Below are 57,671 nucleotides of genomic sequence, written 5' to 3'. Positions count from 1 at the left end.
ACCTTTGGTTGCCATCACAGGCGCGCTCTCAGCACTCGATGAAAAAGACATGGAGATCGATGAGCCCACCCGAAGCGCACTCATCGAAAATGCACGCGGCGAAGCAGATCGACTCAATCGGCTGGTCGGCAATCTACTCAATATGACGCGCATCGAAAGCGGCACGATCAAACTGCGCTTGGAGCCTGGTGATATTCAAGACCTGGTGGGTACAGCGCTCGAGCAGCTTGGCAAACGCACTGAGAATAATCCCATCAAAGTGAATATCCCTGCCAATTTTCCGCTCGTGCCCATGGACTTCACGCTCATGGCGCAAGTCATCGTCAATCTTTTGGAAAATGCCATCAAATATTCGCCGCAGGATTCATTGATCGAAGTGACCGCTTCATTGGATGAATCAAAAGCCCGCCTTCAAATTCTGGACCGTGGGGTTGGGATTCCCTCCGATGACCTTTCGCGCGTCTTTGACAAATTCTACCGAGTCCAACGCCCCGAGAGTGTCAGCGGCACCGGGCTGGGACTCTCCATCAGCAAGGGCATCGTCGAAGCGCACGGCGGGGATGTTCGCGCGAAAAATCGTGAAGGGGGCGGCACGATTTTGGAAGTTGAATTACCATTGAGTGTATGACGACAACCACCAATCAACGCATTCTGGTCGTGGACGATGAAGCGCCCATCCGGCGCTATTTACGTGCGGCATTAAGCGCACAAGGTTTTACCGTGTATGAATCCGCCTCAGGGGAAGAAGCATTGCAAGCTGTGCTCAGTCACCGCCCCGATATCATCATTCTGGATCTTGGTTTGCCCGATATCGACGGTATCGAAGTGACTCGCCGCCTGCGTGAGTGGAGTCAGACTCCCATCATCATCCTCTCTGTACGTGAATCGGAGCAGGACAAGATCGCCGCTCTTGATGCAGGCGCAGATGACTACCTCACCAAGCCCTTCGGCACAGGCGAACTTCTGGCGAGGATGAGAGTCGCATTGCGCAAACAATCGTCGGCGGCGAATGAACCGGTCTTTGAATCCAAAGGCTTGAGCGTGGATTTTGCCCGTCGGCTCGTGCAAGTGAACGAAAATGAAATTCAACTCACGCCGACGGAATATGACCTGCTGAAAATTCTGGTGACGCATGCCGGCAAGGTCATCACGCATCATCAATTGCTGCGGCAGGTGTGGGGCGATGGTTACGATGACATGCACATACTCCGGGTCAATATCAGCAATTTACGGGGAAAGATCGAGCCAGACCCGTCGCGCCCGACCTACATTCATACCGAGCCTGGGGTGGGGCCAAAACCTAATGAAATATCTGCGCCGTGGAAGGTCTGACAGCATTGATAAAATCTTGACCTTTTCTTGACCTCCCTTGATAATTCCTTGACCCTAATTTGACTGACAACTGAATAGACTCCTCCTGTTTGAAGCGCGTCCTATTTTCGCTTCACATCCCAGGAGAATGTTTTCAGTATGATCAATAACGATAGTGCAAAATCCCCCATCATAGAGCGGGATACAAATCACACGCCTCCACGCACGTTTCGATCCTTTTTTATCGGCAGGCCGCTTTCCACAGCCGATGCACCGCACCAGACCATCGGTAAAGCCGTTGGCTTGGCTGTTTTCGCGTCTGATGCTTTATCGTCCACCGCATATGCCACGCAGGAAATTTTAGGGGTTATCGCCGCCGCTGGAACAATTGCCTATGGTTATCTGTTTCCAATCTCAATTGCCATCATTACCCTACTGGCAATTGTTACTATTTCGTACGAACAGACCATCCATGCTTATCCCGGCGGAGGCGGAGCGTATATCGTTGCCCGCGATAACCTCGGTGAGTTGCCCGCTCAAACCGCTGGCGCTGCCTTGCTCACCGATTACATCCTGACCGTTTCGGTATCGGTATCATCTGGTGTTGCTCAGATCATTTCGGCATATCCAGATTTGTTTGAGTACCGTGTTTGGATCGCTGTTGCGGCTGTTTTTCTGATCATGTTGATCAACCTGCGTGGGGTGAAAGAATCCGGCACAGCATTTGCCATCCCAACCTACTTCTTCGTAGTTGTGATGGTCTTTACCGTTGGCTACGGACTCTTCCGCTTCTTTACAGGTTCTTTGGGCATGGTCATTGATCCACCGCATTTTGAAGCGCATCATGTCATTTCGGTTATTACCCCGTTCATTCTTCTGCACGCCTTTGCCAACGGTACCACCGCTCTTACAGGCGTGGAAGCCATCTCGAACGGCATCACTGCTTTCAAAGAGCCGCGCAGCAAGAACGCGGGTATCACCTTGATCTGGATGTCCCTGATCCTTGGTTCACTCTTCCTGGGTTTATCCTTTTTAACCGGGAAAGTGCAGGCTGTATTCTCTGAAGAAGAGACGGTCATTTCGCAATTGGCACGCACCATCTTTGATGGCAGAGGCGTTTTATATTACATGTTGATCTCCGGTACGACCGTCATCCTTATCATGGCTGCCAACACTGCCTTCGCAGACTTTCCACGCTTGGGTGCGCTCCACGCTGGGGATGGTTTCCTCCCGCGCCAGTTGACCTATCGCGGCAGCCGCCTCGTCTATTCACGCGGCATCATGACGTTGGCAGTAATCGCCTCTTTTCTCATCATCATTTTTCAGGCAAGTGTAACAAGGCTTATACCCCTATATGCCATTGGCGTATTCCTTTCCTTTACCCTTTCGCAAGCGGGCATGGCTCGCCGCTGGTGGAAGATCGGTCACTTGCAGGCGGGCGAAGAGATCGTCGAGCCGGGGTCGGTGCTCAAGTTTGAAAAAGGCTGGCAATACCGCATGGTTATCAACGGATTTGGGGCAGTATGTACTGCCATCGTGATGGTTGTATTTGCGGTGACGAAATTCAAGGAAGGGGCTTGGGTTGTACTCATCCTGACGCCCATTCTTGTGACGATCTTTTTCTCAATTCATCATCATTACAAGAACGTCGCCAACAATCTATCGCTTGATAATTTCGGCGCCATCCCGCCGCATCAGACCCGTCACCGTATCATCATACCGATCAGTGGTGTACATCAAGGCTCATTAGCTGCTTTGCGCTATGCGCGCATGCTTTCAGATGATGTGACCGCCGTACATGTCGCGATCGAGCCTGCCGAAGCGGAAAAGGTCAAAAAGAAATGGGAATTATGGGGCGAAGGGACTCGCATGGTGATGTTAAATTCACCTTACCGCCTCTTCCTTGAGCCCTTGCTGGAATACATTACAGAAATCTCCGAGCGCCGACAGCCCGGTGAGACCCTGACTATTGTTGTACCGGAATTCATCTCGAATAATTTACTTGGCTCGGCACTTCATACGAATACTGCAGACCTATTACGCAGTCAGTTAAAACGCCAGGAAGGGGTGGTTATCATTAATGTCCCTTATCAACTGAGAGAACATACTCACTAACAAAAAGAGAGTGCTCGGTTGAGCACTCTCTTTTTGTTTAATCTGCAGCTATGGCGTCACGCTTCACAACTATAGAGTCTGCTGTTACGTTCGCTCGCTCATTAGTGCTGTCATCTGCCACCCCGTATTGCACTTCCAATTCATGGCGGAACTGCTGGGTGTACAGGCGATAGTAATGCCCGCGCGCGCGCAAGAGTTCGGCGTGAGTACCCTGCTCCGCAATGCGACCATCTTCGATCACAAGGATCCGGTTCGCACGGCGAATCGTACTGAGACGATGTGCGATCACGAAGGATGTGCGACCTTTCATCAAGGCTTCCATGCCTTTTTGGATCAACGCCTCGGTCAACGTATCTACGGAGGAAGTGGCTTCATCCATGATGAATAACTCCGGCTTGGCAAGCACGGCGCGCGCCAATGAGATCAACTGCTTTTGTCCGACGGAGAGCAGGTTGCCGCCTTCGCCTACGTTCTGGTCATACCCCTTTTCCAAGGTAGTGATAAAGTCATGCGCCCCGGCGATCTTCGCGGCTTCTTCCACATCCGCATCACTTGCTTCCAGCTTGCCGTAACGGATGTTCTCGCGCACCGTCCCAGAGAATAAGTGCGGTGTTTGCAGCACGATGCCGATGCGCTTATGGATCGACTCCATGGTGTATTCGGTATAGTCACGCCCATTGATGCGGATCTCGCCTTTGCCGGGTTCGTAAAAGCGGCAAAGTAGATTCACAATGGTGCTTTTGCCGCCGCCGGTCGGTCCAACCAGAGCGATGGTCTCACCTGGTTGCACCTTCAGCGTGAAATCGGTCAACACCGGCTTGCGGTCTTCGTAGAAGAAATCCACGTGGTCGAATTCGATCTCGCCCAGCAGGGTTTGCGCTTCGACCGCCTCGCTTTTATTGTGGACCTCGGGTTGGGTATCTACCAATTTGAAAATTCTTTCCGCTGAGGCGATACTGTGCTGGGTCTCGGCGTAGACGCGCGCCAGGTCCTGCACCGGCCACATCATGAAGGTCAGGTACGAGACGAAAGCCTGGATGCCGCCAATGGTGATAAAGCCCAGTTGGATCTGCACACCACCGTACCAAACAATGGCTCCCAATGCCACCGCCGCAACGATCTGCACAGTGGGGAGGAAGAGCGCCGAAAGCCAGGCTGCCCGGTAGGATGCCTTGTACATGTTTGTGGTCAGCTGCTGGAACTCGACCAGGTTTGCATCTTCCCGTCCCAACGCTTTGACCACACGCACACCTTGAATATTTTCGTTATACGCGCCAGTGATCTTGCTGTTGGCGCGCCGACTCTGACGGAACTCTACCAGGATCAATCCCTGGAATTTCATCGCCACGAAGATCATGATCGGGATAATCGCAGAGACGATCAATGCCAGCCGCCAGTTGATGATCGCCATGAAGGTCAACGAAGTAATGATGTTCATCAACGCCCAAACACTATCGACAATTCCCCAGGTCACAAGTTCTGAGACGCGCCCAGTATCCGATGTGACACGGGCGATCAATCGTCCTACCGCATTTTGGGCATAATACGAGAGCGACAGGTCCTGCAAATGGTTGAACAACAATTTGCGCAAGTCATATTGCACCCGTTCACCCAGTACACCGGCAAGGTAAATGAACGTAAACACAAACACCGATTGCATCAGCAGGAATGCACCATAGATCCAGGCAATATGGATGATATAGGCAGTATCACTAAATTGAATCCCTTGATCGACGATCTGTTTGTTGAGGTATGTGAAATATGCATCCAGGCTTGAGACCAAACCGATGGTAATCAGGAAACCCAGTACCCACTTCCAATGCGGCTTGAGAATGCCCATGATGCGCCAAAACACCGGTGCAGTGAACTGGGATGTATGTTCTTCTTCTTCGAGTTCGTATAATTCTTCAGACATTTTAGTTTCTCCGTAGGGGCGACTCGCGAGTCGCCCCTACTCGCGAGTCGCCCCTACATAATCAATTCGCTCTTGCGATCTCTTCTTCCAATTCCTCGTCAATTCGCGTCTGGATCTCATACACCTTGCGATACATACCGCCAATCTGATTGACAAGTTCTTCGTGCTTGCCATGCTGCACAACTTGACCTTTATCAAGCACCAGGATCAAGTCTGCTTTCATCACGGACTGAATGCGATGCGCAATGATAAAAGTGGTGCGGTTCTCCATCAGGTTATCCAGCGCTTCACGGATGGCAGCTTCAGTTTCAGTGTCCACTGCCGAGGTGGAGTCGTCAAGGATCAGGATGCGCGGATTCTTCAGGATTGTGCGCGCCACGGTAACACGCTGCTTCTGCCCGCCGGAAAGTGTCACGCCCTTTTCACCGACGATGGTGTTGTAGCCATCCGGGAAAGTAACAATGACATCATGCACAGCAGCGGCTTTCGCAGCGGCTTCGATCTCTTCCTGCGTCACTTTGCGACCCACGCCATACAAAATATTCTCGCGGATCGAGCGGCTGAACAGAAACGGTTCCTGCTGAACAATGCCGATCTGCTCACGCAGATACTTGCGTGGATAATCCTTCAAGTCCACCCCATCGAGAAGGATGACACCGTCAGTATAATCATGGAAGCGCGGCATCAAATTAACCAGTGAAGTCTTGCCGGAACCGGTCGAACCAAGCAAGGCGATAGACTGCCCCGGTTTGATGTGGAAGGAAACATCTTTGATGACGTGATGGGTTCCATCTGAATAAATGAACGAGACATCTTTGAATTCGATCTCGCCTCGTACCGGACCAACCGACTGGACTTTGCCACCATCGAGGTCTTCCCGCGCCTGTTTGGTGATTTCCATTAAACGCTGGTACGAGACCATGCCAGTTGACGTTTGCACGATGGTACGTCCCAGGTTACGAATGGGGAAGATCAGCCAGATCAATAAGCCGGTATATGCAACGAAATCGCCAATAGAAATCTCGTTGTTGATCGCCATAAAGGCGGCATAGATGAAACCAAAGAGCATTTGTCCGCCAAGCACGATATCTGAGAGGGGCCAGAAGAGTGAATGCATCAAGAGCAGCAATTTACCCTTCAAATACTTCACCCAATTATCTTTCTCGAACTTCTCCTTCTCGTAATCCTGCCTTGCAAAAGCTTTCACCACGCGAACACCGGTCAGATTTTCCTGCAAGGTGGTGGAAAGAATGGCTTCCTGCGCCTGATAGTCTTCATAGGCTTTGGTTACTTTCTTGAAGAACCACAAAGATACCCAAAAGATGAGTGGAATGGTAACTACTGAGATGAGTCCCAGTTTCACGTTGATATATAGAATTGCAGCCCAATTGATAAAGAATAGCAGCACAATTCTGCCAACACCAATGGCTTGTTCTGAGTAGAAACGGCGCAGGGCATCCACATCTGAGGTGACTCTCTCGATCAAATCACCGGTGGGGGTGGCGCTGTGATATGCGAAGCTCAAGCGTTGAATATGATCGAAGAGGAAGTCGCGCAAACGGCGCGTAATGCCTTCAGCGGTATAGGCAGCCAGCCGTCCTGAAAGGAATGCGCCGCCGCCTTCGATCAACGCCAGCAAAATGAAGCCAAGACCGATCCACAGAAAGGTTTGCGTCATGGTGGAACCAAGCATTTTTCCCTGTTCAAGCACATCATCGGCGAAAAAGCGCAAAAGCAGGTAGACAGAGGTCTTTGCCAGGGCAGAAAGAGCGAGAGCAATGGTTGCAGCCATGTAAGACAAACGGAAATCCGTCATCATGCGCCACAAGCCAAGCAGACGGTTCTCATGCAGGGCATCGCGGAAATCAAAATACTGGGGAGGGGTCGATTGGGTATTCATGAGTGTTTCTCCAAACAAAAACAATTAAACAAAAAGGCTGCGGCGCATGCGCCACAGCCCAAAACGATACGGGAACTGAAAAGACCTAGAGACGGTCTATAGGCGCACTCAGAGAAGGCAATTTGCCATCTGCGATGGGGTTGGTGAAAAGTGTGTTGGACATCAAGAGTGCGCTCCTTTCTTTGGATTTTTATTACGCCGAGAGTTTACACCCGCGCAATGAGTTGTGTCAAGACCGTATTATGCAGGTCGAAAAAAATCATGGAACAAAAACTTCACACAATCCGGCAAAAATATCACAACGAGCTACTTCTTCTTCCAGCCAATTAACGCGGAATTGGGTCGAGCCGGTCTTTGGCGTCCAAAACAGGATCTCACCGGGTCTATCGAAACGTGGTTGGACGGTCTTGACCAAACCGCCAAAGCAATCTGCCGGGCTTAAGTAGGGCGGTTGCTGGTCGCCATAAATGGTGATGTTGGCACAAAAGTTACGCGGAATATAATCCACCTTCGTGGTTACCCATTGATGCCCCTTAAAGAAATCTTCGTCAGGCTGTCCGTTTTCATCCAGACGTTGAAAGCTAAACCCAGACACACTGCGTCGGTTGTATGAACGATTGAGAATAAAAAAGCTCGTATCGTTATAGAACAATGTGTAATGATTGCCTTCAGGATAAAGAACCGTTGGCGTCATATAAATAGTTGGAGATGGCTGGATAGTTGATGTGGGCGGAACGAGAGTCTCAGTTGGCAGTGAAGCAGTAGGGGAGGGGGCGTCTGTTCCGGTTGGAGAAGCAGGACTCGGCGTAGAAAGAAGCGCCGCACCTGAGGATTCAGTTGGAAGGGTTGCGGAGTTAAGTCTGCTGCGGGTGAAGAAAAAGGCTCCAATTCCAAGTAAAAGCAACGCGCCTGCCATGAGCCAGTAATTTCTCTTTTGCGTTGGGCTGCTTGCACGGACCGTTGCCGGCATTTTCTTAATAGGTGTCTGTACTTCAGCTTTGGGCAATGTATAGTGTTCAGAGAGCGGTTCGAGCGCGCGTTCACTACGTTGAATAGTTGGAACACCGACTGGCAGCGGCGGCAATGACGCTTTTTTGGCAGAACCCGTGGAAGTGAAGGCATCTTCCAAAGCCTCCATGAATTTCGATGCAGACTGAAAACGCTCTCTCACATCTTTTTCAAGGACTTTCAATAAAACGACTTCAACGGCAGGTGCAAGCTCTGGGTTGAGCGTGCGGGGTGCGGGCGGCTTTTGGGAGATATGCAGCAATGCGAGGCTCGCCGGGGAGGGATCATTAAATGGAACGGAGCCGGTGAGAATCTCGTACAGGATGACACCCAGGGAGTAAATATCGGACTGCGGAACCGCATCTGCTGAACGTTTGGCTTGCTCTGGCGATATGTAATGAGGCGTCCCGAAAATGTTTCCTTGTGAGCCGTCGCGGACTTCGAGTGCCATGCCGAAATCACCCAACAAAACACGTCCATCTTTCGAGAGCAGGATGTTGGCAGGTTTAACATCGCGGTGAATCACCCCATGACGGTGGGCGTAATCCAACGCGCTGGCAACCGCTTTGCCAATTCGTAACGCGTCTACGACGGGCATTTTTTCGCCTTCTTCATGATGCCGGCTCATGATCGCACCCAGATCCTGCCCGTCCACATACTCCATCACGTAATACGGGAAGCCCTGAGTATCATCGGCGTAATAGATCTGAATAATGTTCTCATGATGCCATTTCGCCATCATACGCGCCTCGTTGACGAAGCGGCTGGCGTAGGCAGGATGGTTCTTATAGCGTTTATCCAGCACCTTAATCGCAACAGGGCGGTGCAGTTTTACATCCTGCCCGAAGTAAACCATAGCCATGCCGCCCTGTCCAAGCAGACGCTCGACAGTAAAGTTGGCAAGCTGCATTCCGATCAACGGATCTTTCATGATCTGGTTTTTCCTTTGGTCTGCGGCTTGGTCATGGTTTCGCGGCTCGCGGTGGTAATACGAGAAAGGTCACGGATAAATCGATTGAACCCTTCGGCATAGGAGGCAAGATAATCCTGTGTGATCAGGTTCGCCAGATCCCTGCGACCAATATTGAGGAGGGTTTGCACATGCGGACGGAAATCGCGCAAATGAATGTGCAATACAGAATTCGCGTCAGTAATGATGCTCCAGGCAAGTTGCTTCTGATTGTTATCATCCTTGGCGGTCATAAAGCGTGTGAGTGTGCTGGAAGGTACGACCGCACCCACGTTTGAGATCACCTCACGCCCTTTGATGAGGTTATTGAGCACTTCAAAGCGCTCAGGTATTTTATCCAAAAGGCGCTGAATTGGGAGGGGCAGGTGCGCCATCAGTTTGATCGCCCCGGCAGCCGGACTGTCTCCCTGGGCTGCCATTTCTTTTGCGCGTGCAAGATAGGCACCAAACCCAGCCAGGGTAGAAAGATAGTTCCTTTGCATGCGGTTAAAACTGGCGAAGATTACTGTGCGGTCGCCCTTTTGAGCAGATTCAAAAGCATCCAGCATGTTTAGGGTTTGAGCATGCATGGCGAGCAGGTTCAAGTCGGCGAGCGGAACTTCTACATTCATCGGGTAAACGCGGTCACGCGGCGTCTTGAGGCTGGCATCCATAGGGATGAGAATCGCAGGGTTGGTGCGGCTGCCCTCTTCCACAAGCTGGCGAAGCGCAGCGGCAACCTCAGGCTTGGTAGCGGAGAGGCGCTGAATTTCATCTGTCACTTTGCGTGATGGAGTGTAGGTTGCCGCATGTATGGCGCGGTACAGCACCAGCAGATCATTGACCGTTAGCTCGATCCTATCATTGCGCTGTTTGAAATCTTTACGCAGGGAGAGGCAGGCTTTCAAGTCTATGATATCGGTTTCAGCCCCAGCCTCTGGCGCAACGTGCGGGGCTTGCTGTACGAGATCCAGATCGGCAGGGGAGAGCTGTAGGGTAAGTGAAGTATAGATCCGCATATCGGTTGGGACGGCGGCGGGCAGCATACTCAAGTAACGTCCCCATGAAAGGGCTTCATTGGTCATCACTTCCGAGAGCGCAGTTCCCCAGGCGCCGTCAAAGAAAATATGGGATTGATCAAAAACAAAAGATTCGCCCGTGTCGAAGATGGTCAGTGCGTGTGAGCCGACGCCGCGCTCGGTTTGGCGCAGCTCTGAAAGCGGCAGCATTCGCGCATGAGGGTCAACAGAGATCAAGATGGGGGCGAATTTCAAGTTATCCAGGTCGTTAACCAGCACCGGGTTAAGTTTTGAACGCAAACCCGCCATGGCTGAACGTTTGATGCGGGCAAGGGAAGATATCTGCGAAGGCGTGGCAAATGGAGATGCCAGTAGAGCCGCGATCTGCGCACGGGCTGTCAGCACATCCAGCGGATTCCCTGCTTCATCACAGACCGGCAGGAGATAATAACTATCATTATGGATGATACCGATCTTCGCGTCAGATAAATTAAATGGCACACGAATCTCACCGTAGGGTCCCGGCTCAAGATAAGCAACTATGGACATTTGGTGTTGATAGGCATGCAACCCTTGCCCCATGGCACTGCGAAAGGAATTATCCCAGCGGGCTTTAAGCGCTTCAGGCAGAGTTTGAAGTTTTCCGCGCATAAATTCTTCGAACTTTTTACGGCGATATGCAGGGTAGTCATACTGCGCACCATCTGCTTCTCGCCGATACGGACGTTTTGTTTCCCACTCCCGCAGAATTCGCTTGGCACGCTGGGTTTCAAGCCCGGCTTCCAGGAAAGTCCGCTCCAATAGTGCGATCGAAACCCGTTCACGCCATTCATTCTCGAGCAGGGAAGGGTATTGATGCAGGCAGGTCACTGCGGACATAAACCAGGCAGTTAACCGGTCGGTCTTATTCAAGTGAATGTGATGCTGTTGCAGTAATGTATCGAATCCGTGGGTTTCATTGGCATGCCGCGCCGTATCCTCCCGCAAGGCATAGTCCACATAGAATTGCCACATGCCTTCAGGGAATGCCGATTCGGGGTCTTTGCCTGCCAGTCGCAATAAATTTTGATATCCCCATAAAACCGCGGCAGGTCCGGCAAAGAAAGCACCATATACAGCCTGATCGAGGATCTGTTCCACGCCGCTGAAGAGAGCAGTCACATCTTGCTGCAATTTTTGCACAGGGATGCGCCGTCCCGGCAGGCGCGCCAACCCGCTTAGAATCATGCCGGGTACATTTCCCGCCGGCATGATCTTTGAAACCATTTGCACCACCGCTTCGATCTCAGGCAGAGTCAGCCGCGAAAGCTGCTGGGCAGAGATGGTCTTTGCCACACTGCGCAGACTGGCAGCGGTCAACTCCGAAGCCCGGGTGATGTTGGATGTGTCTGCGCTCATTAAATGAAATTATATTTCACGTTCCCGGTCTGCCCCTCTATTACATCTTGCAAATTTGTTAGGTGGTGGATATATAATTGACACATGAACACACAAGGCTTTCACCTCACTGGCAGCTTGGCTGTGCCGTTGGATTTCAACGCCTCCACCCTCGACGAGATCACGGTTCAGCTTTCTGACGGCTTTTACACCACATTTAGCACACTAAACGGCGGGACAAAGGTCCTCGGATTGCAAGCCCACTTAAATCGATTATTTCTCCCTGCAAAAGAGCAGGGATTGCAGCCTTCTGTGGATGAAATAACACTGCGCCGCCATATCGTTGAGGCGGTGCACCAGTATTCACCAAATGAGGTTCGAATCCGCCTCGTATTGACCAAGGATACGGGGGATGTTTATCTTGGCATTCAAGCTTTCACGCCGTCGCCCGCTGATATCTATGAGAAGGGCGTACATGTCATTACTGTCATAAAAGGCAAAAACCTTATAACCGCCCAGAAGGGCATTCTGCTTGGAGTGACACGTCGTGCCGTTCTGAGACTCGCACGAGGGGAGGGGATGTCCATAGACTATCGCTCTCCGCGCGTGGACGAGAAATTTAATGAAGCCTTCATCACGTCCAGTTCTCGCGGTGTGGTTCCGATCATCTCCATTGATGAAAAGAATGTGGGGGAGGGCGGGGTAGGGGAGTGGACGAAAAAACTATCTTTAGCGTATCAGGCATACGTTCACAATAAGAGTGAGGATATTTGCTCTTAGCATTTGAGCTTGCGCAAAAAATAAAGCGACTGTCTAGATTGACAGTTGCTTTATTTTTTCAGCTTATTTTTGTTTTCAAAGACATCGTAGTAGGCTTTATCCAATTCTTCATCAGATAAGTGTGTGTATCTTTGCGTGACTTGAATGTTCTTATGCCGCGCAAGTTCCTGCACGATCCGCAGATTTCCAGTGCCTCGTAAAGCAGAGGTGACAAAATAATGTCTGAAAGAGTGCGGGGTGATGACACCAACCAATTCGTTGCCAAGAAATTGCTCTACGCGCTCTTTAACGATGTTGCGCCCAGTTGTAGGAGTCATGGATTTGATCTTTTTTCCGGCTCCTTTATCATGCCGTGCGAATACAGGTAGGGAACTGAGTTGTTTTCCTGTATTCCCATCGATCACGGAACGACGGGCCAGATAATCTTTGATGTATTGTAATGAACGCGAAGAAAAGCGCACAACCGCTTGTTTATTACCTTTACCAATGATCACGGCACGACCTTCATTCCAGTCAATATCGCCGCGCCTAAGATTACAAGCTTCATGCACCCGAAAACCGGTATCTGCCAAAGTAACCAGAAATGCCCGGTCTCGATATGCGCGTAGCTGAACATTGAGCAATTCGTCTTCTTCAGCATTACTATGCATTAATTCTTCAACAACCTGCACTTTCTCAATGAGCTTCTCGATTTCTACAATGGGAAATTGTAGTATTTTCACGCCAGGGCGACGTGCACGTTGACGAATAAGCACCACCAGACGTGACTGATTGACGTTCGCGTAATTTTCCGAGTCGACAAACAGGTAGAAGCCTTTTACGGCTTGCAAATACAACTGCTCCGTAGCCGTAGAATAGACAGATAAATGCTCCACGAACTTTGCAAAAATATCTTCAGTTAGATTTCCAATGGGGGTGACGGCTGGATCCATGGATTTTTTGGCCAATACTTCACTGAACGCTGATAGTGCATTTTTATAGGCAAGCATTGTCCGTTTGCTGCGCGCACGTTCGATCATTCGTAAATATTGATCTATTACATCTGCAACGGTAAGCGATTTACTCTCAGAGGTATCTGCCATGCCTTAATTATACGAAATTCCTTGTTCTTGTCAATGATTGCGATAATAATACTTATCGAAAACATAAGAAGGATTTTTGAAATCCACCGTTTACAAGACCTCCCACGCTCCCCCGCCGACTGTAAATGCGGAATGATGAGTGCGAAATGCAGAATAAAAAACGAAAGGCGAAAAGCGCCTCTCTACAATTCATCATTCCTAATTCTGCATTCTGCCTTGCCCTTCCCCCCTCCCCCACGCGGATGGATGCACTGTAGGTCACGTTTATAACGTGACGGCTCAACTTCTGCCCTTTGCCTTCCGCCTTTCAACCCTACTCTATTCGGCCTTCTGCATTCTGTTCGCAAGGTCTTCCCAACCCGCCAACCCTTCCGACAAACCAAGTTGCGGAGCAAGATTTTTCAAGGCTTCCAAGACTTGATAGTAGTTGATCTTTTTAGCAATAAGATAAGAATTTACCCACGTACTATATGCCTCTTGTTGCTGTTCGTTTTGAATATACACAAACCCCATATTGAACAAGGTGACACATAACCCGGCGCTATCGCCGATCTGCTGTTGAATCGTGAGGGACTGTTTGAGATAATCGAGCGCGGTCGCGTAATCGCCTTGTGCCTTGAATATCTGCGGGATGCGGTGATCAGAATAAGTAAATATTGTGAAAAATATGGGGGTGTCGAGGTTTGGTAGTGTAGAATTGCGGACTTCGGAGAAGGAAGCAAATGCCCAATATCATCATTTTGATCATCTGCCTGACTTTATTGTTCGGTTTCCTAAACGGCATGCATGACTCTCGTAACGTGATAACGACCATTGTCTCATCACGGGCGTATTCGCCCCAAATCGCTTTGGGTATCACTGTTCTAGCGGAACTATCAGGTCCGTTCATTTTTGGAGTGGCAGTTGCAAACACGATCGGACGCGGCATCGCCGACCCGGCGAGTATCAGCCTGAAAGTCATTTTGATAGCGTTATGCAGTGCCGTAATATGGAATTTATTCACCTGGAAATTGGGAATTCCGAGCAGCTCCTCCCACGCTCTGATCGGCGGGATCATCGGCGCGGCATCGGCGCGGGCTGGCGCTGGAGCAATCCAGGCGGATGGGTTGCTAAAGATCCTGATCTCATTATTCGCCTCCCCCATCCTCGGTTTTGTACTTGGCTTTATTTTGCTCAGGTTTATCTTCGCATTGTGCATAGACGCCCCGTTGCGGATCAACGAATTCTTCAAGAAAAGTCAACTTTTGACCGCCATCGCACTCGGGCTAAGCCATGGCAGTAATGACGGTCAAAAGACCATGGGTGTTATTACTCTGGCACTTGTCACTGGCGGATATATCAACTCATTTGCTGTGCCGCTTTGGGTGGTGGCTGCCTGTGCGCTGGCACTTTCCGGTGGAACCGCCATTGGCGGATGGGCTTTACTCCGTAAGCCGGGAAACACCTATTACAAGATCCGCCCCATAGACGGCTTTTCTACCCAGATCACTGCGGCATTGGTGATCATTGGCGCCTCTATCGTTGGTGGACCCGTCAGTGCCACACAGGTGATCAATACCGCCATCATGGGGGTTGGAGCGGCAGAACGGGCGAACAAAGTCCGCTGGGGTACGGCCAAGGACATCATCGCCGCATGGATCCTAACCATTCCCGCCACGGCTTGTATTTCTGCAGGCATGTACTGGCTGGCAACAAGGTATTTGATCGGATTATAAGAAAAGCCCCGAACGGGGCTTTTCTTATATGTGATTAGTACAATCCTGCTGCTGCAGGAACATTTTCACGAGGATGCAGGAGGATGGCATCTTTGTGGCAGCTTGCCCGGCAGACTCCGCAGCCAAAACATGCTGTTGGGTCGATGGAGACCTTCTTGTTATTTGATGAATAACGGATCGCTCCATACTGACACTGCCGCATGCATAAGCGGCAGCCGTTGCAGGAATCCGGCAAAACTTCAGCAACCCATTCTGCGCGAAACATCACAGGGTAATCTTTACGGGCATGTGTAATACGATATGCCATGCAGTCCTGATCGCAATTACACAGACCGCCGATAAACGGCGTCTTGAATGTCCACACGGAATGGACCAGTCCCTCTTTATCCAGTTTACGAATGGACTCGAGCGCCTCTTCCTTGCTAAGCGTTTCAAGGCTGAATGAGTCGTCAAGTGACTCCATCAACTGTTTATCCATGGTCAACCCGTAACAATATCGGGCGTTCATATTCCCCGTGGTCACTCTACGGCACACACAAGGGAGACGCACTGCACCCTGCACCATGGTTTCAAATATTTTTTCCACATCCTCCATGGGCACCACCTGCCCATAATGATCTGCTTTCTGCATGCGGGTCAGCGCCGGCTTGGCGAGTTTCATTAATGGTGTGCGGCGGACCTTATCCAGCTGTTTGACGCTTTTTGGCACACGGACATGAAATCCGTTCAGAAAGTCTGCGGCATATTCGCGCCGCTGGTTCTGATCCAGCAGGTCTTTTGAATAATTCTCCATCGTCAGGTACCACTTCTCCCCTTCCCCGTGTTGAGTGCAAAATTCACACATGACAGCCTCCTTATTTTCAAAAAGTATAGCCATGCAAAGAAAACCATCCAAGTGACATTACTCCGTGATTTTCCAACTTTATTAGACAGGAAAATCCATTGCGTAATTAGAATTTTTGTTCTATAATTATTCCATGAACGCTCTCGATACTCTCGTCGAACTCTCCAGCCAGATGACCTTGGAACACGCCGAAGAATCGCGAGGCGTCTCGGCAGCACAAGAGCGGGGTTTCTCCGCCCCTGCAAAACCCGGCTGTTATTCTCCAAAAGAACAACGTGCCGCTTTCGTCCACCCGGCGCAATTGCCGAATGGCAAGAGCATTCAACTGCTCAAGACCCTGCTTTCTTCTGCCTGTGAGCGCGATTGTTTCTATTGTCCCTTCAGGGCCGGGCGCGATTTCCGGCGCGCCACCTTCAAACCAGATGAATTTGCGGGGCTGTTCAGCAAAATGAATCAGAGTGGCTTCGCTCAGGGCGTCTTCCTCAGCTCTGGCATTGCAGCCGGAGGCGTCCGCACCATGGATAAGCTGCTCGACACCGCCCACATCCTCCGCTCAAAGCACGGCTTCAAAGGCTATCTGCATCTCAAGATCATGCCGGGTTCCGAGAAGGCACAAGTCTATCGCGCAATGCAGCTCGCCGACCGCGTCTCGGTCAACCTCGAAGCCCCCAGCACCGAACGCCTCGCCAAGCTTGCACCCCATAAAATTTTCATCGAAGAACTTATGCGTCCGCTCAGGTGGGTTGAAGAGATTCGCCGCAGCGTGCCTGCCTATAAATTTTGGAACGGCAAATATCCCAGTACGGTCACCCAATTTGTAGCTGGTGGTGCTGATGAAAGCGACCTCGAACTGCTCAATACCACTCAATGGCTGACGAAGAACGTCCGCCTCAAGCGCGCCTATTTCTCTGCTTTCCATCCCATTTTGGATACCCCCCTCGAAAATAAAGCCGCTGTGAATCCCATGCGTGAGCATCGCCTCTACCAAGCTTCGTTCTTGCTGCGTGATTACGGCTTCGAACTGGAAGACTTACCTTTCGCTTCGGATGAAAACCTTCCGCTTCACACTGACCCGAAACTTGCCTGGGCACAAGTGAACCTGACCCACGCGCCGATCGAAGTCAACCTGGCAGATAAACAACAATTGATCAAGATACCCGGTGTCGGCACCAAAGGGGCAGATGCGATCCTTTCGGCACGGCGAACTCAAAAATTGCGAGATCTCTCTGCGCTGAAGAAACTCGGTGTTATCGCGGAGCGCGCCGCTCCCTATGTTTTACTGGATGGTAAGCGCATGGCAAGTCAGCTCGCGTTGTTTTAATAACCTGTAGTAAAAAACGACCAATCCCCAAGTCAGCTGCTTGGGGATTGGTCGTTAAATCCCTGCGAATAAAGATGCTTTTATTCTATGGTAAATAAGGCGCAACACTCTCCATCGACTCTACGCCATTACTTAATTCATAAGCTATCATACAAACCCCATAAAAGTCTTATCTACCTCACCCGTTACATTCGTTACATTATCAATTACGTACTTTAAACATATTAATATTATCGATAACCTCCGGACATTCTCATTGAGAGAAAAAACAATTTCTTAACCTTAAAATATTTTATTTAATGAGAATAACTCTTGTATTTAATTTTATTATTGCTATACTGATGCAACAACAAACAAGTTTACAAAGGAGATAGTTAATGACAACTACAGCTGCAACGATGGATAAGTTAACCATCAAGACTGAAAATAAATTTAGAACACTAGCAACAAAACAAAATTATAAGAAGGGTGAAGTTATCAGCGCTATCCCCAGCGAAGATGTACGCGATCATCCTAACCGTTACACAGTACAGATCGGTCACGATAAACATACGCACGTTGGGAAACTTGCTGCGTTGAATCACTCCTGCGACCCCAATGTTATTCTTGATACCGAAAACATGGAAATGGTTGCTGCCCGTGATATCGAGAAAGGCGAGGAGCTTTTCTTCTTCTATCCTTCCACTGAATGGCAGATGGATGCTCCATTTATTTGCTTATGTGGTTCAGCGAACTGTATCAACGTAGTTGCAGGAGCTCGCTTCCTGCCTCTCTCTACGCTGGAACGACATTACCTCAATCCCCACATCCGCGATCTGATGATCGAGCTGCTCAAGAACACAAAGAATAATCTCAAAAAGATAAAATCGTAGTAAACAAAAAATCCGAAGCTAAGGCTTCGGATTTTTTGTTTATAGTTTTTGGTGCAATGCCAGCAATTTGTACGCACTCGACCATGGTTTTCCCAAGCGGTGGTTATCAGAAACTTCCACTTTATTGAATTTCTGTGCAATCGAAGGAAGCATGATGGCGATCGTGGCCCAATCATCAGAAAGGACGGCTTCCTTCAATTTGGCAGCGTACTGCGAAGCCCACATCCATTCCATACGGAATTTATCGGCTTTCACCCAGTAGTCGCGTTTTTCCCAGGCTGCGACCGAGGCATCGATACCCTCCGAAATGGCTTGCAATGCCAGCGCGATATATGCTGCCTGATCTTTCGTCTCCGGCGTTACCTGGCTTTGTTTCGCCAACTCACGGATGCATAACACGATCGATTTCGATAAACGGGTTCTTTCTTTTCCTACAGAGTCAGTATTGATCAGTCGGCTCAAGGCAGTTCTCCATTTGGATTTATACCCAGCGCGGCCGCAAATCGGATTTTCTCAAAGGAAAGAAAATATAATTCGTGACCGTGGGGAATTAACAATCGCGCGATTATACCGCCAGATTTCACTTCTTCGGATAAAATAGCGCGGCAAATATGACACACCAAATTAACGCTATTATCTTCGACCTTGGGAACGTCCTCGTCGGCTGGGACGCCTTTTTGCTTTATAAACGCTTCTTTCCAGATCGTGAAACGGTCGACCGATTCCTAGAGGAGATTCGTTTCCTCGAGTGGAATGCAAAACAGGATGCCGGGCGTCCATTCAAAGAAGGCGTCGCAGAGCTTTCAAATCAATTTCCACATTACTCTGAATTAATTCAGGCATATGACACTTATTGGGAGGAAAGCCTGACCGAACCATATTACGAAAGTATAGAGATCGTCCACGCCTTGAAAGATGCGGGCTGGCGGTTGTATCTATTAAGTAACTTCTCTTTGGAGAAGTTCAAGCTTATTGAACATAAATATCCGGTCTTGGAGTGTTTTGATCTCAAGATCATTTCTGGCGAGCAAAAAACCGTAAAACCAGAAGCAGAGATCTTTCACATCACCTTGCAAAAAATTGGACGCAAGGCAGAAGAATGCCTTTTCATAGACGACTCTCTTCCCAATATCGAAACTGCCAGTCAGCTGGGCTTTCAAACTATTCACTTCCAGTCCCCCACCCAACTGAGGCAGGACTTAATCACTCTCGGAATCAAAGGAATCACTTCATGAGTAACACACTTCAACAAAGTATGTTCGATGCCATTGAGACAGAATTGAAACAACAGGTGAGCCGGTTGGATCAACCGCATACTCAACCTTTCCATGAGATGCTCACCTATCACATGGGCTGGACAGGAGAGGGGGCAGGCGCCCAGGCAGCCGGGAAGCGTATTCGTCCATTGCTTACTTTGCTTTCAGTGGCTTCAATAGAAAATAAAAAGGAAGCTAATGGCAGTAATAATTGGCTACACGCAGTTTCATTAGCCGCATCTATCGAACTCGTGCATAACTTTTCACTTGTTCATGATGATATCCAGGATAACTCAGAACTGCGTCGAGGCAGAAAAACCGCTTGGGTCAAATGGGGCGCGCCAATGGCGATCAATGTTGGTGATGCCTTATTCGTCATTGCAAATCAGGCGGCTCTTAGTTTGAAAGCACATTACCCTGCAGAAATAGTCGTACGCGCAGCCGAAATATTGAATAACTGCTGTCTTGATCTGACCCGTGGTCAGTTTCTCGATATGTCTTATGAAGAACGCAATGATCTTACGATGGAAGATTATTGGCCCATGATTGGTGGTAAAACCTCTGCCCTACTCTCTGCTTGCACCCAAATCGGAGCTCTTCTTGGCTACGCGCAAGAAGAGGCGATAGAAAATTATCGGCTGTTTGGATATCACCTTGGACTCGCATTCCAGGTTCAGGATGATGTACTGGGCATTTGGGGCGACGAATCCGTAACGGGTAAATCTGCGGCGAGCGACCTGGTCGAAGGAAAAAACTCACTGCCTGTCTTATTCGCTCTTGAGAAAAAAGGAGAGTTTTCCAAACGCTGGAGGCAGGGACCGATCAGACAAGATGAGGTTGGGTATGTGTCGGGACTTCTTGAAAATGAAGGCGCAAAACTTTATGCGGAGAAAACTTCTGAAGACCTAACCCAGAAAGCACTTGGTTACTTAAAGGATGCCGCCCCGCAGGGAGAAGCTGGAAAGGCGATCCTTGGACTGGCAAACACGCTCTTAAAACGCAAACAATAACAAGTGGCAGAGCGAGACGGTGAATATCGGGCTTGACATAGCTTTTCAGCCTAACGTATAATCCCGCCGTTGTTTATGCGGGTGTAGTTCAGTGGTAGAACATGTGCTTCCCAAGCACAATACGCGGGTTCGATTCCCGCCACCCGCTCAAAAAAAGCCGAGGAAATTTCCACCTCGGCTTTTCGTTATGCTATACTAGTCACACAAACTATATCAAGTTGTAAGGTAGCTGTCATGATGACGTGTCAGCAGTAAAGTAAAATTTTGCGTGGAGAGTACCAGGCATGCCAGACCATGGACGTGGAACCATTTTGTATGTAGAAGATAACCCTGATAATCGAAATTTAATTAGAAGGGTACTGAACGCGGAGGGGTACGCAATGGTGGAGGCTGCCCATGCCGAACAAGCCTTCAAGAAACTCGAAAATGAGAATATTGATCTGATCCTGATGGATATTAATATGCCTGACATGGATGGATATACCCTGACGGCAAAGATCAAGAAGATGGAAAAATATAAAAACATCCCAATTGTGGCTGTAACAGCCAATGTGATGCGCGGAGATCGGGAAAAATCTCTTGAAGCAGGATGCGATGGCTATATCCAAAAGCCGATCGATATTGATACTCTCGCCCTGCAGGTCGAACGCTTCATCACAAGGAGAACCAATGCCTGACCAAGAACCAACCCCAGCTGTTTCAGATACCCAACCCATACGCAAGCCGACCATTCCAAAAGATGCGGCAGTGCTTGTGGTGGAAGATAATGTCTCGAATTTCGTTTTGATCGCCCGTATGCTCGGTTATCTGGGCATTCATTGCGAATGGAAAACCTCTGGTTACGAAGTGGTTGAGTATGCTGACACCCTGCCGCGACTGGATCTAATCCTTATGGATATCCGCCTGCCATATGAAGATGGGTACGGCGCGCTAAAAAAGATCCGCGCGTCAGAGCGTTTTAAATCGGTTCCCATCATCGCTGTTACGGCAGAAGCCAGCCATGAACAAATGAAAAAAGCAAAAGAATCCGGGTTCGATGGTTTTCTAGGCAAGCCGCTTGATCCGGATCGTTTCCCCGACCAAATTCGCCGGATATTAAACGGAGAACCAGTCTGGGAATTTAGTTAGTGTTAAAATTTTGCTAAATGACCATCCCTGCTGCGCCCAAGTATGAAACTCAAAAAGGAAAGCCCATAAGCAGTCTTACGAGCACCCTCGTCAGGACGCTTCTGGTCTTTACATTTATTCCGCTTGCCTTGATGGCGGGCACGGCTTATTTCCGTGCCCGTAGCTTATTAAAGGAACAGGCAAACCATCAACTTGAAAGCCTGCTTGTAAATCAGGTTCAAGTGATCCACGATGGCGTACAAGCCAGGGAAAATAACTTAAGAGAAATACTCGAAAAAGAAAATACTTCTCCCCTGATCGAAGCGGTCTTGCAGACTAACTCACAAAGTGATCAGTTCCGCACAATCCGGAGTGATTTTTTTAATAACCTACTCAACAAGGATTCCGAAGGGAGATTCAACGGCTTCGACGAACTCATCCTGGTAGACTCCGAGGGCGTTGTAAGGCTCGCTAGTAATGAAGCTTGGCAGGGTGCAACCCTGTCCCCCACCCTGCTGGAATTTGAAGACACACAGTCGAAACTTTCGAACGGGCTCTCACCACTACCTGGAAATGAACTCGTTCTGATCACGGCGGTCAAATATAAAACGGAGAGCGCGCCGTTTCTTGCTGTACTGATCGGCATTACAAAAGGCGACGCCTTGCAGCAACTACTTCGCCCGCTCAATATCGCTCCTTATGCAAGCACTTATTTCATAACTTCAGCCGATGATACCTTTACAGCAAATCACGAAACGGGTGTGTTTGCCCACTACGACATGGAAACCGAAGCCAAAGCCCGGTTCTGGTCGGAATTAAATTCAATACAGGGACAGGCTGAACAGCCGTCTTCCACACTTGAACTTAAACTAAACGAAACAAGTGTCATTGCTCAAGTGCAGTGGGTACCCATCCTTCAAAGCGGGGTCGTACTTGCAATTGAGACATCAACGATCTTTGCCCAGATCAACAGCCTTACACCATTCACGATTCTGCTTGTACTGGGTACCATCAGCGCCATGGGAGTCGTCCTGTATTACGGGACAAGGCGCGTGATTAAACCACTGCAATCCTTATCTTCCAAAACTCGAAAATTCGCCGAGGGAGATTTAAGCCAGCGCATTGAGATATTGAATAGCAACGACGAAATCGGGCAGCTTTCACAATCTTTCAATTACCTTGCCGACCAAATCGAAGACAATTACAAGTCACTTGAGCGAAAAGTAGAAGAACGCACCTTGCAGATCCGCACAGCAGCTGAAGTGGCGCAAAGTATCACGACCATCCCAAACCTTGACGCAATGCTAAAGAAGACGGTTGAATTACTGGTACAACAATTTAATTTCTATCAGTCCAGCATTTTTCTGATGGATCGAAGCAGAAAAAATATTGAGTTTAAATCCGGTTTTGGCTCTGCTACGCAAGGTTTATTGGAACAAAAATACAGCCTTCCTGTCGGATCGAATTCGATCATCGGTTGGGTGGCGGCAAACAACAAACACAGGGTCGCTTCAGATACCGCAGATGATGAACTACACCTGACAAACGAACTCATGCCGGAAACAAGGTCAGAGGCTTGTGTACCCATCTCACTACATAACCTAGTTCTGGGTGTGTTGGATGTTCAAAGTACTCAACCAGAGGCGTTCAGCTCAGATGCGATTCTCATGTTACAAACGCTTGCAAGCCAAATCGCAGCGGCAATCCAAACCGCAAGTCTCACGGAATCGAGCCAGATCAACTTCCAGGAACTGGACCGACTCTACCGCTCCAGCCGCCTGATCGCTGAAGCAAAGGATGAGGCAGATATCCTGCGGGTTGGCGGTCAAATCTTAAAGGGCTCCCCCTACCCCATCGTCCTCTTCAAAACATCCAACGGATTCTTAAAGGTTGCCGCAGTCTCAGATGTAATTCGCGCCGATATCCCCACAAACATACAGCAAAATGGCATTCAGTCGAGCCAACAAGAGTTGAAGGATTATCTGTCGCACGGTGCTGTTTCGTCTTCCAGTGCAAGCGCCGATCTACCCAAAGCATTTAAAGAGACTCTTCGTGCATTAGATCTGTTGAACGCGGTATTCCTGCCGATCAACGGGCGGGATTCGCTGGAAGCTGTGATAATGATCGGATCCAGACAGCAAACCCTTTCCATGGCAACGCTGCAACCGTATGAAAATCTCGTAGACCTTATGTCTGTAACAATCCAGCGCGCAAAGGCTGTGGTCGAAACAGAAAAACACTTAAGCGAAGTGGAATCTCTCGCTTCAATGAATGAGTTGATCTCATCTACTTCAGATATTCAAGGGTTTTTCCATGCCTTGCTGGGCAAGATCCAGCAGATTATTGGCGATTACAACCTGATCGTAGCAACGTACGATGAAGAAAACAACTCCGTCCAGATCCCCTTCAGTTATGAGAATGGAAAAATCCTATCCATCCCGTCGTTTCCGCTGGGTGAAGGATTAACTTCTATTTTGATCCGTACGCGCCAGCCATTGTTGCTGGTAAAAGATACAGAGAAAAAAGCAGTGGAACTTGGCGCAAAAGTGGTTGGCAAGCCTGCAAAATCATGGATGGGCGCCCCCATGATCGTTCAAGGAGTTGTACTCGGTGCATTGGTCATTCAAGACCTTGAACATGAAGAAGCATTCAATGAAGATGATATGAAATTCTTCACTACGGTTGCGAGCCAGGTTGCAGGCGTCATTAAAAGCGTACAACTCCTGGACGAAAGCAAGCAACGAGCCATTCAAATTGAAACGGCTGCTGAAATTGCGCGCGACATCAGCGGGTCATTAAATCTGGATGAACTTTTGAACAAAGCGGTCAACTTGATCCGCGAACGGTTCAATTTCCATCACGCCGGCATCTTCCTTCTGGATCTGCCCGGTGAATTTGCCATCATTCGTGAAGCCACGGGTGAAGCTGGGGCGCAAATGAAGCGTCAGGGACACAAGATCGGGGTCGGTTCGAAATCGATCGTGGGATATGTCACTGGAAAAGGCGAAACGCTGATCGTAAGTGATACGACAAAAGATCTGACCTACTACCCTAACCCGCTTCTGCCTGAAACCCGGGCTGAAGTTGCCATTCCATTGCGAGTCGGTGAACGGATCCTGGGTGCGCTCGATGTGCAAAGCACACAGCCGTATGCATTCCATGAAGATAACCTACGCAGTTTGCAGATTCTCGCAGATCAATTGGCGATCGCGGTTGCGAATACTGAACTGTTCGCTGAGACTCAAGAACATCTCTCTCAGCATCGCTTATTGCATCACATTACTTCCTCTGCAGCTTCGGGGACCACTCTTGAAGAGGCTCTTGAAAGTGCGGTCAGTGGTCTTCAAGTAACGCTTGGCGGCGACAGGGTTATGATCCTTCTGGTAGACCGCGAAAAACGCGTGCTGGAAGTGAAAGCTGCAGTTGGTTATGCGGAAGATATCAGTACCATGAAGGTTGAGGTAGGAAAAGGCATCACCGGCTGGGTTGCTGCGCACAGACGCCCTCTACGCCTTCGTGATGTCAGTGAAGACTCCCGATATATTGAAACCAGCCCAAACACCCGGTCTGAATTAGCCATTCCATTGATCTATAGAAACGAAATTCTGGGTGTGATCAATGTGGAAAGTGAACAGGCAGATGCCTATTCAGAGAACGATGAGGAAATGCTTGGCACGCTTGGCGGCAGCCTGGCAGCAGTGATCGCAAATGCCCGGTTGTTGGAGCAGATCAGGGCGCAGTCTGAACGCGAACGTCTGATCAATGAGATCACAGCCCGAATCCGCAGGTCTTCCGATGTTCAGTCAATTCTTCAGACAACAGCAGGCGAGATCGCAAGAGTTACCGGCGCGCGGTACACAAAGATCCAGGTGGATCCAAAACCCGGCGAATCCACGCGTGAAGAGAGTCAATCATGAAGTTACCCTTCAAACAGGATAATCCCTCAGAATCGCTTGGAACCACAGAAAGAGTCTATGCAGCATGGCGCGAGCGGTTTATCGTCCCGCTGCTGATCGGGACGATGATCTTCGGTGCCATCGCACTGTTGCCAGCGATCATTGCATCTGACAGTATCTTGATCGATGGGATCTTTATAACAGCCTATTCGATCGTTGGACTAACCGCTATTAGCCGGGTTTCTTATACGATCCGCATTGCTGCATTCCTCATCGGCATTTATGCGATTGCGCTTGGAGAGGTTATTAGTCTTGGAATCCTTGGCGATGGTCTGTTCTTCTTTTTGGCACTGGTTGTTTTTGCAACAATGCTACACTCGCCGCGCTCCGGGATCCTGTCGATCGCAGCCAGCATCCTTAGCTTTGTGATACTTGGCTGGCTAATGCTTTCAGGGCGGCTCATCCCGCTCAACCTAAATGCAACCCCGGCAAAATTTGAAGATTGGATCAGTGCTGGGGCAGCGCTTCTAATGTTCGGTGTTGTGATCATTATTGGCTTCCAACAATTGGAACGAGAGTTTACCCAAGCCCAGGGGCAGGTCGCCACGTCTCTCTCCGCGCTACGCGAAGAACGCAACAACCTCGAAACCAGGGTTCAGGAGCGCACCGTGCAATTGCGCCGCATCAATGAAGTGGGACGGGCAGTGGCTGCAATCCTTGAACTCAACGAGATCATCTCACTAACACCGAAGTTCATCCAAAATGAATTCGGCTTTTACTATACAGCGATCTATCTAATTGATCCATCAGGGCAATGGGCTGAACTTAAGGAAGCCGCGGGCGAAGCAGGCAAGATCATGAAAGATAAAAAACAACGCTTCAGCCTCAACGGAAAGAGCATGGTTGCACAGGTATTGCGCACCAAAAGCGGACAGATCCTGCATGATGCCAACCAGATCCGGACGGATAACCCCATGTTCCCTTATACACGTTCGTTGATCATGGTGCCGTTAATCGTTGGTGATACCGTCCTTGGTTTGCTTGAAATGCATTCCTCCAAAGACAATGATTTTCTGCCGCAAGATCTGGATGCCTACCAAAATATGGCAAACGGTATAGCAATCGGCATCGAAAATGCCAATCTGTTCCAGGAAGCGCAAAAAAGTATTACAGAAATGCGCGCCACACAAAGACTATATCTGGAAAATGCGTGGACATCACTTGCCTCAGAAAAGTCATTAAACTATGCTCTCGGCGATACTGATCAGGCTGAAAACTTCCCGCTTGAAGTACCTTTGGCATTACGCAACCAGACCATTGGTCAGATTCTTGCAGCGGGATCGAACGAATGGACAGCAGAACAAAAAGACCTGGTCGAGTCGATTGCAGAACAAGCTACGCTTGCCATCGAGAACGCGCGCCTGGTGGAAGAGAGCCGCTTCGCCGCATCACACGAAAGACTTACGAACGAGATTATTTCAAAGATCTGGGCGTCGCCAAACATGGACGGCATTCTGCAGACAACAGTGCGTGAATTAGGACGCAACCTGGAAGCTTCTGAGGTGGAGATCGAAGTTTCACTGGAGGATATGAATGAGGAATAAAAGCATTCAATTCTCAGCATTCGATCTGAAGACATGGCGGGAACGTTTCATCCGCATTGTTTTGCGGGTTGCATCCATCCTTGGTGTGATCATGATCAGTGCGTCTTTTTCCACTGCCACGAACACCGACAGGGTTTTATTCATCGTCATGTATATCATCCTGCTCGCAATAACGCTCCTGCCGACCGGGTATACATTACGGGCTTACCTGCTTCTGATCATTACCACAATTGTCGGTGTGAATGCAGTTCTAGCATGGGGACCGTGGGCAGATGGGTCTCTCTTTCTCTTATCAACTGTGGTCATGGCAACCCTGTTATTGGACAACAAAATAGATTTTGTTCTTCTCGCGGGTAGTATTTTATTTTTAATTACACTCGGCTTGCTTTCACTAAACGGAGTCTTTGATGTCCGCTCACCCCAGGCACCACCCTTAGACCTTGCAAGCTGGGGTGTATATATCGCCGACTTTTCGATCTTGGGTATCATCATCATTTCAGCAACAAATATGCTCAAAAGCGCTTTTACCAAGGTTGTTACTCAAATGCAAACCGCTTTTGAGGCGCTTGATATGGAAAGAAAAAATCTTGAACATAAGGTTCAGGAACGCACCACCGAACTTGAAACACGCATGTCGCAGTTACGTGCATCAGCCCTTACAGCCGGAGTCATTGCCGAAACGCAGGAAATCACAGAATTATTAAACAAAGCAGCCAGTTTGATCTCGGAGCGGTTCGAGTATTATCATGTTGGCATTTTTATTTTGGATGCCCAGAGAAGAAACGTTTACCTACAATCGGCATCTTCTGAAATCGGAAAAAGTTTGATCGGGCGTTCGTTCCATGCCGAGCCAGATCGAAAAAATCCGCTGGCAGTGGTCGTGGAAACCAACAAGACCCTTATTACATCCGATCTGGATAGAACGAACTTTACACAAGATCCAAATTTCCCGCTCACCCGTTCTCGCATGATCCTGCCACTTTCTGTCCGCGGAACAGTGATCGGGCTCATTGATATTCATTCCGATCAGCCACGAGCCTTTTCGTCTGAAGAAGCGGAAATCATCCAGACTCTGGCAGACCTAACTGCCATCTCTTTTGATAATGCCCGCCTTTTGGATGAAACACGGAATCTTTTGACACAGCTCGAGTCAAATACAGCCTTACAGACACAGAGGACCTGGTCCAAATTCACTAGCCGCCACAAAAGTGCCTATTTATACACACCCGCTGGTGTACGCCCTATCTTTGCGCGAGACAAGCAAACTAATGCAGACGATCTTTATGTTCCGGTTTCTCTTCATGGGCAGGAGATCGGAAGGATCAAACTCAAAAAGAGAAAGGGTATTTCGAACGAATGGTCTGAGCGTGAACGTGACCTGGTGGAAAAAATATCCTACCAAGTGGCACTTGCCCTTGAAAACAGCCGCCTTGTGGATGAGGCTCAAAAAAATGCGCTTCGAAACCAGATGGTTGCCAATTTTTCAACCTTTGTGCGTGAAACACTTAACATTGAAGAGGTTGTTCGTTCTGCTGCTACCGAGTTACGAAAAGTGTTTGACTTAAAAGAAGCAGAAATCTTGATCAGCACTTTATCTCCGCAACAATCCGAGCAAGATTCCTAGTTTTGCAAACTGGTCAGACTTTATTTACGAGAAACTCTATGGAAAATTCGTCACAACCAAAAGCGCGCTCGTCCATTGGAATTTGGTCAAGGCTAAATTTTTCGCAAAAATTTGCGATCTTAGCAGTGTTCTTTGCACTGCCTGTGATCGTTTTCATTCCTGTTTCACTTATTGAACAGTATGATCACGTTAACGAATACGGTATTAAAGAAAAAGCTGGGACGGTTTACCTTCGTGCGCTATGGGAAGTGAACATCAGCGTCCAAAACTACAGCAGTATCTATAATCAAGGTGCATCTGAAGAGAGCCTTGAAGAAGCCCGCAAAAAAGTTGATGCCAGCCTCAAAAACCTCGTGGCAGTAGAGGAGGCTACTGAAAGTTTTGAGTTAAGTTTCTCTGCAAATGAATTAACCCAAATCTGGGGAGTCGTTGAAACCCAGGAAAGTATTGCCTTATTCCTCGAAAAATTATCAGATGCGATTCTTGAAGTCGGCAATAAATCCAATTTGGTTCTCGATCCCGATCTGGATACGTACTATCTTATGGATGCAGTTTTACTTAAACTGCCAGATAGCCAAAACGATGTTTTCAGAATAGGTTCGATTCTTGTTAATGTCCAAAAAAACAACTCTCTTTCGAGCGAAGAACAACGCGAGTTTGAAAGGCTCATATCGAGCACCAGGGAAAACCTGGCAAGTCTCGAAAAAAACCTGAGCACCGCAAATGAAAATAATAAAAATCAGTCTATAACCCCGGAACTTATTGCAAATTTTACAATTTACAAAAATAATCTGGAAGCTTTATTGAGCACTCTAGAGCAGGATGTTCTTAAGTCAAACGTTGCACCAAATTTTGAAGAAGTAAACATTCTTCAGGCTTCAGGAAGTCGAAGCGAGTCTTAATTTTTATTCGTTGATCTCTGCCCGCCTTGAAATCGGCATAAACAACCGTATTAATAATACGGTTGTGCGAGTGTTCACTCTGCTTGTTTTAATGGTCATTAGCACATTGGGTGCGTTCTTCGTCGGGAATCAACTTATCCGCTCCATCAGTATCCCCCTTCAAAAAACGATCCAGGCTGCCGAAGCCTTCTCGTCCGGGGAATTTTCAACGCGCATTGATTATGAGGCGAGTGATGAAGGTGGACAAGTGATTTCTGCTTTTAATAAACTGGCTCAGGAAGTTGAATTACAGCAAAAAAATCTGCACACCCGAACCGTAGAGCTGGAAAATAAAACCCGCAAACTCGAAACAATCTCAACTATTGCCCGCGAAGTTACAACTTTCCGCGATATTTCCACGTTACTTACAGCAGCGACCAAACTTGTTCATGAAAACTTTGGGTACTATCATGTAGGCATCTTCCTGCTGGACGAGAGAAAAGAATTTGCCGTTCTGGCAGCCGCCAACAGCGAAGGCGGTAAACAAATGCTCGAGAAAGGTCATCAACTCAAAGTCGGCGAGACGGGTATCGTGGGGTATGTATCGGAAAATCTTCAAGCCCGTATTGCTTTAGATGTTGGCGCTGACGCAGTTTTCTTTAATAATTCATACCTCCCCAATACACGTTCCGAGATGGCGCTCCCCCTTGTAGTTAGCGGGCAACTGCTTGGTGTATTGGATGTGCAAAGTACCGAACCGAAAGCCTTTGTTGAAGATGACATCAATACCTTGCAAATTCTGGCAGAGCAGATTGCTGTTGCAATTCAAAATGCAAACCTGTTCAGTGAAGCAGAAAAGGCACTCAGTGCTGCGCGTGCCACATACGGACAACTGAGCCGTGAAGCATGGAGCAAAATGCTTCGGAATCAGGAAAAGATCGGCTTCCTGGCAACACCGCCCGCCACCATCCCGATCCAAAGCGATATTGCCGAACCTGCGATTTCAAAAGCAATTGAAACCGGGGATCTCATTCTCGGTAGTGATGGTCTAACAATCAGCGTGCCTGTAAAGATCCGTGGGTTGGTCATTGGTGCAATCCGTTTGAAAAAAGCAGAGATTGCAGATGCTTGGACACAAGACGAAACCAATCTCGCCATTTCGTTATCTGATCAACTAAGCGGAGCATTGGAAAGCGCCCGTCTTTACCGGGAGTCTTTGCAACGGGCAGCCCGCGAATCACTGGTTTCTGATATTTCTGCCCGGATCACTTCTTCCGCTACAAGAGATGCGATCATCCGCGAAACAGTTCAGGAATTAGGTCAATCTATTCCACGCACATCAGTAACCTTCCAGTTGCTCGATCAAGATAATGATCAGGATCAGAGTCAAGCCACGGGTAAAGATGCGAAGGTCTCGATCAATGAGTAACGAGAATATGAAACAAAGAAACGTACTCGATTTTTTATTTAAAGATCGACCGGGCGAGGAACTTGGTCAACGTGCTGAGGCACTTGTAGCCCAAGGGCTTGGATTCTTAAGCACACTTGTTACAATCCTGGTTTTTCAAAAACCTATTGTGCTTGTAGCCTCTCTAATTGTCAATCTTGTGGCGGTCTTCACATTGATTCAAGCAATTCGAGGGAAGTTCAAATATTTGATTCTTTTCCCTTTAGTGACAACATTTGCGATCGCTCTGGTCGCGATCGTTGAAGGCAGGGGGGCGCACGACCTCATTTGGATTGGCACTCTTGGGCTTTTCCTGCTTGCAAATATCCATGGTCGTCAATCTACTTGGGTGCCTATAATGCTGGGCGTGCTTATGCTTGGATTGTTTATCGCCACCGGGGTGGCTGAGATCAATAACATCTTGCCAAACAAATATGGAACTGACGTTGAGCATATCTTTCTTGGATCTCTTTACTTAAGTGCCATTATGGGCGCAATGACAGCAATATTTCACCGGCATCGCAGGCTGCTCAAAGTTGCGACCAGCAGTCATGAAGAAGAAATGGAAGCCAAACAACAGCTTGAGCGCATTAATAACGCACTTGATGAGCAAGTAAAAACCCGCACTGAAGAGTTGGACAAGCTCAACAAAGAGCTACTGGTCAAGACGGCTCGCCTTCAAGCAGCGTCCGATATCACCCAGGATCTGACAAAAGTGCTGCATGAAAAAACATCTGACATGCTCGCGCGCGCTACGCGCCTGGTAAGCGATAAACTCGGCTACTATCATGTGGGCATTTTTCTTGTGGACACTGCTCGCGGGTTTGCAGTATTAAAGGCAGCAAACAGCAAAGGCGGGCAACAGATGCTGGTAAAACGGCATCAACTCAAGGTTGGCGGAACTGGGATCGTTGGTTACGTTTCTCAAAGTGGACGTCCGCGTATCGCGCTTGATACCGGGGCGGACGCCGTATTTTTCAACAACCCATACCTGCCTGAGACCCGTTCTGAGATCTCGCTCCCCATCGTCCTCGGAAATACAGTAATTGGTGTTCTTGATGTGCAGAGCACTCAATCGGCTGCTTTTAATGAAGAAGATACCAACATCCTCATGACGATCGCCAATCAGCTTGCAGTGTTATTACAGCACAATAATGAGCATTCAACTGAAGTTAAAATCTCTGCAGGTACCAGTCGTTCTGTCATTTCTCTCACAGAAAGCCAATTCGGATATTCCTTTCATTCGGACGGCACCATTGTTTCAAATGTCACTCTGGAATCAAACCCTGTATTGGATAAAGCCATCGCATCAGGTGAAACCTTGGCAGTCAACCGCACTTCCAAGAACACTCCATCCATGCTGGTAGTTCCCGTCAAATTCCGAGACCAAGTCATTGGCGTCATTCATATTGAGTCAGAAGAGGCAAATCGAACCTGGAGCGAAGATGAGATACTGTTGGTTCAGTCAATTTCCGACCGCGCAGCTCTGGCGCTGGAAAATGCGCGCTTGTTTGAAAATGCCACACGCAGAGCCGAGCAAGAAGAAACCATCTCCCGTGTAACAACACAGATCGGATCCTCAACAGATTTCGACCGCATTATGCAGACTACGATCCAGGAGTTAGGGCTTGCGCTGGGCGCATCTCGATCTTTCATTCAGATCGGAACCCAGGCTACTCCGGATGAGAAGGCTTCAGAATGAGAAAATTAAGAGATACGACCAAGCCGGTGATTCGAACCAACGAACCACGCAATGTAGACAGTCGCAGATTCAGCTTAAGCCTTAAGCTCCCTTCGGCTGTGATTGGCGTACTGATAATCGCGTTTACGATTTACACCTTTCTTAGCATTCGTCTTTCACAGCAAGCCCTTCTCGACACATTACGAGAGGAACTGCAAGATCAAGCCGCAGCAAAAGTAGAAGTGATCCGTTCAGACTTATTCATTGCACAAGCAGTCGCCAAACAATTGGCAGTTTTTGCAGAGACCGATAGCATTAATGATGCTAATCTTAAACAGATACTGGAAACATCAGTATCCCGTAATGAACGCGTCTTTGGCTCTACGATCTCTTATGAGCCCAACCGTTTTCAGCCTGACTTGACATACTACGCGCCATACTACTATCGCCTGCCAGATAATACTGTGGGGTACGCAGACCTTGGAACTCCCGACTACGACTATTTCAACAGGGATTGGTACTCCCTGCCAAAGGCAAGCCTAACCCCAATGATCTCAAAGCCCTATTTTGACTATGGTGGTGGTGAAATTTGGATGGTAACTTGGAGTGCGCCATTCTTTGAAAACAACGGTGATTTTCAAGGAATAGCCACTGCCGACATAGCATTTTCTCACACACAGGAAATCATCAGCACGATAGATGTCGGTCAAAATGGCTATGCCTTTATGATCGATTCAGCGGGAATCATTCTTGGGATCGGCGAAAATGGCGGTGAATACAAGATCATGTCTGATTCGATGGTCCTTGCTGCTTACACTGAAAAAACAAACCGTTGGATCAAATTAATCGCAGATATGCGGGCCGGCAAAAGCGGTTTCATCGAAGCAACCGACCCACGCGGCGAACCGATGCTGGTTGCCTACGCCCCCGTAGGGTTGGATACCGGCTGGTCCATTGCACTCGCCTATCCGCGGACAGAGCTATCCACTAATACTGCACAACTACGCCAAACTCTGATTGGTTACACAGTCGTTGTTGTACTCATCTTCAGCATCCTGCTCTTCTTATTTACACGCTCCATCACTGAGCCACTGCGAAAACTTAAAGATTTCGCCAACCGTGTATCAGATCGGACTCTTGCCGGAAACGAACAGGATTTCCCCGAAAAAGTCCACATTCAAACGCAAGATGAATTGGAAGACCTCGGAAACGCATTCAACCAAATGTCCGAAGATATTAAAAGGTCATTCGGAACACTGGAAGACAACGTCGCCACACGCACCAAAGACCTTGCCCGGCTGGCGCTTCAACTTCGCACCGTTGCAGAAGTAAACAGCGAACTCGCGGTCATTCGCGACCAGAGCACCCTGCTCAACGTTTCAGCGAGCCTGATTCGTGAACGCCTTGGTTATTATCACGTGGGCATTTTCCTAGTCGATGAGAAAGGCGAGTTTGCGATCCTGCGTGGAGCCAGCAGCACTGCGGCAGACGAAATGCTAGCCAGAAACTATAAATTACGGGTTGGCGAAACTGGGATGGTTGGCAATGTTACAAGCTCAGGGCGAGCATACATTGCACAGGATGTTGACATAGACTCGGTACATTTTAACAACCCATATCTTCCTGAAACCCGATCCGAAATCACCCTACCCTTACGTAGTTACAACGTAACCATCGGGGCTTTGGATATTCAAGCAAAAACTCCTCAGGCCTTTGGTGACCGTGATCTCCAAACCTTGCAGGTCCTGGCAGATCAACTTGCAGCCGCTATTGAAAACTCTCAATTGGTAGAGCGTCTTGAAACAACACTTAGTGAGCTTTCAAAAACTAATCAAGAGCAGACCAGGCAAACATGGCAATCTGCGATCAACAAACGGAGTATTCCCGCCTACGAATATGATGGACTGCAAATCCGCCCCATGCCGGATAATCTGTCACCGGAACTCGCAGCAGAACTGGAAAGTGGTAAGCCGATCATTCTTAACCCGGCTGGAAGCGCCAAAAACACGCTTTTGGTACCGCTGACAATTTTCGGGCAAGTCATTGGCGTGATCGGGTTGGAACAGGATATCCGTAACCGAACATGGAGCAAAGATCAAATTGCCATCGCCCAGGCAGCAGCCAACCGTGCAGCACTAACCCTTGAAAATGCGCGCTTGTTCGAAGAAAGTAACCGCCGCGCTATTAAAGAAAGCACCATCTTTGAAGCTACCAACCGCATAGGCTCTGCTGTAAGCATGGAAAACATCCTCCAAATCACAGCAGAAGAGCTTGAAAAAGTGCTAAGTAGCACTGAGATCACCATCCAATTTACGGACGGATCGTCCGACAAGAAATAACAAGGAAGATTTTATGCTGCAAACCATTAGGCATACCCTGGCTCCACCGATCTTTAACGATGAAGAAAACGCGCATTGCCCTTTTGTTGAATAGCATCTTATGGGCGGTTATCTTCATAGGCTTGATTTACACGCTCATTGCACCGATCATTCTTGATCAGTTATTTTCCGCCATGCTCACTGGCACAGTTGTTGTCGCCGGGGTGATTGCCCGTCAATTAATGTTTCGCGGGCATGTACGTGCAGCCTCAATCATCCTTCTCGTTGTGTTCGATCTGATCTTGATCCTATCCATCATCATTTCAAATGGGACGTTTGGTGCAAGTTATAGCAGCCTCGTACTGACAACCGTACTGGCTGGCGTCTTGCTTGGAGGACGCGGAGGGTACACTTTCGCAGGAATCAATACCCTGATCGGACTGGGCATTATGCTGTTCCAGGATTCGCTACCAGTTACAATGATCCCCCAAAACCCGGTCACATTCTTTTCTTCATTGGTCGTATATGTGTTCTTTATTGCAGCACTGCTTCAAGCATCTGCCCAGGGGTTCGACAAACTCACAGAAAATCTCCGCCGTACACAGCAAGAATTGACCGAAAAGAATCAGGAAATGCAGAAATTCGCCGTAGGGCTCGAAGCCACCATCGCCGCCCGTACCGCAGAATTAAACACCGCCAATATCCGTATTGAACGCCGCGCAAAGCAGTTCGAAGCTATTTCAAAAATTTCGCGGGTAATCAGTCAGACACAAAACCTTGATATCCTGTTGCCCCAAATCACAGAGTTGATCAGCCAGCAGTTCAATTTTTATCACATTGGCATTTTCCTAATGGATGTCAACATGGAATACGCAGTATTGATCGCCGCCAACAGTGTTGGCGGAAAAAAGATGCTGGCGCGAAATCACAAATTAAAGGTAGGTCAAACTGGCATTGTTGGTTATGTAGCCGGATCAAAACTTCCGCGCATCGCTCTCGACACAGGCGCAGATGCCATCTACTTCAATAACCCAGATTTGCCTGAAACCAGATCTGAATTAGCACTTCCTTTATTACGCAAAGCTAACGAGATCATTGGCGTTCTGGATGTACAAAGCCAGACTCCCAACGCTTTTAGCCAGGAAGATGTCCGTACCCTGACAACACTCGCAGACCAAGTGTCGATCGCAATCGAAAATGCCAAACTTTTTGAGGAGCAGCAAAGAGTATTGCTTGAAACGCAGGCATTTTACAACAACGACCTTCGAGAAGGTTGGGGACGCTTCACACGAGCCCAAAACATTGCAGGGATTCAAAGACGCAATTTGAAGAACAGTTTTCTACCCGAACCTCTCGAATTGCCCGGCGCAGTAGAGGCGGTTCGGTCTGGTGCTGTGTTTCAAAAAGTCGAAAGCGACGGCACCTCACTATTGACCATACCGATCAGATTACGCGAGCAAACCGTGGGAATCCTTAACGTCAAATCGGGATACAACCGCAACTGGAGTGACGACGAACTAGATATCGTATCTGCGATCGTAGGACGTGCGGCGTTATCCATCGAAAACGCCCGGCTACTTGAAGATAGCCAACGCATCGCCCAACGCGAGCATGTGATCGGTGAAATCTCCTCCAAGATCGGAGCAAGCACTCAGATCGAAGATATTTTGAAAACAGCAGTCCGTGAGTTGGGCATGCACATTAGCGGCTCTCAAGTCACTGTTGAGATCGGAAGCGATGACTGATGACAAATCAAAAGATCTTTAAAAAGTCCGATCACTCCGAGATTGTAAACCGACAGATTCGGAATGCATACAGCATCACAATCACATTGATGCTCGCTACATTACTCACTGTGGGTATATTCGCATACTTCGGTTTTACATACAACCTGCCGCAATTATTCATTACCACTGGCACATTAGTGGTGACTTTTTTCCTTGATTTCTATCTGCTTTTCTTGATTTCGCGCAATAAAAAGAATCTCGCCATGATGTTGGTCATCTCGACCTTCATGTTAAACGTGGCGACTGTCCCATTCATTGCACAGGGATTTGGATTTATTATTGCGGTTTCCATCATGCTGGTGATCTTGGCGGTCGTTGGATTGACACTTGATTCTTCCTATTCAACATCCGGTATTGCACTGGCAATTATATCTGGGGTTATTGTGATCCTGCTCGACAACCAACTTGGTACTGGGCGCATCCGTGTTCTTGAGTTGGAACGTCTTACGCCTTTAATATTGATCATCATAGCAATCCCAATTTCGATCATCCTGATACGGGAGTTCAACCATTTCAGCCTGCAATCGAAGATCACATTAGGTATCCTTTTAACCGGCGGTATAACGGTTGCAACTCTTGTGGCATTCGGTGTAAACCGGGTTAATTTCATCAACACATTCCTGCAAAACAAATACCAAGCCAATATCACAAAAAAGTTGGAATCCGAGATATCAAACACAATCAACTCAGAAGCAAACGAGATCAAAAATCTACTGACTGAAATACAAAATGATACTCAATCTCTGGCAAGGTATCGCTCCAACATAGAGAATCAACAATTGTTGTTACCAAATGGCACATACTGGAATGCAACGGAGAATGTATTCCAACTGCCAGGCGGGCAGTTAGGGAACAAAGACTCTGCTATATCTTCCATTTACATACCGAACACGATTCCATTCTCTGAGGCATTGGCAGCTGACTTAAACGCAAGTATCAATCTCGACCTGCTTGCACCCGGGGTTCTCGAATCGCACCCGGAAGTTGCTGCAATTTATTTTATTAGCGACCTCGGCTATACCGTTTACTATCCAAATATCAATCTTGCGGCCAACGTGCCGCCCGACTTCGACCCAACACAACAACCGTTCTTCACCATTGCCGAACCAGCAAACGACCCTGAAAAACTTCCGCGTTGGACGCGCCCTTATCAAGACCCGGCAGGAGCTGGTTTGATCGTGACGGTATCTGTGCCCGTTTATGACGGAAATAAATTCGAAGGTGTAATGAGCGTCGATATACAGCTGGACCGCGTCACCCAGATCATTTCCCAGATCAAGATTGGAGATGTAGGCATTCCAATTCTTGTGGACGAGACCGGAGTGATCCTCGCCATGTCAGAGGAAGGGTATACGTTCTTTGGGCTGGAGCCTGAAGTTGTACCATTCAACGAATCGCCCAAGCAGACACTTTTCGATAGCAGCACATCCGATCTACAGGAAGTGATTCTTCAGATAATCAGGGCTGAATCAGGGATTTCGAAATTTTCTGTGGGCGGGGTAGAGAATTACCTTTCCACAACTGCACTGGAAGTACCGGGGTACAAGCTGGCTTTCATTGCTCCAGTGAATGAATTGAACAAAGAGGTCACCGCACTGAACACCGAAGTCGAAGAGGAAGTTTCAAAAACGATTCAGAATATGTCGATCCTCCTGACTGTGCTGTTCATTGGTGCATTTATCGCAAGTCTTGCAGTTGGGCAAATCATTACCCGCCCACTGACGCGCCTCACCGAAACTGTTCAAGAGATTGCCGGGGGAAACTTCTCCTCACGCGCCATAGTGGAAACTGGTGACGAGACTGGCGTTCTTGCACAATCCTTCAACACGATGGCTGAGCAATTAACCGAAACCCTGCAAGGTTTGGAAGACCGCATCACAGAACGAACCAACGAGCTAGAAAAACTAAGCCAGACCAATGCGTATCGCGCTTCTCTTTTTGAATCGATCTCGCGCATTTCGCGCATTATTAACAACACCCGCAGTCTGGAACAACTCCTGCCGCAGATCACCGAAACCATTTCGTCGCAACTTGGTTTTTACCATGTAGGCATCTTTCTGGCAGATGTTCACAAGGAATACACTATTCTCGTGGCGGCAAACAGCGAAGGCGGCAAAGCGATGCTAGCGCGAAATCACCGCCTCCGCATTGGCGAGACAGGCATTGTCGGGTATGTCTCTCAATCGGGCTCACCGCGCGTTGTACTTGATGTAGATCAAGATCTGATCTACTTTAATAATCCGGATCTTCCAGAAACACGTTCCGAAATCGCATTACCTCTTCAAAGTGGCTCAGAGATCATCGGTGCATTGGATGTGCAAAGTAAAATGACTAATGCATTTTCAGAGGAAGACGTTAACATTCTTTCGGTTCTGGCAGACCAGGTAAGCATTGCAATTCAAAACGCGCAATCCTTCCAAAACAGCCTGGAAGCACTCGAAAAAGCCGAACGGGCAGCAGCGCAACTAAGTGAACAGCAATGGAGCAACTTCCATATGAGTCAGTCATTAACTGCCTATCACTTTGATGGCGTTACCACTCAGGAAGAAAAACCGAATCAAAAGATCCAATCAAATCACATTGCAATTCCGATCGTATTGCGTGGCATTCAGATCGGATCATTGAAACTCAGCACAACAGACCCCGACCGAAAATGGGATAACAACGAAATTGCCATGGTACAGGCAACTGCCGAACGTACCGCGCTCGCCATTGAAACCGCACGCCTCTTACAAGAAGCTCAAAAACGGGCATCCAAAGAACGCACCATCGGACAGATCTCCGCCAAGATCGGTAGCCTCGTAAACATCGAGAATATTGTTCAAACCACCATCCAGGAACTGGGCGATACCCTACCCGGAACAGATGTAGCCATTCAATTTACATCAGGTACTAACGGGTAAGTCCCCCCAGGAGAATCCAAGCCATGCTAAATAATTTTATAGATTTTTTTAGAAGCGAAGAAGATCAAGACCCGTCCTTTATTCGATTAACGCGGAATATCCTGCTGTCTGTGATGGCGGTCAACCTTGCAGTCCTGCCTCTGGTTTCAGGGCTCCTCGGCGGCGATTCGCGAAACATCGTTGCGTTCATTATCCTCACAGCCTCTTTAATTATAGAAGGCATTTCGCTGTACTTTACATATCAGGGAAATATCATTCTTGCGAAGGTTAGTGTACCGCTGACCTTGGTTGTGGCAATCACTGCCATTGCCTTAAACACCAACGGCGTTCGAGATACATCCTTTCTCGCCATTCCCGTGATTTTGACCGTCTCTGCAATGCTTTTAGGCAGACGTTCATTAGTGATAGTCACCCCGGCAGTTGTAATCGCAGTTCTTATTGTCGCATATCAAGACCTAACCATACATCGCATTCCCAGATCCATCGGCATTGATGATGCCATCATTGTTCCAATCCTTATGGTTGCCAGTGCCGGAATCACCCATTTGCTGATCCAGCGGCTTAACGAAAGTATTGTCCGCGCACAGCAAAGCGAACAATCACAAAAACGGGAGAATGAGGAACTGCTTTCCCTGCGAGCCAGCCTCGAAGAAAGAGTGCAAGCAAGAACAGTCGAACTGGAATACGCAAATCAGACCGCAGAAAAACGTGCGCGGCAATTCCGTGCAGTAACCCAGGTCATGAGCGCCGTTTCTACCATCCAGGCTCTCGATGAACTCCTCCCCCGCATCACACAGGTGATCGGAGAGCAATTCAATGTATATCATGTTGGCGTATTTTTGCTTGATAACAAACGAGAGTACGCAGTTCTGCGCGCCGCCAACAGTGATGGTGGACAAAGAATGCTCGCACGCAAGCATGCCCTTTCTATTGGACAAACAGGTCTCGTAGGATTCGTGACTGCCACAGGGCAGGCGCGCATCGCGCTGGATGTTGGAGCAGATTCCATTTACTTTGATAATCCTGACCTCCCAGACACTCACTCAGAAATTGCGCTGCCCTTACGTTACGCCGGGCAAGTCATTGGCGCTCTCGATGTCCAAAGTATCGAAGCGAATGCCTTTCAACCTGATGATGTCAATGCGCTCTCAACATTGGCAGATCAGGTCGCTGTTGCAATAAACAACGCCCTCACTATTGAAGAAGCACAAAAGGCGCTAGCAGAAGCCCAAAGTGCGATCGGTCAGGTAACCCAAGAAGCCTGGCAAGTGCTGCGCCCCGCCAAATTAGGGCTTGGTTTCAGTTATTCTGATGCAGGCATAAAACCCTTACATCACCCCATCAACAACACCCAGGTAAATGAAGCCCTGCGAAAAGGAGAAACAACTCTCTCCAGTGACCCAGATCGGAAATCCCGGCTTGCCATTCCCATTCGTCTGCGTGGACAGGTCATAGGCGTTATGCAATTAAGCACACGAAGTATCGGTCAATTCTCCGATGACGACGCAGATATTGCCAATGCCGTCGCAGACCGTCTGTCACTTGCCATCGAAACTGCCACTCTCCTCCAATCCACCCAGCACCGTGCAGATATCGAAAAGATCACAGCGAATATCACCAGTCGTGTAAGTTCTTCTTCCCGCTTTGAAACCATTTTGCAAACCGCTGCTCAGGAACTTAGCCGGGCACTGGGGGGCTCGGAAGTTCTCGTTCAGATCGAACCCGATGCCTTGCAGATGTACAGTTAACCTTGATTACGGCATCATAAAAGAGATTTATTCATGATAGATCAAACCAAACAAATGCCCTCAGAAGAGATCAACGACCTTGATGCGCCTCCAAGGACGAGTATTGGCTTTAAACTAACGCTGATCTCGGTCGGCTTACTGATGGTTGCATTTATTACCTTTTCAATTCTGAGCATCCGTATCGGGCAGGACACACTGGTAACTACAGTGGAAGATGATCTGAAGATCAAAACTGTCGAAACGAACGAGTTAATTCGAAAAAAGTTATCAGAAGCTGAAACGATAGCTACCAATCTTGCAACGGCTGTCGAATCCAGCTCTTACTCTGAAAATGAGTTAAAACGGGTTATTCAAAATACTGTTATCCGCAACGTGCAGATCTATGGCGCTACGGCAGGATTTGAACCTTACCAATTCAAGTCCAGTTCCTATTACTGGGCGCCTTATTACAACCGAACCCCAAATAATGAAACGCAGCTTACCGAGCTGGGTGATTATGATTATTTTAGTCAGGAATGGTATTTCCTCCCAAAACGAACCCTCGAACCCACTTTATCTCCGCCATATCGCAACAAGAGTCGTGGTGATGTTTGGATCGCGACCTGGAGCATTCCGTTTTTGGATCGCAACAATAAACTGAAAGGTGTTGCGGCTGTCGATATTGAATTTTCCAAAATTCAGGATATCTTTTTAAATCTAAAATTTGGGCAAAGCGGATATGCATTTCTAATCGATTCAAATGGCACAATCCTTGGCATGGGCGAAGGGGGAGGCGCATACGAACCAATGATCGATTCGATGTTCGCTCTTGCCAATACCGGTGCTTCAAACGATTGGCTGGAATTGGTCAACAAAATGACCGATGGAGAGACCGGCTTCGTAGAAGCTTTGGATAGAAAAGGCGACCCCATGTATGTTTCATATGCGCCGGTAGGGTTGAATACTGGTTGGTCGCTCGCCCTTGTGTACCCTCGCGAAGAAGTCATTCAACAAACACGCCAATTGCAGACGACCTTGACCGGGTACAGCTTCCTGCTTGCGCTCATTTTCGGTTTTATTATTTTCTACTTTACCCGAAGTATCACCACACCACTTCAAAAGCTAACCCGTGTGGCTGAAGAGATATCGAATGGTAATCTTCAAGTCACGGCACCAGTCGAATCACTTGACGAAGTTGGCACCCTTGCAGAAACAATTAACCGCATGACCGAGCAGCTGCAAGACACGTACAACAATCTGGAAAGGCGCATCACAGAACGCACAGTGGATCTGGAAATCTCCCGCCGTCAAACAGAAGCACGCGCTTCCCAATTGCTCGATATCGGCGAGATCACAAAAACAATCAACAGCGAGCAGGAATTGGGAATTCTCCTCCCACTGATTACCCGGCTGGTCAGTGAGCGTTTTAATTTTTACCACGTGGGCATTTTCCTGCTGGATGATTCAAATCAATATGCCATTTTACAAGCAGCAAACAGCCTTGGCGGGCAAAATATGATGGCACGTGGACACAAACTCAAGGTCGGTGAGAGCGGCATCGTAGGCTTTGTCGCCAAAGCAGGTGTTGCCCGTATCAGTTTGGATGTAGGTCAGGATGCGGTCTTCTTCAACAATCCAGATCTTCCCACCACTCGCTCTGAAGTGGCGTTCCCACTAAAGACTCGCGAAAAGATCATTGGCGTTCTGGATGTGCAAAGCGAAAAACCTGGCGCCTTTACGAACGAAGATATAAATGTCTTTAGTATTCTGGCAGATCAAGTTGCGATCGCGATCGACAATACCAAACTCCTTGAGCAAACTCAACGGGCATTGGACGAAGCCCAATCTGCCTATCTTAAAAACCTGCAAGAAGGTTGGAAGAATTTCGGGCAGGAAGAAAGCATGGTTGGTTATTTCCAAACCATGAGCGGCGGCAAAAAATTATCCCGCCCCATGAACACGGATGAAATCACCCAGGCAATGTTCCGTGGTGAAGTTTTAGTTTTTCATGCTGATGGAAAGACGGACGATCCAACTCTGGTTGTTCCGATCAAACTTCGCGATCAGGTCATAGGCGTCATGCGCATCAAGTCGCCTTCACGCGAACGTCAATGGAGTACAAGCGAGATTAATCTCACAGAAGCTGTATCTGAACGGCTCTCGCTTGCATTGGAAAACGCGTCTCATTCAAGAATCGCAGCGGCAGGTCATCAAAGAGCAGGCGATCAGCGAGATTACCGGCAAAATCGGTTCATCCATCAATCTCGACAATGTCCTGCTCACCGCTGTTGAGGAATTGGGGCGCTCCATCCCCGGCTCAGAAGTGACCATTAAATTAAAAAATGAGAAGTTGAATGACGGTAACCAATAAGGAACGAGGCATGAAACTGCGATCTTCCATTCAAGATTTGCTTACAAACTCCGTGCTCAGACGGCTCAACTTACGCGCCAAATTGACACTCGGCAACCTGGCGATTACGTTTCTCGTTGTGATCGTCATGGGTACGTACGTATATTTGCGTATCCAGGAAGCGAGCACCCAGCTCATAGCAAGTGTGGAGGAGAATGCCCGCGCCAGAGCAGAAGAAGATCTTCAAAGTGCGAACCGTGAACAGGCGGCATTTTTGGAAAGTTTCTTTGAAAACATGAGCCGGAATACTTTGGTTGCAGCAACCTCTGTCCAGAATATTTTGGAAGACGACCAACTTGAAAACAGTTCATATTGGGACGCAGATACTCAGTTAATTCGTCTGCCATCCGGCAGCTGGGACAACGCCAACACTGAAACGGCATCGGTTTTCATTCCTTCTGACGTCATCCTGACAGGTTCACTTGTCAGGAAACTAAATCTCTTAAAACACTCAGAGCTTGTGTTTCCATCGATGTTAAAAGGCAGTCCTGATATCGTTGCCATCTATTTTGGAGGGCAAAACAAAGAAACTTTTTATTATCCAAACATAGATCTTGCAAATATTGTTCCGCCTGATTTCGATGTAACTGGGCGACAATGGTATGTCGCTGCAAACCCTGATAACAACCTACAGAACTCCGTCGTATGGTCTGCTCCTTACCAAGATGCAGCGCTAAATGGGCTGGTAATAACGACAAGTGCGCCGGTAATTGATTCAAGCGGGAATTTCCAGGGTGTTACAGCCATGGACGTACAAATCACCCGTATTATCGACTTTGTAGCCAATTCGCAGGTTGGTGAAAACGGATATGCTTTTTTGATTGACAGCAATAACCGCCTGATCTCCCTGCCTGAACAAGGTTTTATAGATTTTGCCATAACGGATGAAAATGCAAAACTCAGCGCGATCATGGATCCTGCAGTCCTCACCTCAGCTTCTCCAGAACTGCTGGAAATTATGGATGCCATCAAATCCAAGGATAATGGTATTTTTTCCATCATCCTAAACGGCAGCGAACGACATGTTGCATTCTACAAAGTTCAGCAAGTGCAATACAAGCTAATTTACATCATACCGTCTGAAGAATTATTTTCAGGCAGGGCGGCGATCGCCGATCAAATATCGAGGGAAACCAGAACCACGATCAACTTCAGCCTGTTGCTGATTGCTATGGTTTTTGTTTTAGCCGCAGCTGCATCCTTTTCCATTAGCAACTTCTTTACCTCCCCTCTACAAACTTTGAACCAGTCAGCAGGCGAAATCATTAAAGGAAATTTCAATACCAGAGTAAATGTTACATCCGGTGACGAACTGGAAACTCTGGCTATCACCTTAAATACCATGACAGATACTGTCAAAGACCTGATCTTCTCCCTTGAGCAACGCGTATTAGACAGGACTGCTGAACTACAAAAAGCTAACAATGAAGGTGAACGCCGCGGAAAGCAATACGAAGCGATTGCCAAGGTAGCGCAAGCTATTACAACTCAAAAGAACTTGAAGGAACTCCTCCCGCAGGTCGCTGCAGTGATCAGTGAACAATTTGGGTTCTATCATGTAGGCATCTTCCTCAACGACGCCATGAATAAGTATGCTGTATTGGCAGCCGCCAACAGTGAAGGCGGCAGAAAAATGCTTCGACGCGGGCATCAATTAAAGGTTGGGGCACAGGGCATCGTGGGGTATGCGACCGGTACAAAGAAACCGCGCATTGCTTTGAGCGTGGGTGATGATGCTGTCTATTTCAACAACCCCGATTTACCTGAAACACAATCTGAATTGGCTTTGCCCTTGCTCGAAGCAGGGAATGTACTAGGCGCCCTAGATGTTCAAAGCCGCGAATCAAACGCCTTTTCAAACGAAGACCTTGAAGCTCTGTCAATCCTCGCTGAATTGGTAAGTATCGCCATCCAGAACGCAAAACTATATGAACAAATGGACAGATCGTTGGCAGAGGCGGAAGCAGCTTCACGGCGATTCTTCCGCGAAAATTGGAATCGCCTTGCAGAAGAGTTTAAAATAAGCGGATACCGGTATACTGCCGGCGGAACAACGCCGCTTTCATCTTCAAATGAGTCCATTGAAATGACAACAGGCAATACTGACCACAAGCAGGTCATGGTCCCAATCATCATGCGCGGGCAGGAAATTGGCGAACTTTCAGTGATTGTCCCCAAAGATGAGAGTATCAAGTCAGACCAAATGGATATCATTAGAGCTGTGGCTGACCGTGTGGCAGTTATTGCCGAAAATGCCCGTCTTTTCGATGAAACCACCCGGCGCGCCGAACGTGAACGGCTTGTCACAGACATCTCCACCAAGATCCGCAGCACCAACGATCCCCAAGCCATGATCGAAACCGCCATCCGTGAACTCCGCGATGCCCTGAAAGTATCACGAGTGGAAGTCATTCCGCAAAAGAAAAAATCGCCGGATGTATAAACGAGGAAATCCATGACGAAAACTATCGCTGTATCCAATGAAAAAGGCGGCGTTGCCAAAACGACCACGGCACTTTCCCTCGGCGCTGCTCTGGCAGAACTTGGTAATCGCGTCCTGCTTATAGACCTCGATGCGCAAGCAAACCTCACGCTTGCTCTGGGCATGGAACCAGGCGAAGCCGAACTGACCTCGAGCAACATCATGCTCGACAATGAACTTATAAGCAGGGTCATGCGAAAAACAGAGATCGATAACCTGGATCTTATCCCATCCAGCTCACGCATCGAAACCTCGGAGCAATTTTTACCCGTCCGCACCAACTACACCACCATTTTACAGCGCGCCATTCAATCCTCATCACTGCCACATGACTACATTATCCTGGATTGCCCGCCAGCGCTGGGCGCTATCACCCGCAATGCTCTTGCCGCCGCGAATCTACTTTTGATTCCCACCCAGGCAGAATATTTCTCAGCATATGCTTTACGCAACATGATGGCGCTCATCCGCAGAACACGTGAAATGGATAACCCTAACTTGTCTTACCGTATCCTCGTCACAATGCTGGATCGTCGCAACCGCACACACCGCAATATCCACGAACAACTTCGCGCCACATTCGGCACAGGCGTATTCAACACCGTTATCGAATTAGACACCAAACTTAGAGAAAGCCCAATCGCCGGACAACCTATCACGCATTACAAAACCGCTGCGCGCGGCTCCACGCAATATCGCGTTCTCGCCCAGGAACTCATGGAATATGCCAAAGAAACCGAAAATCAACAAACGACTGGATAATCTCTTTAAAGACGTTCAGCCTGAGGATCACGCCCGGGGGAAACCGGCAAAACCAAAGGTCCAAAAAGAGACGCCTCTACCGGCAAATCCGCCGGAAGTGCCCTCTTCGACTCCAGCGGATCCGAAACCCGCATATCCAACCCAAGCCGCATCCACGCCGGTAAAAACCACCCGCCGCCAAACCGGTATTCTATCGCTGCCCCAGGAATTTGCGGCAGCTTCTACTTCAAGTGATTCAAAATCATCGTACGCAACTACCATTCAACTCGGAGAAGAAGAATGGGCAACTCTCCGGCTGCTTGACGAAGAACAGGCTTCTTTCTCAACAGATGAGCAATTGCTCATTCGACAGGTGACCGACCAGCTATCCTTGGCGCTTGAAAACGCCCGGCTGTTTCAAGAAACCCAGCAGCGCGCTCAAGAACTTACCATTGTCAATAAAGTAGTTTCTTCCGTCTCCAGTTCATTGGATCTTCAAAGCACGTTACAAGGCATTGCAGACAATCTTGTAGTACTGCTTTCTGCTCACAACGTTGGTATTGCATTGATCAACGCCAAAAAAACTCATTTGGTCTTAACGGCAGAGGCAGTACCTACATTTGAAAAATCGAATGATATTGGCTTGCTCATTCCCATAAGCGGAAATCCTGCCACAGAAGAAGTGATCCGCACCGGCAAACCTGTCTTCATTAATGAAGTGGCTACAAACCCGTTGGCATTACCCATTAAAGATATCCTCGAACAACGCGGAACCAAGAACCTGCTGATCCTGCCACTGCTTTCCAACGAAGAAGTGATCGGCACCATCGGTGTAGCATTCTACGACGCAAATCGCACCATCACTCCGAATGAAGTTCGCACATTGGAAACCATCGTTCTGCAAACATCGACTGCCATCCAAAAAAGCAGCCTCTTTGAACGCATCGATGTTTCAGAAAAGAACCTGCGCACGCTTTTCAGCGCCATGGAAGATGTTGTGTTGGTTATTAACAAGGAAGGGCGGTATATGCAGATCGCCCCGACCAACCCTTCTTTGTTGATTCGCACGCCAGAAGCAATGCTCAGGGAAAACCTTCCATGAACTTCTGCCGATCGAGAATCGCAGACTCTTTTTTGCAAAAGGTTCTTGAGGCGCTAAACAGTGAGAGTAAAGTTCAATTTGAATATCAACTCCCAATAGCCGGACAACTATTCTGGTTCCTGGCTACCCTTAGCAAACTGGATGAAAGCAGTGTCTTCTGGGTGGCAAGAGATATCACCGAGCGCAAGCTTGCAGAAGAAGGCATTCGCCGCCGAAATGAATATCTCGCCGTTTCGGCTGAGATCGGTAAACTAGTCACATCCATTCTGGACCTGAATACGATCTTTGCCCGTACAGTGAGTCTTATCACGGACAGATTCAATTTTTACCATGCTGCCATCTTCATCGTAGAAGAGACCGGCTTCAATGCCGTAATGAAAGAAGCGACTGGCGAAGTCGGCGCCGAATTAAAAAAACTGGAGCACTCACTGCCGCTCAACGACAAATCCATTGTTGGCTCAGTGGCATCCAGCGGTAATGTTCTCGTTGTGAATAATGTTTTAGAACACTCATTGCATAAAGTCAACGAGCTGCTTCCAGATACACGTGCGGAAGCCGCCATTCCCCTCCGGGTCGGTTCCCGTGTCATTGGTGTGATCGATATCCAAGCGAAGGAAGAAGATGCCTTCAACGAAGATGAGATATCCGTTCTCCAAACCCTGTCGGATCAGGTTGCTGTAGCCATTGATAATGCCCGATCGTTCGAACTCTCGCAACAAGCTGTTATGGAAATGCGTGAGGCAGACCGATTAAAAAGCCAGTTCCTCGCCAACATGAGCCATGAACTACGCACACCGTTAAATTCCATTATTGGCTTTTCACGCGTCATCCTCAAAGGAATAGATGGTCCCGTTACCGACCTGATGCAGCAAGACCTGACTGCGATCTATAACTCGGGTCAGCACCTATTGGGTCTCATCAATGACATCCTCGACTCTGCCAAGATCGAAGCCGGTAAGATGGAACTTGCATTCGACGAAGTTAATATCGCGGATCTAGTCCACAGCGTACTTTCAACAATGAGTGGTTTGATCAAAGATAAACCGATCGAAATGCGTCAGATCATCGACCCTGTTCTACCCACAGTACGTGCAGATGCAATCCGTGTTCGCCAAGTGATGATCAATCTGCTCTCAAATGCAGCTAAATTCACCGAAGAAGGTGCCATTACGGTCAGTGTTGCTCCGATCCGTGCCGAAGATGGGCGCCGCCAAATCAGAGTCAGCGTAACAGATACGGGACCGGGCATTTCAGAAAAAGACCAGGAAAAGCTCTTCCAAGCCTTTTCACAAGTGGATGCCTCCCCAACTCGCAAAAGTGGCGGCACAGGATTGGGGTTGTCCATCTGCAAGCAGCTAATCAATATGCATGGTGGAGATATCTGGGTAGAGAGCGCAGAAGGCGCAGGCAGCACGTTCCATTTCACCCTGCCGCCTTATCACAAGGAGAACGAGTCAGACCAGGAAGGATCCAAGGTTATCATGACGATCGATGATGACCCGCAGGTCATTGGTCTGTATGAGCGTTACCTCCATCCCCAGGGTTATCAAGTGGCTCCCCTAACCGACCCGAAGCGGGCAGTGGAATTTGCCCAACGAGTAAAGCCATTTGCAATTACACTTGATATCATGATGCCTGGAGTTGACGGCTGGACTGTCCTTGATGCATTAAAATCAAACGCGGAAACAAGGAATATTCCTGTCATTATTTGCAGCATTGTTGAAGATGTCGAAAGAGGCTTCAGTCTCGGCGCGTCTGATTATCTGGTAAAACCCATACTTGAAGAAGAACTGGTTAATTCACTTGACCGGCTAAATTCGGATGGCTCAATCCGTGAAGTTCTTGTGGTGGATGACAACCCGAATGATCTGCGTCTGATCGGCAAGATGCTGACAGATGATGGACGGTATAAACCAATCCTTGCAGAAGGCGGTCTTAATGGCTGGGCGGTCATTTCATCTGAAACCCCGCCGCATGCCGTCATCCTGGACCTGTTCATGCCAGAAATGGACGGGTTCCAAATTCTCGAACAGATGCAGTCAGACCGAAAACTGCGCGACATTCCCGCCATTGTGATCAGCGGCATGGATGTGACCCCTGAACAAAAGAACCGATTAAAAGAGTTTGGTCAGCGTTTGCTCACCAAGGGCTCCTTTAACGACAAAGAACTGCTAACCTCACTTCAGCGTTCGCTTGATAGGCTACAGGCAAAGAAATAAACGAAATTACAGGAGACCTCGTGTCATTTATCATTAAATGCCTGGACTGCGGGCATAATGCGCCATATTTCCCTACATCCACGACCTGCCCAAAATGCGGCAGCCAATGGCGCGAAGCGGAATACGATTATGAATTGCTTGGAAAGACCTTGCCTGAGAAACTCAAGGCGCGCCAGCAGGATCTTTGGCGTTATCGGGAATTGCTCCCAGTCCGCAATCCGAACATCAGCCTTTCCCTAGGTGAAGGCTTCAGTCCGTTGATTCGTGCAGTTAATTTGGGAATGATGTTAGGTTGCCCCAATATTTTTATCAAGGACGAACGGCAGGGACCCACCGCCTCTTTTAAAGACCGTCAGGCATCGGTAACGATTGCAGCTTTGAAAGAAGCAGGCATCACTGAAATGGTGGCGGCTTCTACCGGGAATGTTGCTATATCGTATTCTGCATACGCATCACGGGCAGGGATGAAACTTTGGGCGTTTGTCACCAGCCTTGTTCCGGCAGTTAAGATGCGTGAGATCGCTTTGTATGGCAGCCAGGTGATCAAGATCACCGGTTCATATGATCAATGCAAACAAGTGGCTGCTGAGTTTGCCCGTCAACGCAAGTTATACCTGGATATGGGCGCACGAACGATCACGTCCATTGAAGCCATGAAGACCATCGCCTTTGAGATCGCTGAACAATTAACTATTGCACTCGGTCCCGAAGAAAACTCCCAGATGCGTACCCCGGATTGGTACGTGCAGGCAATTAGCGGCGGAATGGGACCGCTAGGTGTCCATAAAGGGTTTCGCGAAATGCAGCAAATGGGATGGATCAATAAGATCCCCGCCTTTGCACCCATCCAGGCAGAAGGCTGCGCACCAATGGTGAACAGTTGGAAAAAAGGACTTGAGAAAGCCGAGCCCGTCACCAACCCGAAAACAAGGATCGAAACGCTTGCCACTGGCGACCCTGGGCGGGCATATGAATTCCTGAAACATCACGTGGATAGCACGAACGGTGTATTTGAAAGCGTCACCGATGAAGAAGCTATTCGTGCTATGCATGTCCTTGCCAAGATGGAAGGCATATCTGCAGAGCCAGCCGCAGGTGCGGCATTTGCGGGGTTGTTCAAATTGATCCGCGCCGGAGTGATAAAACCCAGTGACACGGTGGTTGTCAATTGTACAGGACACACTATGCCAGCCGAGCAGGGAATTCTCGGCGAGAATTGGGCACGCGATGTGAAGTTCCCGACCATTGCCCAGGCGCCGCAGGAAGAAGGATTGCTCTCGGCACTTACACAAGTTGCCCCGGAGCGCTTCCCTAAAATTGTCATCGTAGAGGACACGCTTGAAGCGCGCCGCTTGATTCGGCGAATTTTACAATCACAAGGCAACTTCACCATCCTCGAAGCCGAAAATGGACGTGAAGGGCTGGATTTGATCCAGCGTGAACTGCCAGACCTTGTGATCCTTGATCTCATGATGCCGGAAATGGACGGCTTCTCTGTTATCGAAGCGTTACGGTCAAACCCAGAAACTGCGACCATTCCCGTGATCGTTGCCACCGCCAAAGAACTTACTCCCGACGAAAAGAACCGTCTCAGTGGACACATTCAGGCACTCTTGCAAAAAGGCGATTTTCTCAATGATGAATTCCTGGATGAGGTAAAGTCTCTTTTGAAATAAATTCAACCACCAAAAAAGGCTGGCGATATTGGTAAATAAACACACAGCCGGGGTCTTTGCAGCATTTAGTTCTGCGATCTTCCTTGGCATGGCACCGGTTTTCGGAAAACTTGCCATCACACAAGGGTTCTCCCCTTTTGCAGTGGTCGCCTTACGAACCGGGTTTGCAGCGGGCATCTTATTGATAGTGATGCTGCTCTTTTATCGTCAATATCTATACATTTTTCCGGTGGGTTTGATCGGCTGCATCCTAGCAGGCACCATCAATGGATTCGGATCCCTCTTTTATTACATGGCACTGCAAAGGCTGGATGCAAGCCTAGGGCAGTTACTCTACTCTTTATATCCGTTCTTTGTCGCCTTATGGCTGGTACTTGACCATCAACCACCAAGCCGCCTCACTATTTTCCGCATCACCCTTGCCACGATCGCAGTCTTATTGCTAACATATGTTCCAAATCGACCAATGGACACCGTTGGTGTAGTCATGATGATCATGGCAGCTATTCTATATGCCATGCATCTGCCTATCAACCAGCGTGTTCTATATGAGGTCCCTGCACCAACCGTAGCACTTTATACACTATTATCAATGAGCGCAGTTGTCATACCGGCATATTTCATCTTTGATAACAGTTGGCCCGCTGCCCAGGCACCCTGGCTGCCAGTTGCAGGTTTAACCTTCGTGACCATTTTCTCGCGGGTGGCTTTGTTCCTTGGCGTGAAAAAGATCGGCGGTATGCAGACCGCATTGCTTGGACTTGCAGAGTTGTTGATCGCCATTCTATTCAGCAGCCTTCTATTGGGTGAAAGCCTCTCTATTACTCAGTGGCTGGGCGCATTAGGGCTGGGGGTAAGCCTGATCCTCGTCATGTATGAAAAACCCACTCCTTTCACCTCATCCAGACGAACCGGCTGGCTATCATGGATCCGCCCTCCAGGGCTGCCCAAAGACACCTTTGGTCCGTATGAATAGTTTAAAAGCAAAACAAAAACATCCTCGTGAGCACAACGATTCACGAGGATGTTCGTTTATTAATAAAAAAGATTTATCGATGTTCAGCCAGCATTTCACGATCAAAAATGGAGGGGTTAGTGTACAACCCTGCGCGCAAATGCTGCACCGCCAAATCCAGGTCACGCAAGATGTGAGGGATATCGACGTAGTCTGTATCGCACAGCAACACACCAACATTCGCACGCAGCCCCAAACCGCGATCATTGCTTTCGAGAAAACGCTTCATGCTGTCACGCAGACGTCCGGCAATCTTAAGCGGCGCCTCAGGCGTGGGAATATCCTCGATCAGGGTAAGGAACATGCTCGTCTCTGACGACCATGCCATGGTATCCGTAGGACGAAGCGTAATACGGAATTGATCCGCAAGTTTTCGCAGAAAATTTCGCATCTCGGTCTCGTTCAAGTGATCGCGCAGTTCATTCATTTGAGATACATCTGCAAAGAGAACGCCAAAGCGCCGAAAGGAGCTTTGCTTGATGCGCTCCAATGAAAAAGTCATGCGGACGTTGAAGAACGGCAGGGTATACAACCCTGTCACAAAATCATGTGTGGGTTCATCCAATGCGCCCTGAGTGGCTTGCAGGCGTTGCACAAGGCTGCTCAGCTGGTTGATATCCACCGGCTTGAGCAGCAACAGATCCGGCTCTACCGGCAGGCTGTCTGCATAGGGAGCATAGGCGGTAATGACAACGACCGGCACACGCATGAGGCGTTCGTCATCCCGCATGCGCTTCAAGATTTCAATGCCAGACATGCGTGGCAGCTGCAAGTCTAAAAGCACAATGTTCGGACGCATGACTTCCAAACGATCCATGGCATCCTTGCCGTCCAAAACGATCTCCGTTTGGTAACCGGCAATATCAAGCACATGCCTGAACAAAGCCACAATATCACGGTCATCTTCAACGATCAATGCAATTGGTTTTTCCATAAATACACCCTTGTACAATACCAGAACGAATAAGATGAATCCATTATACGTCCTGGAGCACCCTGCCTGTATACGGAATCGCACTTTTTATCATACAATTACAATGAATAAAGCCATTATGAACCTTCTAAAAGCAATTCGAGTTGAAAAAACTTCCCCTGCCCCTGTAATCTGCCTAAGCGGCTCCGGCGGCAAGACCACTGCCCTATTCCAGCTTGCACGCCAGCTTCTTGCCTGGCATGAAATGGTCATTGTCACTGCCACGTCACATCTTGGCATTTGGCAAACATCATTGGCTGATCACCATATCATTGCAAGCGCCAGTGAGGTAGATATCTCTGTCAAAGGTGTTGTTCTAGTCACAGGAAAGGTTGAAGGCAATAGGACAAAGCCGGTCTCACAAGAAACGCTTTATTGGCTACACGCAAAATCAAAATCCGAGAAGACCCCCCTTTTGATCGAAGCGGATGGCTCCCGCCAAAAACCACTTAAAGCACCTGCGGCACACGAGCCGCCTATTCCTGAATTTACCGATATCGTTATCCATGTCACCGGGCTACGCAGCCTTGGATTCCCTTTGCATGAAGATCAAGTGTTTCGAGCAGAAATATTTTCACAACTTACAGGGCTTGAGTTTGGTGGGCCAGTAATGCCTCAATCCATTCAGGCATTTCTCAAACATCCACAAGGCGGCTTGAAAAATATTCCAAGTCAGGCAAAACGAGTCGCCTTGCTCAATCAAGCAGATACACCTGAATTATTATCCATCAGCGGCGGTATGGCGCTTGATTTGCTAAACGACTTCGATGCCGTCATTGTCGGATCTCTGCAACAAGATAATCTTCATCTGATAGAGCGAACTGCGGGGATCATCCTTGCAGCTGGAACGTCCAGCCGGTACGGACAACCAAAACAACTTCTGGATTGGAAAGGTAAATCTTTCATTCGCCATGTAGCAGAAACTGCGCTTCACGCAGGACTTGAACCTGTGGTGGTCGTTACCGGCTTTCACCACGCCGAGATCGAAGCTCACCTACAAGACCTGCCGGTGATATTGGCTCGCAATCTGGAGTACCAGCAAGGACAAAGCACATCCGTAAAAACAGGAATTACCGCCCTGCCCCCCAACACGGGTGCAGCCGTGTTTTTACTTGCAGATCAACCGCAAATCCCCGTCGAGGTCATCCGGGCATTGGTTGAATCACACACAAGTGAACGTCATTCGGTCATCGTGCCCCTCGTTCTAGAGGAACGCCGGGCAAACCCGGTTTTGTTTGACCGGGTCACCTTCTCTGACTTGCTGCAATTAACAGGCGATGTAGGTGGACGCGCAATATTCGATAAACATCGAGTTTCATTTCTACCCTGGCATGATGATATTCTTATCTTTGATGTGGACAAACCCGAAGATTACGAACGTCTAAAGAAGCTCGAATGAACACGATCTCCGCCATTATTCTCGCTGCCGGGAAGTCCACACGTATGGGTCAGCAAAAGATGCTGATGCCCTGGGGTGAGACGACTGTTCTCGGAACGGTAATTCAGACTTTACGCGCCGCGGAGATCGAGGATATTACCCTCGTTACAAATGCAGAGATCGCCGCAAGAATGAGCAATACGGATGTACGCATTTCAGAAAACAACAACGGCGAAATGCTGGTGTCACTGCAGGTAGGGTTACAGGCACAAAATACGACAGCGGAAGCCACTTTGATTTGTCTGGGTGATCAACCGCAGATCGAAGAAGGAAGCGTGCGAAGCGTCTGTGAAGCGTTTCGAAAAAGCAGGTCAATTCTGGTAGTACCAAGCTATCAAATGAGGCGCGGACATCCCTGGCTAGCGGCGCGTTCAGTATGGGGAGAGATCCTGACAACGCAGGGAAATTCGATGCGTGAGTTCTTGAGCGGACATGCAAACCAGATCGAGTATGTGAATTTAGACACAGCTACGATCCTGCAAGATCTCGACACCCCCGACGATTACTTGAAATATAAACCGCGCATGTGATAAACTCGCTCCACTTTCGGCAATGGGAGCAGGCATGAAACATTTTGTGATCGTCAATCCAACATCGGGGCGCGGACTGGGAGAAAAATCCATACCGCAGATCGAATCTTATCTGAAAGATAACAACTTTGATTTCACTTTGGTGCGCACGACTGGCGTGTGGCATGCAGCAGAACTTGCTGAAGGCGCTGCACGCGCTGGGTACGATGTGATCGTTTGCGCCAGCGGTGACGGTACCGTGAACGAAGCTATCAATGGGATTATGCGCGCAAAAAAAGCGGGGCACAACAGTGTTGCATTCACTGTGCTGGGAATTGGCACCGGCAACGATTTTGCGGGCGGCACGGGCATCCCCACAACACTAGACGAAGGCTTGAAGGCTTTGAAAGCAAACAAGCGTAAAAAGATCGATCTGGGTGTCGTCAAAGGCGGAGATTATCCCGACGGCAGATATTTTGGGAATGGTATTGGTGTAGGTTTCGATGCTGCAGTTGGCAACGAAGCCATCAAAGTCCGCTGGACGCGCGGCTTGCTGGCATACCTTATCGGTGTGATCAAAACCGTTTTCCTTTACTACAACCCCGCCCAGGTTGAGATCGTGCTGGACGATAAAGAGGTCATCAAACAAACTTCGCTGATGATCTCGGTTATGAATGGCAGACGCATGGGCGGCGGGTTTCAAATGGCACCCGACTCAAAAGCCGATGACGGCTTGTTTGATCTCTGCATTGCAGAGACTGCGACCAAAGGTCGTATTTTACAAATGATCCCACACTTCATCAAAGGGACCCAGGCAACATTACCAGAGATCCAGATGAAACGTGCAAAAAAAGTTGCGATCACATCATTGGACATGACATTCCCCGCGCATGCCGACGGCGAGTTCATCTGCCTTGAAGGTAAACACCTGACACTTGAATTATTGCCGCAAGAACTTGAGATCATTCATGCCTGAGTTTGTATGAAAAATTTTTCTCTCTGGCTTATTACCCTCCTATTACGAATTTACTTTCGGCTGACCCTGCGTCTTGATGCACCAGGCGGCATGACAAGCCTGCCAATGAGCGGTCCTTTGATCATTATCACCAATCATACCGGGCAAGTGGAAGTGCCTGTTTTTGCCACCATGCTGCAACCGCGCAAGATCACCGGGTGGGCGAAGGCAGAGGCATTTGAAAATTCCTTCCTGCGTTGGGTCTTTGGCGCCTGGGATATCATCCCCGTCCATCGCGGCGAAGCGGATATGAGCGCGCTCAAATCCGCATTGCGCATGCTTGAGGAGGGTCGTATTTTTGGCGTTGCCCCAGAGGGTACCCGCAACAAGACCGGTATCCTTCGTCGCGGGTTGCCGGGGGCGGCAATTCTCGCATTGAAATCCGGCGCGCCGATCGTTCCCGTGGTCCATTGGGGTGGTGAGGTTTACATGAAAAATCTCAAGGCTTTCAAGCGCACTGATTTTCACATTCGCATTGGAAAGCCCTTTCACGTGAAGGCTGAAGGCAAAGTTACAAGCGAGATGCGTCAGGAAATGGTGGATGAAATGATGTATCAGATCGCAGCCATGATGCCTGAACAATATCGCGGCGAATACAGCGATATGAGTAAAGCCACACAAAAATATTTAGTGCTTACAGAA

At 48.6% G+C, this 57,671-nt stretch carries 41 protein-coding genes and 1 tRNA gene (2 of these 42 cut by a window edge); 33 read left to right on the top strand and 9 right to left on the bottom strand.

What is annotated here, in order from left to right; all coding sequences use genetic code 11:
- The 3 genes from IPG80_RS11430 to IPG80_RS11420 all read left to right on the top strand — a co-directional run.
- Positions 1 to 628 carry the 3' end of a sensor histidine kinase KdpD gene (locus IPG80_RS11430; protein WP_345106676.1) on the top strand. 2,033 nt of this gene lie to the left of the window's left edge, so the window shows 628 of its 2,661 coding nt (coding positions 2,034-2,661); its start codon lies off the left edge, out of view; its stop codon occupies positions 626 to 628.
- The gene (locus tag IPG80_RS11425; RefSeq protein WP_345106673.1) at positions 625 to 1,332 is read left to right on the top strand and encodes a response regulator transcription factor; all 708 of its coding nucleotides are present in this window, start codon (positions 625 to 627) and stop codon (positions 1,330 to 1,332) included. Before IPG80_RS11430 ends, IPG80_RS11425 begins: the two co-directional genes overlap by 4 nt.
- A gap of 138 nt (positions 1,333 to 1,470) precedes the next feature.
- A complete protein-coding gene (locus tag IPG80_RS11420; protein ID WP_345106670.1) occupies positions 1,471 to 3,426 on the top strand; it encodes an amino acid permease in 1,956 nt (651 codons plus the stop codon).
- Positions 3,427 to 3,463: 37 nt separating this feature from the next.
- Here the strand turns inward: IPG80_RS11420 and IPG80_RS11415 are convergent, their stop codons facing one another.
- From IPG80_RS11415 to IPG80_RS11400, 4 genes are all read right to left on the bottom strand, one after another.
- On the bottom strand, positions 3,464 to 5,341 hold the full coding sequence (locus IPG80_RS11415; protein WP_345106667.1) for an ABC transporter ATP-binding protein: 1,878 nt from the start codon (positions 5,339 to 5,341) through the stop codon (positions 3,464 to 3,466).
- Positions 5,342 to 5,402: 61 nt separating this feature from the next.
- A complete protein-coding gene (locus tag IPG80_RS11410) occupies positions 5,403 to 7,241 on the bottom strand; it encodes an ABC transporter ATP-binding protein (RefSeq protein ID WP_345106664.1) in 1,839 nt (612 codons plus the stop codon).
- 259 nt (positions 7,242 to 7,500) lie between these two features.
- On the bottom strand, positions 7,501 to 9,180 hold the full coding sequence (locus IPG80_RS11405; RefSeq protein WP_345106661.1) for a serine/threonine-protein kinase: 1,680 nt from the start codon (positions 9,178 to 9,180) through the stop codon (positions 7,501 to 7,503).
- The gene (locus IPG80_RS11400) at positions 9,177 to 11,615 is read right to left on the bottom strand and encodes a hypothetical protein (protein ID WP_345106658.1); all 2,439 of its coding nucleotides are present in this window, start codon (positions 11,613 to 11,615) and stop codon (positions 9,177 to 9,179) included. The genes IPG80_RS11405 and IPG80_RS11400 overlap by 4 nt, the downstream gene beginning before the upstream one ends.
- Before the next feature lie 84 nt (positions 11,616 to 11,699).
- Between IPG80_RS11400 and IPG80_RS11395 the strand changes: the two genes are divergently transcribed.
- The gene (locus IPG80_RS11395) at positions 11,700 to 12,374 is read left to right on the top strand and encodes an aminotransferase class IV (RefSeq protein ID WP_345106655.1); all 675 of its coding nucleotides are present in this window, start codon (positions 11,700 to 11,702) and stop codon (positions 12,372 to 12,374) included.
- 50 nt (positions 12,375 to 12,424) lie between these two features.
- On the opposite strand, the gene IPG80_RS11390 is transcribed toward IPG80_RS11395, so the two are convergent.
- Both IPG80_RS11390 and IPG80_RS11385 read right to left on the bottom strand, forming a co-directional pair.
- The gene (locus tag IPG80_RS11390) at positions 12,425 to 13,456 is read right to left on the bottom strand and encodes a tyrosine-type recombinase/integrase (protein ID WP_345106653.1); all 1,032 of its coding nucleotides are present in this window, start codon (positions 13,454 to 13,456) and stop codon (positions 12,425 to 12,427) included.
- Positions 13,457 to 13,774: 318 nt separating this feature from the next.
- Positions 13,775 to 14,080: a tetratricopeptide repeat protein gene (locus tag IPG80_RS11385; protein WP_345106739.1), complete on the bottom strand. Its 306-nt coding sequence runs from the start codon at positions 14,078 to 14,080 to the stop codon at positions 13,775 to 13,777.
- Between the two features lie 98 nt (positions 14,081 to 14,178).
- On the opposite strand from IPG80_RS11385, the gene IPG80_RS11380 reads away from it, so the two are divergent.
- A complete protein-coding gene (locus tag IPG80_RS11380) occupies positions 14,179 to 15,171 on the top strand; it encodes an inorganic phosphate transporter (protein WP_345106651.1) in 993 nt (330 codons plus the stop codon).
- 34 nt (positions 15,172 to 15,205) lie between these two features.
- Here IPG80_RS11380 and IPG80_RS11375 read toward each other — a convergent pair whose 3' ends face one another.
- Entirely contained in the window at positions 15,206 to 16,015 is an 810-nt protein-coding gene (locus IPG80_RS11375; protein ID WP_345106649.1) for a 4Fe-4S binding protein, read from the bottom strand.
- Between the two features lie 133 nt (positions 16,016 to 16,148).
- Here IPG80_RS11375 and IPG80_RS11370 point away from each other — a divergent pair, with 133 nt between their 5' ends.
- Positions 16,149 to 17,336, top strand: coding sequence for a hypothetical protein (locus tag IPG80_RS11370; RefSeq protein WP_345106647.1), 1,188 nt, complete (start codon positions 16,149 to 16,151; stop codon positions 17,334 to 17,336).
- A gap of 377 nt (positions 17,337 to 17,713) precedes the next feature.
- Positions 17,714 to 18,208 carry an SET domain-containing protein-lysine N-methyltransferase gene (locus tag IPG80_RS11365; RefSeq protein WP_345106645.1) on the top strand — a complete coding sequence of 165 codons (495 nt, stop codon included), beginning with the start codon at positions 17,714 to 17,716 and terminating at the stop codon, positions 18,206 to 18,208.
- 39 nt (positions 18,209 to 18,247) lie between these two features.
- Here the strand turns inward: IPG80_RS11365 and IPG80_RS11360 are convergent, their stop codons facing one another.
- Positions 18,248 to 18,670: a hypothetical protein gene (locus tag IPG80_RS11360; RefSeq protein ID WP_345106642.1), complete on the bottom strand. Its 423-nt coding sequence runs from the start codon at positions 18,668 to 18,670 to the stop codon at positions 18,248 to 18,250.
- Positions 18,671 to 18,819: 149 nt separating this feature from the next.
- Between IPG80_RS11360 and IPG80_RS11355 the strand changes: the two genes are divergently transcribed.
- The 22 genes from IPG80_RS11355 (at position 18,820) to IPG80_RS11250 (ending at position 53,055) form a co-directional block, all read left to right on the top strand.
- Entirely contained in the window at positions 18,820 to 19,443 is a 624-nt protein-coding gene (locus IPG80_RS11355) for an HAD family phosphatase (RefSeq protein WP_345106641.1), read from the top strand.
- Positions 19,440 to 20,474 carry a polyprenyl synthetase family protein gene (locus IPG80_RS11350; RefSeq protein WP_345106639.1) on the top strand — a complete coding sequence of 345 codons (1,035 nt, stop codon included), beginning with the start codon at positions 19,440 to 19,442 and terminating at the stop codon, positions 20,472 to 20,474. Before IPG80_RS11355 ends, IPG80_RS11350 begins: the two co-directional genes overlap by 4 nt.
- Positions 20,475 to 20,551: 77 nt before the next feature.
- Positions 20,552 to 20,622, top strand: a tRNA-Gly gene (locus IPG80_RS11345).
- Between the two features lie 136 nt (positions 20,623 to 20,758).
- Positions 20,759 to 21,151, top strand: a complete 393-nt coding sequence (locus tag IPG80_RS11340; RefSeq protein ID WP_345106636.1) for a response regulator — start codon at positions 20,759 to 20,761, stop codon at positions 21,149 to 21,151.
- Positions 21,144 to 21,602, top strand: a complete 459-nt coding sequence (locus IPG80_RS11335) for a response regulator (RefSeq protein WP_345106633.1) — start codon at positions 21,144 to 21,146, stop codon at positions 21,600 to 21,602. Before IPG80_RS11340 ends, IPG80_RS11335 begins: the two co-directional genes overlap by 8 nt.
- Positions 21,603 to 21,619: 17 nt before the next feature.
- The gene (locus IPG80_RS11330; protein WP_345106631.1) at positions 21,620 to 25,498 is read left to right on the top strand and encodes a GAF domain-containing protein; all 3,879 of its coding nucleotides are present in this window, start codon (positions 21,620 to 21,622) and stop codon (positions 25,496 to 25,498) included.
- On the top strand, positions 25,495 to 27,081 hold the full coding sequence (locus IPG80_RS11325; RefSeq protein ID WP_345106629.1) for a GAF domain-containing protein: 1,587 nt from the start codon (positions 25,495 to 25,497) through the stop codon (positions 27,079 to 27,081). The genes IPG80_RS11330 and IPG80_RS11325 overlap by 4 nt, the downstream gene beginning before the upstream one ends.
- On the top strand, positions 27,071 to 28,705 hold the full coding sequence (locus IPG80_RS11320; protein ID WP_345106626.1) for a GAF domain-containing protein: 1,635 nt from the start codon (positions 27,071 to 27,073) through the stop codon (positions 28,703 to 28,705). The genes IPG80_RS11325 and IPG80_RS11320 overlap by 11 nt, the downstream gene beginning before the upstream one ends.
- Positions 28,706 to 28,743: 38 nt before the next feature.
- Positions 28,744 to 29,607 (top strand): hypothetical protein, encoded by an 864-nt coding sequence (locus IPG80_RS11315; RefSeq protein ID WP_345106624.1) that lies wholly within the window; start codon positions 28,744 to 28,746, stop codon positions 29,605 to 29,607.
- A 64-nt stretch (positions 29,608 to 29,671) separates the two neighbouring features.
- A complete protein-coding gene (locus IPG80_RS11310) occupies positions 29,672 to 31,015 on the top strand; it encodes a GAF domain-containing protein (RefSeq protein WP_345106622.1) in 1,344 nt (447 codons plus the stop codon).
- Positions 31,016 to 31,022: 7 nt separating this feature from the next.
- Complete coding sequence (locus IPG80_RS11305; protein ID WP_345106619.1) at positions 31,023 to 32,735, top strand: GAF domain-containing protein; 1,713 nt, start codon at positions 31,023 to 31,025, stop codon at positions 32,733 to 32,735.
- Positions 32,732 to 35,053, top strand: a complete 2,322-nt coding sequence (locus IPG80_RS11300; protein WP_345106616.1) for a GAF domain-containing protein — start codon at positions 32,732 to 32,734, stop codon at positions 35,051 to 35,053. Before IPG80_RS11305 ends, IPG80_RS11300 begins: the two co-directional genes overlap by 4 nt.
- Before the next feature lie 59 nt (positions 35,054 to 35,112).
- Complete coding sequence (locus tag IPG80_RS11295; RefSeq protein WP_345106614.1) at positions 35,113 to 36,777, top strand: GAF domain-containing protein; 1,665 nt, start codon at positions 35,113 to 35,115, stop codon at positions 36,775 to 36,777.
- Between the two features lie 89 nt (positions 36,778 to 36,866).
- A complete protein-coding gene (locus IPG80_RS11290; protein WP_345106611.1) occupies positions 36,867 to 39,722 on the top strand; it encodes a GAF domain-containing protein in 2,856 nt (951 codons plus the stop codon).
- 23 nt (positions 39,723 to 39,745) lie between these two features.
- Positions 39,746 to 41,470: a GAF domain-containing protein gene (locus IPG80_RS11285; RefSeq protein ID WP_345106608.1), complete on the top strand. Its 1,725-nt coding sequence runs from the start codon at positions 39,746 to 39,748 to the stop codon at positions 41,468 to 41,470.
- Positions 41,471 to 41,503: 33 nt separating this feature from the next.
- On the top strand, positions 41,504 to 43,741 hold the full coding sequence (locus IPG80_RS11280) for a GAF domain-containing protein (RefSeq protein WP_345106605.1): 2,238 nt from the start codon (positions 41,504 to 41,506) through the stop codon (positions 43,739 to 43,741).
- Positions 43,742 to 43,830: 89 nt separating this feature from the next.
- Positions 43,831 to 46,302 (top strand): cache domain-containing protein, encoded by a 2,472-nt coding sequence (locus tag IPG80_RS11275; protein WP_345106602.1) that lies wholly within the window; start codon positions 43,831 to 43,833, stop codon positions 46,300 to 46,302.
- Positions 46,303 to 46,314: 12 nt separating this feature from the next.
- On the top strand, positions 46,315 to 47,103 hold the full coding sequence (locus IPG80_RS11270) for a ParA family protein (protein WP_345106600.1): 789 nt from the start codon (positions 46,315 to 46,317) through the stop codon (positions 47,101 to 47,103).
- Positions 47,066 to 48,184 (top strand): GAF domain-containing protein, encoded by a 1,119-nt coding sequence (locus IPG80_RS11265; protein WP_345106597.1) that lies wholly within the window; start codon positions 47,066 to 47,068, stop codon positions 48,182 to 48,184. Before IPG80_RS11270 ends, IPG80_RS11265 begins: the two co-directional genes overlap by 38 nt.
- A gap of 32 nt (positions 48,185 to 48,216) precedes the next feature.
- Positions 48,217 to 50,403 carry a response regulator gene (locus IPG80_RS11260; protein ID WP_345106594.1) on the top strand — a complete coding sequence of 729 codons (2,187 nt, stop codon included), beginning with the start codon at positions 48,217 to 48,219 and terminating at the stop codon, positions 50,401 to 50,403.
- Positions 50,404 to 50,423: 20 nt separating this feature from the next.
- Entirely contained in the window at positions 50,424 to 52,079 is a 1,656-nt protein-coding gene (locus IPG80_RS11255) for a pyridoxal-phosphate dependent enzyme (RefSeq protein ID WP_345106591.1), read from the top strand.
- Positions 52,080 to 52,107: 28 nt separating this feature from the next.
- Positions 52,108 to 53,055, top strand: coding sequence for a DMT family transporter (locus IPG80_RS11250; protein WP_345106588.1), 948 nt, complete (start codon positions 52,108 to 52,110; stop codon positions 53,053 to 53,055).
- A 73-nt stretch (positions 53,056 to 53,128) separates the two neighbouring features.
- On the opposite strand, the gene IPG80_RS11245 is transcribed toward IPG80_RS11250, so the two are convergent.
- Entirely contained in the window at positions 53,129 to 54,028 is a 900-nt protein-coding gene (locus tag IPG80_RS11245; RefSeq protein WP_345106585.1) for a response regulator, read from the bottom strand.
- A 118-nt stretch (positions 54,029 to 54,146) separates the two neighbouring features.
- Here IPG80_RS11245 and yqeC point away from each other — a divergent pair, with 118 nt between their 5' ends.
- The 4 genes in view from yqeC to IPG80_RS11225 are tightly spaced (at most 34 nt apart) and all read left to right on the top strand, a layout consistent with a single transcriptional unit that may run on beyond the window.
- Positions 54,147 to 55,466 carry a selenium cofactor biosynthesis protein YqeC gene (gene yqeC, locus IPG80_RS11240; protein WP_345106583.1) on the top strand — a complete coding sequence of 440 codons (1,320 nt, stop codon included), beginning with the start codon at positions 54,147 to 54,149 and terminating at the stop codon, positions 55,464 to 55,466.
- Positions 55,463 to 56,035, top strand: a complete 573-nt coding sequence (locus IPG80_RS11235) for a nucleotidyltransferase family protein (RefSeq protein ID WP_345106580.1) — start codon at positions 55,463 to 55,465, stop codon at positions 56,033 to 56,035. The genes yqeC and IPG80_RS11235 overlap by 4 nt, the downstream gene beginning before the upstream one ends.
- 34 nt (positions 56,036 to 56,069) lie before the next feature.
- Entirely contained in the window at positions 56,070 to 56,990 is a 921-nt protein-coding gene (locus IPG80_RS11230; RefSeq protein WP_345106577.1) for a diacylglycerol kinase family protein, read from the top strand.
- 6 nt (positions 56,991 to 56,996) lie between these two features.
- Positions 56,997 to 57,671, top strand: the 5' portion of a protein-coding gene (locus IPG80_RS11225) for a lysophospholipid acyltransferase family protein (protein ID WP_345106575.1). Its footprint extends 6 nt past the window's final position; only the first 675 of its 681 coding nucleotides appear in the window; its start codon is at positions 56,997 to 56,999; the stop codon falls past the right edge of the window.

The organism is Candidatus Villigracilis vicinus (assembly GCF_016702885.1).
Lineage (GTDB): Bacteria > Chloroflexota > Anaerolineae > Anaerolineales > Villigracilaceae > Villigracilis > Villigracilis vicinus.
Note: the sequence above shows the minus strand (reverse complement) of the source record. Positions and strands in the feature narration are given on the sequence as shown.

What these genes read in the sequence shown, in the direction of transcription:
- IPG80_RS11285 (WP_345106608.1), top strand. Translation starts at nt 39,746, where the DNA reads ATGCTAAATAATTTTATAGATTTTTTTAGAAGCGAAGAAGATCAAGAC.
- IPG80_RS11300 (WP_345106616.1), top strand. Translation starts at nt 32,732, where the DNA reads ATGAGAAAATTAAGAGATACGACCAAGCCGGTGATTCGAACCAACGAA.
- IPG80_RS11320 (WP_345106626.1), top strand. Translation starts at nt 27,071, where the DNA reads ATGAGGAATAAAAGCATTCAATTCTCAGCATTCGATCTGAAGACATGG.
- IPG80_RS11365 (WP_345106645.1), top strand. Translation starts at nt 17,714, where the DNA reads ATGACAACTACAGCTGCAACGATGGATAAGTTAACCATCAAGACTGAA.
- IPG80_RS11265 (WP_345106597.1), top strand. Translation starts at nt 47,066, where the DNA reads ATGCCAAAGAAACCGAAAATCAACAAACGACTGGATAATCTCTTTAAA.
- IPG80_RS11350 (WP_345106639.1), top strand. Translation starts at nt 19,440, where the DNA reads ATGAGTAACACACTTCAACAAAGTATGTTCGATGCCATTGAGACAGAA.
- IPG80_RS11375 (WP_345106649.1), bottom strand. Translation starts at nt 16,015, where the DNA reads ATGTGTGAATTTTGCACTCAACACGGGGAAGGGGAGAAGTGGTACCTG.
- IPG80_RS11325 (WP_345106629.1), top strand. Translation starts at nt 25,495, where the DNA reads ATGAAGTTACCCTTCAAACAGGATAATCCCTCAGAATCGCTTGGAACC.
- IPG80_RS11290 (WP_345106611.1), top strand. Translation starts at nt 36,867, where the DNA reads ATGCTCGCTACATTACTCACTGTGGGTATATTCGCATACTTCGGTTTT.
- IPG80_RS11370 (WP_345106647.1), top strand. Translation starts at nt 16,149, where the DNA reads ATGAACGCTCTCGATACTCTCGTCGAACTCTCCAGCCAGATGACCTTG.
- IPG80_RS11395 (WP_345106655.1), top strand. Translation starts at nt 11,700, where the DNA reads ATGAACACACAAGGCTTTCACCTCACTGGCAGCTTGGCTGTGCCGTTG.
- yqeC (WP_345106583.1), top strand. Translation starts at nt 54,147, where the DNA reads ATGAACCTTCTAAAAGCAATTCGAGTTGAAAAAACTTCCCCTGCCCCT.
- IPG80_RS11245 (WP_345106585.1), bottom strand. Translation starts at nt 54,028, where the DNA reads ATGGAAAAACCAATTGCATTGATCGTTGAAGATGACCGTGATATTGTG.
- IPG80_RS11400 (WP_345106658.1), bottom strand. Translation starts at nt 11,615, where the DNA reads ATGAGCGCAGACACATCCAACATCACCCGGGCTTCGGAGTTGACCGCT.
- IPG80_RS11295 (WP_345106614.1), top strand. Translation starts at nt 35,113, where the DNA reads ATGAAGAAAACGCGCATTGCCCTTTTGTTGAATAGCATCTTATGGGCG.
- IPG80_RS11425 (WP_345106673.1), top strand. Translation starts at nt 625, where the DNA reads ATGACGACAACCACCAATCAACGCATTCTGGTCGTGGACGATGAAGCG.
- IPG80_RS11330 (WP_345106631.1), top strand. Translation starts at nt 21,620, where the DNA reads ATGACCATCCCTGCTGCGCCCAAGTATGAAACTCAAAAAGGAAAGCCC.
- IPG80_RS11270 (WP_345106600.1), top strand. Translation starts at nt 46,315, where the DNA reads ATGACGAAAACTATCGCTGTATCCAATGAAAAAGGCGGCGTTGCCAAA.
- IPG80_RS11275 (WP_345106602.1), top strand. Translation starts at nt 43,831, where the DNA reads ATGAAACTGCGATCTTCCATTCAAGATTTGCTTACAAACTCCGTGCTC.
- IPG80_RS11420 (WP_345106670.1), top strand. Translation starts at nt 1,471, where the DNA reads ATGATCAATAACGATAGTGCAAAATCCCCCATCATAGAGCGGGATACA.
- IPG80_RS11280 (WP_345106605.1), top strand. Translation starts at nt 41,504, where the DNA reads ATGATAGATCAAACCAAACAAATGCCCTCAGAAGAGATCAACGACCTT.
- IPG80_RS11410 (WP_345106664.1), bottom strand. Translation starts at nt 7,241, where the DNA reads ATGAATACCCAATCGACCCCTCCCCAGTATTTTGATTTCCGCGATGCC.
- IPG80_RS11230 (WP_345106577.1), top strand. Translation starts at nt 56,070, where the DNA reads ATGAAACATTTTGTGATCGTCAATCCAACATCGGGGCGCGGACTGGGA.
- IPG80_RS11405 (WP_345106661.1), bottom strand. Translation starts at nt 9,180, where the DNA reads ATGAAAGATCCGTTGATCGGAATGCAGCTTGCCAACTTTACTGTCGAG.
- IPG80_RS11355 (WP_345106641.1), top strand. Translation starts at nt 18,820, where the DNA reads ATGACACACCAAATTAACGCTATTATCTTCGACCTTGGGAACGTCCTC.
- IPG80_RS11380 (WP_345106651.1), top strand. Translation starts at nt 14,179, where the DNA reads ATGCCCAATATCATCATTTTGATCATCTGCCTGACTTTATTGTTCGGT.
- IPG80_RS11415 (WP_345106667.1), bottom strand. Translation starts at nt 5,341, where the DNA reads ATGTCTGAAGAATTATACGAACTCGAAGAAGAAGAACATACATCCCAG.
- IPG80_RS11340 (WP_345106636.1), top strand. Translation starts at nt 20,759, where the DNA reads ATGCCAGACCATGGACGTGGAACCATTTTGTATGTAGAAGATAACCCT.
- IPG80_RS11315 (WP_345106624.1), top strand. Translation starts at nt 28,744, where the DNA reads ATGGAAAATTCGTCACAACCAAAAGCGCGCTCGTCCATTGGAATTTGG.
- IPG80_RS11235 (WP_345106580.1), top strand. Translation starts at nt 55,463, where the DNA reads ATGAACACGATCTCCGCCATTATTCTCGCTGCCGGGAAGTCCACACGT.
- IPG80_RS11335 (WP_345106633.1), top strand. Translation starts at nt 21,144, where the DNA reads ATGCCTGACCAAGAACCAACCCCAGCTGTTTCAGATACCCAACCCATA.
- IPG80_RS11305 (WP_345106619.1), top strand. Translation starts at nt 31,023, where the DNA reads ATGAAACAAAGAAACGTACTCGATTTTTTATTTAAAGATCGACCGGGC.
- IPG80_RS11390 (WP_345106653.1), bottom strand. Translation starts at nt 13,456, where the DNA reads ATGGCAGATACCTCTGAGAGTAAATCGCTTACCGTTGCAGATGTAATA.